This is a genomic window from Burkholderia sp. 22313, from assembly GCF_052045245.1.
Lineage (GTDB): Bacteria > Pseudomonadota > Gammaproteobacteria > Burkholderiales > Burkholderiaceae > Burkholderia.
On record NZ_JBQEON010000012.1, the window covers coordinates 112,216 to 168,093 of the forward strand.

Here is a 55,878-nt window from a genome sequence, read left to right on the forward strand (position 1 = left end):
GCCGAGCTGCGCCCACGTATAGACCTCGAACAGCTCCTCGAGCGTGCCGGCGCCGCCGGGCATCGCGACGAACGCGTCGGCGAGGTCGGCCATCATCTTCTTGCGGTGGTGCATGTCGGGCACGACGTGCAGCTCGGACAGCCCGGTATGGCCGACTTCCTTGTCGACGAGCAGCTCGGGGATCACGCCGACCGCGCGGCCGCCGGCCGCCATCACTTCATCGGCGATCACGCCCATCAGGCCGACGCGGCCGCCGCCGTAGACGAGCGTGAGGCCCGCATCGACGAGGGCGCGGCCGAACGCGCGCGCGGCGTCCGCATAGACGGGCCGCACGCCGGATGACGAGCCGCAGTAAACGCAGACAGCCTTCATTGCTTCGGGTCCTTCGCGGCGGGCTTGGCGGCGACCGGGCTGCCCGCGGGGCGCGGCGAACCGTCGCGCGGCGGCAGGTAGTCGGTGAACTGGCGCTTGGGCAGCTTGCCGGAGACGAGATCGTCGAACAGCTGGCGCGACCGGCCGCGCAGGTACGGAGCCATGACCGAGATCACGTGCATGCTGACCTGGTGCAGCTCCTCGCGGATCGCGTCCTGGTCGTTGTACTTGCGCGGGTGCATCACGTACTGATACGACAGCCAGTACGTCGAGATCACGGCCATGTTGGTGGCGATGACTTCGATCTCGGCGGGCGTCGCGACCATTTCGGCGTCGGACACGAGCAGTTCGCACATGTCGTGCGCGAAGCGCACCTTGTGGCTGATGATCTGCTTGAAGTGCGTCTCGAGCGTGCGGTTGCGCGCGAGCAGGTCGTTGAGGTCGCGATACAGGAACCGGTAGGTCCACATGAAATCGGCCATGTACTGCAGGTACGACCAGGTTTCGTCGATCGTCGGACGGTGATCTTCGGGGAAGCGCAGCCGCCGTTCGATCTGCTGCTCGAACTGCGCGAAGATGCTGTTGATGATGTCGTCCTTGTTGCGGAAATGGTAGTACAGGTTGCCTGGACTGATTTCCATTTCCTCGGCGATCGTCGTCGTCGTGACGTTCGGCTCGCCGATCTCGTTGAAGAGTTTCAACGACAACTCGAGAATCCGTTCGCGGGTGCGGCGGGGAGGTTTCGCTTCCATGTCGTCCGGCCCTGTGTGTGCCGGACTGGCGGGCGCTGCAATCGATGCTGCGAGATTCGTCCGGCGCGGGTTGCTGTTCTATGTCTGGCGGACGATTATAAACCGCTGTTTCCTTACAACGGGCGCATTTCGTGTGCGCAATGCAGGCGGCAGCGTGCTGCACCGCCGCACGCGAACGTCGCGGCCGGCGCCGCCGAAACCCTCTAGAAGCCGAGCCAGCCCGCAATGACGGGCCCGAGCACGAAGCCCCAGGTCGTCACGCACGCGAACAGCGCAACCGTGACTGCCGCGCTGCCGAGGTCCTTCGCGCGCTTCGACAATTCGTGGCGCTCGAGCGAGATGCGGTCGATCGCGGCCTCGACGCTCGAGTTCAGCAACTCGACGATCAGCACCAGCAGCACCGAGCCGATCAGCAGCGCGCGCGACGCGGCCGGGACCGGCGAGAACGCACCGATCGGCAGCATCAGCGCGGCGAGCGTGAGCTCCTGGCGAAACGCGCTCTCCTCGCGGATCGCGACGCGGAAGCCGTTCAGCGAATGCTTGAGCGCGTACCACGCGCGCGTGATGCCGCGGTGGCGCTTGTACGGGTTCGGCGGCAATGGCGCGAGCCGATCGTCGGGGCCGAGCGGCTCGTGCGGGTGCACGTCCGCATCGGCGTGCGGTTCTTCTTCGTCGAACGGACGATGCGGTTGCGCCGTCGCGGCAGGGGGCGGGTTCTGGTCGTTCAGGTCTCGTTTCAAACGGCGGCACCTTCGGCGGGCGAGTACGCGGTCTTCGGCAGCGGCTTCAAATGCGACGCGAACTGCTCGGACGCCGCGCGCCACGAGAAGCGTTCGGCCCATGCGCGGGCCGTCTCGCGCTCGATCTTCAGCGCCTCGAGGCAGGCTTCCTGCAGGTCCTCGTGCATCGCGCCGGCATCGCCCCCGCCGAGCACGTCGATGGGGCCCGTGACCGGGTACGCGGCGACCGGCGTGCCGCACGCGAGCGCCTCCAGCAGCACGAGGCCGAACGTGTCGGTGCGACTCGGGAACACGAACACGTCGGCCGCAGCATACACCTTGGCGAGCTCGGCTTGCGACAGGACGCCGAGATAGTTCGCTTCCGGATAGCGCGATTTCAGCTCGGCGAGCGCCGGGCCTTCGCCCGCGACCCACTTCGAGCCGGGCAGGTCGAGGCGCAGGAACGCCTCGACGTTCTTCTCGATCGCGACGCGGCCCACGTACAGGAAGATCGGGCGCGCGGTATTGAGCACCTTCGATTCCATCGGCCGGAAGATGTCGAGATCGACGCCGCGCGTCCACAGCACGACGTTCGTGAAACCGAACTTCTCGAGATCCTGCTTCACGACCGGGGTCGGCGCCATCACCGCGAGCGACGGGCCGTGGAACCAGTGCAGGAACTTGTAGGTCGCCGACAGCGGGATGCCGAAGCGCGCCTGCACGTATTCGGGGAAGCGCGTGTGATACGCGGTCGTGTACGGCAGCTTGCGTGCGCGCGCATAGCGGCGCGCGGCGAGGCCGAGCGGGCCTTCGGTCGCGATGTGCAGCGCATCGGGGGCGAACGCGTCGATCCGGGCGCGCAGCTTGCGGTACGGCAGGATCGACAGGCGGATCTCCGGGTAGGTCGGGCAGGGCACCGTGCGGAATTCCAGCGGCGTCAGCATTTCGACCCGGTGGCCGAGCGCGGCGAGTTCGCGGGACGTGCTCTTCAGCGTGCGCACGACGCCGTTGACCTGCGGTTCCCACGCGTCGGTGACGATCATGATCTTCATCGCGGCATGTGTCCTGTAAGTGGTGTTGTGTCAGGCGGTGGCCTTGGCCTTGCGCGACGGGGCGGCGGACGGTGCGGCGCTCATCACCGTCCAGTAGACGATCTTCAGTTCGCCTTCCATGGTTTCGACGAGCGCGGACAGGCTTTCGACCCAGTCGCCGTCGTTGCAGTACAGCACGCCGTCGATGTCGCGGATCTCCGCCTTGTGGATGTGCCCGCACACGACGCCGTCGCAGCCGCGGCGGCGCGCTTCGTCGGTCATCACGGTCTCGAACTGCGAGATGAAGTTGACCGCGTTCTTGACCTGGTGCTTCAGGTACTGCGACAGCGACCAGTACTGGAAGCCGAGGCGGCTGCGGATCCGGTTGAACCAGCGGTTCAGCACGAGGATCAGCGTGTAGAGCGTGTCGCCGAGATACGCGAGCCATTTCGCGTGCTGGATCACGCCGTCGAACAGGTCGCCGTGCACGATCCACAAACGTTTGCCCGCGAGCGTCGTGTGGAACGCCTCGCCGCGCACCTGGATGTCGCCGAACGCGAGGTCGCAGAACTGCCGCGCGCCTTCGTCGTGGTTGCCCGGGATGTAGACCACCTGCGTGCCCTTGCGCGCCTTGCGCAGGATCTTCTGCACGACGTCGTTGTGTGCCTGCGGCCAGTACCAGCCCTTTTTCAGCTGCCAGCCGTCGATGATGTCGCCGACGAGGTACAGGTATTCCGAATCGTTGTGGCGCAGGAAGTCGAGCAGGTACGGCGCCTGACAGCCGCTCGAGCCGAGATGGATGTCGGACAGCCAGATCGTGCGGTAGCGGTGGGTGGACGGTTCGGGGTCGTCATGCCGGGTGGCATGCGCGGCCGGCGGCTCGTGCGGCGAAAGGGCGTCGGTTGCGGCCGCGCCGGACAGGAAGGCGGTGACGGCGCGGGCGCCGAGCGGTTGACGGAACAGGGAGGTCGCGGACGTTTTCTGGCCCATGCATGACTCGCGCCGGTTGACAGTACCGGCATTGCGCCATGCGGGCGTGACTATGCCGTGACAGTCACGAGACGTTCTTATTACTGTCGTTGCCGCGTGTTTAGCAGTGAATGCGCGGGCGTTGCGTGACCTGCCGCACCGACGGGCTCGCCGTTGTCGCGCTAGCCGCGTGGGGTGGTCGTGCGCGCGTTTTCGAGGTCTTTCGTCTGACGGATGCGCCGCGGCCGACGCGTCAGCGCGGAATCGCGACGACGCGCGTGCGGGCGATGCGATCGTGCGGGAACTGGCGATCGGCGTGCAAGCGGGCCGCGCCGGCCCATGCGGCGATCCACGCCGCGGCGAGAGCGAGCGTGACGGGCACCGACAGGCCGAGGAGCGGATGCAGCGCGAGCGGCGGCAGGAACCACAGCCAGCCGAGCGCATAGCGAACGAGCGCGTGAGCGGCATTCAGCGGCCGGCCGCTCGACGATTCGAGCCGCAGCCGCCAGGTCTTCATCGGCAGCGTCTGGCCGCCGTGGGTCCAGAACCAGACGAAGTACGCGCCGACGACGAGCGCGATCCACGCGGCGAGCAGGTTGTGATGGACGAGGCCGTTGCGCTGCTGCGTCGCGAGGCTGAAGGCGAGCCCGGCGAAGAACACGACGCCGAACAGCAGCACGGATTCATACAGCATCGCCGCGAGGCGCCGCCGCACGGACGGCGCGGCGACCACGGCGGCCTCGGAGGCGGGGGTGTTCGCCACGGCCGCTCAGGAACCCTTGAACAGCGACGGGGCGTCGGCGGGCGACACCGGCGTGACGGCCGCCGGTGCGGTACCGGATGTGGACGATGCGGCGGGCGGTGCGCTGGCGCCGGCCGACGCGGGCACCGGCGCAGGCGCCGGATTGCTCGCCGGATGCTCGTGCGAATTGACGAGGCGGCGCACGTCGCGGTCGGCGACGGTCGGCGGCGCGCTCACGACGCTCGGCTTGCGGCGGCGCTCGGTCGCCGCGAGGCGTTGCTTCTGGTCTTCCGGCAGTTGCTGATAGGCCTTCCACGCGCGCTCGCGCGCCTGTGCGGACAGCTCCTTCGCGCTCTGGTAATTCTCGCGCGCGACGCGGCGCTGCTCGGGCGTCATCCGCGCCCACTCCGACATGCGGTCCTGCAGGTGCTTTTGCTCATCGGGCGTCAACTTCGCGAAACGCGACGCGATCTTCAGCCATTTTCGTTTGCGGGCGTCGCTGAAGCCATCCCATTGGTCGGCGAACGGCGCGAGTGCCGCATGTTGCGCGGGCGTGAGGCGCGCCCACGACATCGGGCCGTTGGCGGCCGGCAGCGGCAGGGGCAGCGGGGCGAGTTCGGTGGTCAGCCCGGTCGCGGCCGAGGTTGGCGCGGGTGCGCTGCTGGCCGCGGCGGAGACCGTCGCGGGGGGCGGGTTGAATCGGGAATAGGTGGCGACGTACGAAACGGCGATCGCGATCACGCATCCGAAAAATACGGCCAGGCCGCGTTTCTGACTCACCCGAGCGATCCCCTCGTTATTGTCTGTTAGCGTGCGTGCGAAAGATACGCGTTGAACCCGTGATCGAGATACGCGTTGAGCGGCAGGTCGTCGCTGAGCATCGCCGCGTCGATATCGGCGAGTTCGGCCGTGCGCTGCATGTCTTCCCAGTAGGCGATGCCGACGAGCCCCGCGAGCAGCAGCGCGAGCGGCCACGCGCGCAGCAAGCGGCGCGCGAACGACGTCTGCGGGCGACTCGCGGGCGGTGTGCCGTATGCGCCGGGCGCACCGGCGAAGGCCGGCACGAACACCGGTGCGGTCGCGACTTCCGGCTTCTTGCGCGCGAGCGCGGCCCGGCGCGCGACGGCCAGACGGTCGGTGGTCGCGGCGGGCAGCGCCGCGGCACGTTCGTCCAGCGCGCGGCGGACCTTCAGCGCGAATTCGTGTTCTCGGTTTACGGGAGCGGAGCTCATAGCGTGATTCCTTTGGCCTTGAGCGCGTGCGCCAGGGCGTGGGTGGCTCGCGAGCAGTGCGTCTTGACGCTGCCTTCGGAGCACCCCATCGCGGCGGCAGTCTCGGCGACATCCATATCTTCCCAATAACGCATCAGGAACGCTTCCCGTTGACGTGTCGGAAGTTTCTGGATTTCTTCGTCGATCAGGGCCAGAACCTGTTCCCGTTCGAGGCGGTGCTCGGTGCTCTCGACGCCTGCATTGTCGTCCGCGGATTCGAGTGTTTCCAGCGGATCGAAGTCGTCGTCGTCCGTGTTGTTGAGCGACGAGAAGAGCGTGACCCACGTGTTGCGGACCTTCTGCCGGCGGAACCAGTCGTGGATCGCGTTCTGCAGGATCCGCTGGAACAGCAGCGGCAGCTCGGCCGCCGGCCGGTCGCCGTATTTCTCCGCCAGCTTGATCATCGCGTCCTGCACGATGTCGAGCGACGCGTCGTCGTCACGCACGGCGTAGGCAGCCTGCTTGAACGCGCGCCTTTCGACGCCCGCCAGAAAGTCGGCGAGTTCCTTGTCTGATGCCATTCCGTAAAGGTATGCGCTGCGGACTGCGGCGTGTGAAAGGTCGAAAAATTTCGTAAAACCCGCGGATGCTAACAAATTTTCGCGCGACTTGGCACCCGGTTGCGGTCCGTGACGTTGCGCGCGCGCCGCGTCCGCGGGCCGCCGGGCGATACCCATGATGCGCTGCGGGATATTTTGCTTGACGCCCCCATCATGACCCGCTATCGTCAACGATTCGCAACATGAAGTGATGGTCTCATTTGAGGCTGGCCCAAGAAGCCCGCCCTTCAAACTGGACGCGCCGCTTGAACCCGAGCCACAAGCCCGGCAGAGAGCACCCGATCAATTTTTTGCCGAAAATTCGAAAGGTCAACATGAACATGCCCAGCGCGGAATTCTCCACGTCGGAACCCCTTTCCCCTCCCGATAGCGACTCCATCGGCGGCACCGTGCTCATGAAGGCACTGGCCGACGAAAACGTCGAATTCATCTGGGGCTACCCCGGCGGCTCGGTACTCTACATCTACGACGAGCTTTACAAGCAGGACAAGATTCAGCACGTGCTGGTGCGCCACGAACAGGCGGCCGTGCACGCAGCCGATGCGTATGCGCGTTCCACCGGCAACGTCGGCGTCTGTCTTGTGACGTCTGGCCCCGGTGTCACCAATGCGGTGACCGGCATCGCCACGGCCTATATGGATTCGATCCCGATGGTCGTGATCAGCGGCCAGGTGCCGACTGCCGCGATCGGCCAGGACGCGTTCCAGGAATGCGATACGGTCGGTATCACGCGTCCGTGCGTGAAGCACAACTTCCTCGTGAAGGACGTGCGCGACCTCGCGGAAACCGTCAAGAAGGCGTTCTACATTGCCCGCACCGGCCGTCCGGGCCCGGTGCTGATCGACATTCCGAAAGACATCTCCAAGACGCCGTGCGAGTACGAGCCGGTCAAGAGCGTGTCGCTGCGGTCGTACAATCCCGTCACGAAAGGCCACTCGGGCCAGATCCGCAAGGCCGTGTCGCTGCTGCTCGCGGCGAAGCGCCCTTACATCTACACGGGTGGCGGCATCATCCTCGCCGACGCGGCGCGCGAACTGAACCAGTTCGCCGACCTGCTCGGCTACCCGGTCACGAACACGCTGATGGGCCTGGGCGGCTATCGCGCGTCGGACAAGAAATTCCTCGGCATGCTCGGCATGCACGGCACCTACGAAGCGAACATGGCGATGCAGCACTGTGACGTGCTGATCGCGATCGGCGCGCGCTTCGACGACCGCGTGATCGGCGACCCGGCGCACTTCGCGTCGCGTCCGCGCAAGATCATCCACATCGACATCGACCCGTCGTCGATCTCGAAGCGCGTGAAGGTCGACATCCCGATCGTCGGCGACGTGAAGGAAGTGCTCAAGGAGCTGATCGAGCAGCTGCAGACGGCCGAGCATGGCCCCGACACCGAAGCGCTCGCGCAATGGTGGAAGGACATCGAGGGCTGGCGCGCGAAGGACTGCCTGAAATTCGACCGCGAAAGCGAGATCATCAAGCCGCAGTACGTGGTCGAGAAGGCGTGGGAGCTGACGGACGGCAATGCGTTCGTGTGCTCGGACGTCGGCCAGCACCAGATGTGGGCCGCGCAGTTCTACCGGTTCAACAAGCCGCGTCGCTGGATCAATTCCGGCGGCCTCGGCACGATGGGCTTCGGCCTGCCGGCAGCGATGGGCGTCAAGATGGCGCACCCGGACGACGACGTGCTGTGCATCACGGGCGAAGGCTCGATCCAGATGTGCATCCAGGAACTGTCGACCTGCCTGCAGTACGACACGCCGGTGAAGATCATTTCGCTGAACAACCGCTATCTCGGCATGGTTCGCCAGTGGCAGCAGATCGAATACAGCAAGCGCTATTCGCATTCGTACATGGATGCGCTGCCTGATTTCGTGAAGCTCGCCGAAGCGTATGGCCATGTCGGCATGCGGATCGAAAAGACCTCGGATGTGGAGCCGGCGCTGAAGGAAGCACTGCGCCTGAAGGACCGCACCGTGTTTCTCGACTTCCAGACCGATCCGACCGAAAACGTCTGGCCGATGGTACAGGCCGGCAAGGGCATCACCGAGATGCTGCTCGGATCGGAAGATCTGTAACGGCGCGACGCGCGCGTGAGCCGGATGCGGCCGCCTTCACGAAGGGCGGTGCGGCGTCGGCCGGCGCGCGGCGCGAGTGAATCGACACGGACACATTCTGGAAGAAGCGAACATGAGACACATCATTTCCGTCCTGCTGGAGAACGAACCGGGTGCGTTGTCACGCGTGGTCGGTCTGTTTTCCGCGCGCGGCTACAACATCGAAACCTTGACGGTGGCGCCGACCGAAGACCAATCGCTGTCGCGGCTGACCATCGTTTCCATTGGCTCTGACGACGTGATCGAACAGATCACGAAGCATCTGAACCGCCTGATCGAGGTGGTGAAAGTGGTGGACCTGACCGACGGTGCACACATCGAACGCGAGCTGATGCTGATCAAGGTACGTGCAGTGGGCAAGGAGCGCGAAGAAATGAAGCGGATGTCGGACATTTTCCGCGGCCGCATCATCGACGTGACCGAAAAGACCTACACGATCGAATTGACGGGCGCGAGCGACAAGCTCGACGCATTCATCCAGGGGCTGGACGCCACCGCGATCCTCGAGACCGTGCGTACCGGCAGCTCCGGCATCGGACGCGGCGAGCGCATCCTGAAGGTGTAATGCCGAAGAGGCACGCCGGGTGCGCCGTCATGTCCCGGCCCGCAGTACTCCATCTGAACGAATTGTTGAATTTTTGAATTAGCGAAGGAACCATCATGAACGTTTTCTACGACAAAGACGCTGACCTCTCCCTCATCAAGGGCAAGCAAGTCACGATCATCGGCTACGGCTCGCAAGGCCATGCACACGCACTGAACCTGAAGGACAGCGGCGTGAACGTGACGGTCGGCCTTCGCAAGGGCGGCGCGTCGTGGAGCAAGGCCGAAAACGCCGGCCTGTCGGTCAAGGAAGTCGCGGAAGCAGTGAAGGGCGCAGACGTCGTCATGATGCTGCTGCCGGACGAGCAGATCGCCGACGTGTACGCACAGGAAGTGCACGCGAACATCAAGCAGGGCGCCGCACTGGCGTTCGCACACGGCTTCAACGTCCACTACGGCGCGGTGATCCCGCGCGCCGACCTCGACGTGATCATGATCGCGCCGAAGGCACCGGGCCACACCGTGCGCGGCACGTACTCGCAAGGTGGCGGCGTGCCGCACCTGATCGCGGTTGCGCAGAACAAGTCGGGCGCGGCCCGCGACATCGCGCTGTCGTACGCGGCAGCGAACGGCGGCGGCCGTGCCGGCATCATCGAGACGAACTTCCGTGAAGAGACCGAAACCGACCTGTTCGGCGAGCAGGCCGTGCTGTGCGGCGGTACCGTCGAGCTGATCAAGGCGGGTTTCGAGACGCTGGTCGAAGCGGGCTACGCGCCGGAAATGGCGTACTTCGAGTGCCTGCACGAGCTGAAGCTGATCGTCGACCTGATCTACGAAGGCGGCATCGCGAACATGAACTACTCGATCTCGAACAACGCCGAGTACGGCGAGTACGTGACGGGCCCGCGCATCGTCACGGAAGAGACGAAGAAGGCGATGAAGCAGTGCCTGACCGACATCCAGACGGGCGAGTACGCGAAGAGCTTCATCCTCGAGAACAAGGCAGGCGCGCCGACGCTGCAGTCGCGCCGCCGCCTGACGGCCGAGCACCAGATCGAGCAGGTCGGCTCGAAGCTGCGCGCGATGATGCCGTGGATCGCGAAGAACAAGCTCGTCGACCAGACGAAGAACTAAGCACGGATCGCGCAAAACGTGCTGTTCCGGCCCTTCGAGTGGAGGGTCGGTATCAAAAAGCCGCCCGAAGGCAGCAGTGCCCCGGGCGGCTTTTGCTATCCTACGGGCTTTGGTGCGACGCGAGTCGCAACGACTGTCGGCGATGAGCCGACCTATTGGTGACCTTTGGTCACCCCTGTGAGAGGTGGGAACCGGCAGCAGTAAGCTGGAACCTACCAGTTGGCGAGGGGCGGTTGAAGTTGACCGTCTATCGCATTGCATTGACCTGATTACCGTCAGGTCCCGCCTAGTTAGCGGCTTCAACTCCGCTAACAAAGCGGGTTGGTGTTTGCAATTTCCCCGTAGCTTCTGGATGCGGGGACGCGATCTTGGTCGAGCGAATGCTCGGCGTGTCATTGTTTTACTTCGCCGGAGCACTGGTGAGGGAGGAAACCCGTTGTACGACCAACGGTAGCCTAGGAAGACATGCGTCACTGGTAACGGTGGGGTATGAAGCTCTTCCGACAACGTAGCCCCCGGAATTTTCGGGCATGCATGGGCCGTGAGGTACGTGTGTGGAGACTCCTAGCAGCGATGGGGTCAAGGAGCAAGGCTGGCCGACATGGTTAACGTAAGTGAACTGCTGATAAACCTCGTAAGTAGGCGAAGTGCCTAAGCTGCTGTCAGGCATGAACCAAAAGGTGTGCGGTCGGATAACCCGCTCAAAGCTCGGGTTACGTCGTCGTTAGACCGTCGGGGGAGAGGCAGAACCTAAATCGGTCGTGTGACATGCCGGGAACGCGGTAAGCCCGTATCGCTGCCAACGCTGTAGGGTTGGCAGGCGAACCGTGAGGGACGCTGTTAGCGGTGCGGGTATGGGAGGACGGAAAAAGCGAATGTCGGGCTGTAATGGTCCGGATAGAGGTTGAGACATTACCTCACGCGAAAGCGGGCAGACTTCCGTCTGGTCTACCGTCGCAAGACGGCTGACTGACCTTTTGACTTGGAGCAACGCGGGCACATGTGTCCGCTTGCAAGTACCAGTTCGAAGTATGGACGCACGTGCCCATACCTAGAACGAGAGTGGTTCCCCAGTGGGGCATATCTGCCCCACTGGGGCAGCTGTGTCCCTACTGGAGGGCTGATCACCCCAAGGTAGGAGAGCAGCATGAGAGTATCCGTTCGAAAGGACGGGTCTGCGCTTTCCCACGCGCCGAACCACTGGCACGCCGTAAATTGGCGTCGCGTGGAACGGAACGTGAGAGGGATGCAGATTCGAATTGCGAAGGCGACGCGGGAAGGTGACTGGCGCAGGGTGAAGGCCCTGCAACGGATGCTGACCCGCACGTTGTCCGCAAAGTTGCACGCGGTGCGACGTGTTACGCAAAACCAAGGTGCGCGAACGGCTGGAGTCGATCGCGAACTATGGGACACGCCTGAGAGCCGATGGGAAGCTGTCGGCAAGTTGAAGCGGCGCGGATACAAGCCTCTGCCACTACGGAGAGTCTTTATCCCCAAAGCCAATGGGAAGTTACGCCCTCTGGGCATACCGACCATGCGGGACAGGGCGATGCAAGCTCTGTATCTGTTGGCTTTGGAGCCAGTGTCGGAATCGACGAGCGACCCGAACTCATACGGGTTTCGGATTAATCGTTCGACGGCCGACGCCATGTCGCAGTTGTTTGTTTCCTTGTCTCAGAAGGCTTCGGCCCAATGGGTCTTGGAGGCAGACATCAAAGGCTGCTTCGACTACATCAACCATGATTGGCTGGTGAACCATGTCCCGATGGACAAGGAGATCCTCCGGAAGTGGTTGAAGGCTGGCCTGATTTACAAGGGGCAGCTACAGGCAACCGAGGCCGGTACGCCACAGGGAGGCATCATTTCCCCAACGCTGGCCAACGTGACGCTGAACGGGTTGGAGCGTGAACTTATCGAGCATTTGCGTGCGAGATTCGGAATCGCGAAGGCCAAGAAGTTGAAAGTAAATGCGGTGCGGTACGCGGACGACTTCGTAATCACCGGCGACTCGCAAGAGATGCTGGCCAGCGAAGTCCAGCCTTGGGTGGAAGCATTCCTTGCGCAGCGAGGACTGCAACTTTCCGAGGAGAAGACGCGCATCGTGCACATTGACGAAGGCTTCGATTTTCTTGGGTGGAATTTCCGGAAGTACTCGGGAACGCTACTCATCAAACCGAGCAAGAAGAACGTGCAGACGTTCTATCGCAAGGTTGCGGAGACGATCAGCGGCAACAAGGCGGCAAAGCAGTCGGACTTGATTAGACTGCTGAGCCCGATGCTACGAGGGTGGGCGCAGTATCACCGCCCCGTGGTGGCGAAGCAGGCGTACAGCCGCATGGAGTCTTTGGTCTTTCAGAGGCTCTGGCGGTGGGCGAGGAGGCGGCACCCGAAGAAGAGGGCCGATTGGGTGAGGAAGAAATATTTCCACACGGTCGGAACTCGACACTGGGTATTTGCTGTCCGAGCGGTTCGCGAAGACGGCAGTCAGGGGCTGAATGAGCTGTACCACCTCAGTGGTACGGAGATCAAACGGCACAAGAAGATCAAGGGCGGCTACAACCCCTTTGATCCGGAGTGGGAGCAGTACGGCGAGCTATTGCGGCAGGAGCGGATGGGAGACACCATGCGCTACCGAAAACAATGGGCAAGCCTGTACATGTCGCAGGGCGGGTTGTGTGCGCACTGCGGCTGTGCCCTGTCGGACGAGACGGGTTGGCACGACCATCATCTGGAATACCGGATGCATGGCGGCACCGATGCTCTGTCCAACCGGGTTTTGCTTCACCCCGACTGCCACCGGCAGGTGCACGCCGGTAAAATTGCGGTAACTAAGCCGGTCCGACCCCAGGTCGGACTTTGATTTACATGTAGGCTCGAGCCGTATGCGGGGAAACTCGCACGTACGGTTCCTAGGGGGCCCCTTCTCCGCAAGGAGAGGGGGCTACCCTACCAATTCACCGAACACCGAACGAATCCATGAACTATCCTCATCCGATCATCGCGCGCGAAGGCTGGCCGTTCATCGCGATTGCAGCCGTCATCGCGTTGTTGATCCACGCCTTCGGGGGCTTCGGCTTCGCGTGGCCGTTCTGGCTGCTGCTCGTCTTCGTCGTCCAGTTCTTCCGCGATCCGCAGCGCCCGATCCCGGCGCAGCCGAACGCGGTGCTGTGTCCGGCGGACGGCCGCATCGTCGCGGTCGAGACCACGCAGGACCCGTACGCGAACCGCGAGGCGCTGAAGATCAGCGTGTTCATGAATGTCTTCAACGTCCATTCGCAGCGTTCGCCCGTCGACGGCGCGATCTCCAAGGTCGAGTACTTCCCGGGCGCGTTCCTGAACGCGGCGATCGACAAGGCGTCCACCGAGAACGAGCGTAACGCGGTCGTGATCCAGACGGCGAGCGGCAAGACCGTCACCGCCGTCCAGATCGCCGGCCTCGTCGCCCGCCGGATCCTCTGCTACGTGCGTGCCGGCGAGCCGCTGTCGCGCGGCCAGCGTTACGGTTTCATCCGCTTCGGTTCGCGCGTCGACGTGTATCTGCCGCTCGGCAGCCGTGCGAAGGTGTCGATCGGCGAGAAGGTCTACGCGTCGTCGACGATCCTCGCCGAGCTCGAACAGTAAGCGGCGGGACGCACGATGGCCGCATTCAAGCCGCGCCGGCCGCGCAACGGCTCCAGCCAGACGCCGCGCCCGTTTCGTCGCAACAAGGTGATGGCACCTGATTCGGTGCCCAGCGAAAGCCGCCGTGCCGCGCGCCAGCGGTTCCTCAAGACGCGCGGCATCTACCTGCTGCCGAACGCGTTCACGACCGCCGCGCTGTTCTGCGGCTTCTTCGCGGTCGTGCAGGCGATGAACGTGCGCTTCGAGATCGCCGCGATCGCGATCTTCGTCGCGATGGTGCTCGACGGGATGGACGGGCGCGTCGCGCGCATGACGCATACGCAAAGCGCGTTCGGCGAACAGTTCGACAGCCTGTCGGACATGGTGTCGTTCGGCGTTGCCCCGGCGCTCGTGATGTACGAGTGGGTGCTGAAGGATCTCGGCCGCTGGGGCTGGCTCGCCGCGTTCGTCTACTGCTCGGGCGCCGCGCTGCGGCTCGCGCGTTTCAACACGAACATCGGCAGCGTCGACAAGCGTTTCTTCCAGGGGCTGCCGAGCCCGGCGGCCGCGGCGCTGATCGCCGGCTTCGTGTGGCTCGCGACCGACAACCGCGTGCCGATGAAGCTCGGCTGGCTGCCGTGGGTTGCGTTCGCGCTGACGATCTACGCGGGCGTGACGATGGTGTCGAACGCGCCGTTCTACAGCGGCAAGGCGCTCGACGTGCGGCACCGCGTGCCGTTCGCGGCGATCCTGCTGGTCGTCGTCGCGTTCGTGCTGGTGTCGTCCGATCCGCCGCTGATGCTGTTCTGCCTGTTCGTGCTGTACGGGCTGTCCGGCTACGTGTTCTGGGCCTACCAGGCCGTGCGCGGGCGGGCGAACCCCGCACGCTCGTCGCAGCGCGATCACTGACGCGCAACCTGCCCGGAAACGGCGGCCCCGGATGCAAATCCGGGCCGCCGTTTTCATTTGCCCCTTTTTCGCATTGCGCGCTCCGGTATCCGGGGTGCCGTCCGATTGCGCACCCAGCGGAATGCCGCTATAGTCTGCGGCATGACTGCATTTCCCCGCCTCTCCCTCCTTCTAGCCGGTGCGCCGCTACGCGCGCTAGCTTTGGCGCGCCTGCCGCGCTGACCGTTCTCGCCCTCCGTCAAGCCTCGTCTGTTGTTGAGCGTCGCCAGCGGTGGCGCGATCTCATTACGTTTGATTTCCGTATAAAGAGCCCCTGGAGCCCCCCATGACAGACAAGCTGATCATTTTCGATACGACGTTGCGTGACGGTGAACAATCGCCCGGTGCATCGATGACGAAGGAAGAGAAAGTCCGCATCGCGAAGCATCTCGAGCGGATGAAGGTCGACGTGATCGAGGCTGGCTTCGCGGCCAGCTCGAACGGCGACTTCGACGCGATCCACACGATCGCCGGTCTCGTGAAGGACAGCACGATCTGCTCGCTGGCGCGTGCGAACGACAAGGACATCCAGCGTGCGGCCGACGCGCTGAAGCCGGCCAACAGCTCGCGGATCCACACGTTCATCGCGACGTCGCCGCTGCACATGGAGAAGAAGCTGCGCATGACGCCGGACCAGGTGTTCGAGCAGGCGCGTCTTGCGGTGCGCTTCGCGCGCAAGTTCACCGACAACGTCGAATTCTCGCCGGAAGACGGCAGCCGTTCGGATCTCGATTTCCTGTGCCGCGTGCTGGAAGCCGTGATCGCCGAAGGCGCGACGACGATCAACATCGCCGACACGGTCGGCTACGGCGTGCCGGAACTCTACGGCAACCTCGTGAAGACGCTGCGCGAACGCATTCCGAACTCGGACAAGGCGATCTTCTCCGTGCATTGCCACAACGACCTCGGGATGGCGGTGGCGAACTCGCTCGCCGGCGTGAAGATCGGCGGTGCGCGGCAGGTCGAGTGCACGATCAACGGTCTGGGCGAGCGCGCGGGCAACACGTCGCTCGAGGAAATCGTGATGGCCGTGAAGACCCGCAAGGACTACTTCGGCCTCGACGTCGGCATCGACACCACGCAGATCGTGCCGACGTCGAAGCTCGTGTCGCAGATCACCGGTTTCGTCGTGCAGCCGAACAAGGCGGTGGTCGGCGCGAACGCATTCGCGCACGCGTCGGGCATCCACCAGGACGGCGTGCTGAAGGCGCGGGACACCTACGAGATCATGCGCGCGGAAGACGTGGGCTGGACCGCGAACAAGATCGTGCTCGGCAAGCTGTCGGGCCGCAACGCATTCAAGCAGCGCCTGCAGGAGCTCGGCGTGTCGCTCGACAGCGAAGCCGATCTGAATGCCGCGTTCATGCGCTTCAAGGACCTCGCCGACCGCAAGGCCGAGATCTTCGACGAGGACATCATCGCGATCGTCTCCGAAGAGTCCGCGTTCGCGCAGGATCAGGAGCACTTCAAGTTCGTGTCGCTGTCGCAGCGTTCGGAAACCGGCGAGCAGCCGCAGGCGAAGGTCGTGTTCGCGGTCGAAGGCCGGGAAGTCACCGGCGAGGCGCGCGGCAACGGCCCGGTCGATGCGACGTTCAATGCGATCGAAGGCGAAGTGGGCAGCGGTTCCGAACTGCTGCTGTACTCGGTGAATGCGATCACGACCGGCACGCAGGCGCAGGGCGAAGTGACCGTCCGTTTGTCGAAGAGCGGGCGGATCGTGAACGGCGTCGGGACCGATCCGGACATCGTCGCCGCTTCCGCGAAGGCGTATATCGCTGCGCTGAACAAGCTGCATTCGAAGGACGACAAGCTCAACCCGCAGCGCTCATAAGCGCCGCGCGTCGAGCGCCCGAAGTGCTCGAAACGCCCCGTGCGGCCGTGTGCCGCCCGGGGCGTTTTTTCATGTCCGGCTCATTCGGCCGCCGGTGCGCGGAACAGCCAGCGGCGCGCGGCGGGGCGGGCCGCCGGGCTGCGGCGGCGGAATTCGACCGCGATCCCGCGCCGCGGCGCATCGGCGACGAACGCGTCGAGCAGCTCGAGCACATCGTGATCGATGTAGTCGGCACGCGTTGCGTCGATGATCACGGCCGCGCGGTCCGGAATGTGCCGCAGGTGATGCTTGACCTGCACCTTGCCGAGGAACGACACGTCCTTGCGGAACGACAGCAGGAAGTGATCGTCGTGCTGCGCGAGCGTGACGGGGCTCTTCAGGTTCGCCACCGCGACCGCCAGCACGCTGCAGGTAAGGCCGAGCGCGATGCCGAACAGCAGGTCGACCGCCAGTACGCCCGCGATCGTCGCGGCGAACGGCACGAACGCGGCCGGGCCCTGCTTCAGCACCGAGCGGAACAGCGCCGGTTTCGCGAGCTTGAAGCCGGTATGGATCAGGATCGCCGCGAGGCTCGCGAGCGGGATCAGGTTGATCAGGCCGGTGAGCGCGAACACGCTGGCGAGCAGCAGCATCCCGTGCACGATCGCCGACATCCGGCTTTGCGCACCCGCATTCACGTTGACCGAACTGCGCACGATCACCGACGTGATCGGCAGCCCGCCGACCACGCCCGCAACGAGGTTGCCGACGCCTTGTGCCTTCAGTTCGCGATCCGGCTGGGTGGGCCGGCGCTTCGGATCGATCTGTTCGACCGCCTCCAGGCTCAGCAGCGTCTCGAGGCTCGCGACGACCGCGAGCGTGATCGCGACGCGCCACACGTCCGGATTGACGAGCTGCGCGAAGTTCGGCCCGAGCTCGGCATGCTTCAGCGATGCGGCGAGCGCCGCGAAGGATTCGAGCTCGGGCAGCGTGACGCGATGCGCGGCACCGGGCGCGACCGACGGCGCGATGACGCCCAGCACCAGCGTGGCGCCGATGCCGAATACGACGACCGCGAGCGGCGCAGGCACCGAGCGCAACCACGCGAAGCGCTTGAGCGCCGGCGTGTCCCACGCGACCAGCAGCGCGAGCGACACGAGCGCGATGGCCGTCGCGGCCCAGGCGGTCGGCAGGGCCGGCCATGACGCAAACGATTGCGCGGCCGGCCCGCCGATACCGAATGCGAACGGAATCTGTTTCACGATCAGCAGCAGCCCGATCGCGGCGAGCATGCCCTTGATGACCGGTGACGGCACGTAGGCGGCGAAACGGCCGGCGCGCAGCATCCCCAGGCCGAACTGCAGCACACCGGACAGCAGTACCGCGAGCAGGAACGCGGAAAAGCTGCCGAGCTGCGCGATCCCTTCGACGACGATCACGACGAGGCCGGCGGCCGGCCCGCTGACCGACAGTGACGAGCCGCTCAGCAGCGCGACGACGATCCCGCCGACGATGCCGGACACAAGCCCGGCGAACGGCTCGACGCCGGACGCATTGGCGATGCCGAGACACAGTGGCAGCGCGACGAGGAAAACGACGATGCCGGCGACGATGTCGCGGGGCAGGGTGGACAAGCGCTCGTTCAGTTTCATGATTGGGGCGGTTGGGACGATTTCGTGGGCGTAGGGAGAGGGCGCGGATCAGCCGAGCGCGGCGGCCATGACGGCATGCTCGGGCTCGGGTTCGGCCGACGGTGTCGTGTAGCCGGAGTCGAGCTCCTTCAGGCGGCCGTCGGCGAGCGAGAAGATCCAGCCGTGCACGAGCGGCGGCCGCTGCCGGCCGTGCACGATCGGCGACGCGCGCAGCAGCCGCACCTGCTCGAGCACGTTCAGCTCGGCCAGGCGGTCGGCGGCGGCCGTGTCGTCGAGTCCGTCGAGCGTGTCGCGATGGCGCCGCGCGAGCGCGCAGAGCGGGGCGATCCGGCGCGCGACGTGCGGCAGGTCGGCCGGCGGCGGCAGCAGCGACGCGCGCACGCCCCCGCATCCGTAGTGGCCGCACACGATCACGTGATCGACCTCGAGCACGCGCACGGCGTACTCGAGCACACTCGCGGAATTGTCGTCGTCGGGATGGAACAGGTTCGCGATGTTGCGATGGACGAACAGCTCGCCGGGCACGCTGTGCGTGATGGTTTCCGCGGGCACCCGGCTGTCGGCGCAGCCGAGCCACAGCACGCGCGGGTTCTGGCCGCGCGCAAGCGCGTCGAAGAAGCCGGGCGTGTGTTCGCGCGTCTCGCGGGCCCAGGCGATGTTGGCAACCAGCATGCTCTTGGGGCGATTCATGAGGATTCCTTTGTGATAAGGACAAGCGAATAGCGGGCGAAGTGGAGCAATAAGATGCTTTCTAAATTGAAAGGTTCCGTTTCGACCGATATTAGGGGTATGCCCTAATGATCTGGTGCACTGAAACAAATTGTTTCAAATGGAGCCGATTGGGTGCATCGGGTGCACCGCGACAAGGCATGACATGTATTGCCTATGCCTGTTTTACTCGCATCGTCCCGCAGGAGGCGGCTCTCCGGCGGCGATCGCCCGAATGCTCGCAATTGGAAAATATTTCCGCCGGAGTCGCGGAATTTCAATAAATGGCAGAAAAAATGAAATGGCCATTCACGCGTTGATGCGTGAATGGCCATTGTGAAAATTGCGCGGGAATGCGTACTCGACGGATCAGAACAGATTGCGGCGGTCGGGGTCGTGCAGTGGGTCCGGCGTCTTCTGCGTGGTGCGCAGGACGCCCTGCGGATCGAAGTAGAAGCTGTACATCATGTACCAGACGTTGTCTTCGAGATACCGGTAGGTCCACACCTCGCGCTTCATCAGCGGGAAGTAGGACGTCTCGACCGGCCGGCCAAAATTGACGAGCACGTCCGTCTTGGTCCACGTGCCGATCCCGGCGCGGTAGAACTCGCTCGGTTGCAGCACCTGGCGCACGTTGATGATCCGGTGGGCCGCGTCGACGTCGGCCGCGATGGTGATCTCGCCCATCGGCTGGGTCGGCCACATCAGCCGCTTGCCGCCGCCCGGCAGGTCGTAGATCTCGCGCGGCGGGCCCATGCGCGCGACGATCGCCGACTCGTCCTGGCCGGCCTGGAATTGCTGCCACGGTTGTGCGCAACCGGCGAGCAGCGCCGCCGCGCAGGCGACCAGCACCGGCAGGCGCACGGGAATGCGAATGCGCATGGGATTCTCCAGAACGTGAACTCGCTAACGATTCAGTTGTATCACGGACGGCGCGCGCCGGTGCATTGCGCCGAAAAAATCGGTGCGGATCGCTGTCCACGTATGTCGTGTGTCGTTCCGCACCGTGCTTGCGGCGGGCGGCGCCGGCGGCCTATGATCCGCGCTTCGCGGACAGATTGAAGGGCAGGTGGCCGATGCAGCTGTGGAAACGAGGCGCGCTCGCGTTGAGCGCGGGATGGATGCTGGCGTCGTCCGCGTTCGCGGCAGGCGAGCCGGTGCGGATTGCGCTGATCGAAGGGATGTCGGGCCCGTTCGCGAACGCGGGCGCGGCGGTCGAGCGCAACCTGCGCTTCGGGATCGAACAGGTCAACGCGGCGGGTGGCGTGAAGCTGCGCGACGGCGCGCATCCGCTCGAATTCGTCGTGCTCGACAGCAAGGGCAGCCCCGAAGAGGCGCTGATGCAGTTGCGCGCGGCGGCGGACCGGCACATCGGCTTCGTCGCGCAGGGCAACAGCTCGGCGGTCGCGGCCGCGCTCGTCGCGGCGCTCGACAAGCTGAACGCGCGCAATCCGGACAGCCGGATGCTGTTCCTCAACTATTCGGCCGACGATCCGGCGCTGACCGGCGCGCGCTGCAGCTTCTGGCATTTCCGCTTCGACGCGCACGCGGGGATGCGGATGGCCGCGCTCGCGGACGTGATGGCGCGCGATCGCGCGCTGCACAAGGTCTACTTGCTGAACCAGGACTACAGCTTCGGCCACGACGTCAGCACGCTGGCGCGGCAGGCGCTGGCCGAGCGGCGTCCCGACGTGGCGATCGCCGGCGACGAATTCCACCCGATCGGCCGCATCAAGGATTTCTCGCCGTACATCGCGAAGATCCGGGCCAGCGGCGCGGACGCCGTCGTGACCGGCAACTGGGGCAACGATCTGACGCTGCTCGTGAAGGCGGCGCGCGAGCAGGGACTGAACGCGAAGTTCTACACGTTCTACGGCAACAGCCTCGGCGCGCCGGCCGCGCTCGGCGACGCGGGCGTCGGCCGCGTGGTGGCCGTCGCGGACTGGCACCCGAACGCGGGCGGCGCGAAGTCCGACGCGTTCTATCGTGCGTTCCGGACCCGTTTCCCCGCACCGCAGGACGACTATCCGGTGCGGCGCATGAGCCTGATGGTCGAGATGCTCGCCGCCGCGATGAACCGGGCCGGCTCGGCGGACCCCGTCGCGGTGGCGCGCGCGCTGGAAGGGCTGTCGTTCGACGACGGCTTCCATGCGTCCACGATGCGCGCGCAGGATCACCAGCTGATCCAGCCCCTTTATGTGATGGAAATGGACAAGGTCGGCACGCCGGGCGTGCGCTTCGATAATGAGGGCTCGGGGTACGGCTTCCGGACCGTTCTTGCGGTGCCCGCGCAGCGCACGCAGATGCCGTCGACCTGCTCGATGACGCGCCCGTGACAGGGGCGATAGGAACGGCGTGCGGTTGTGTTACAATGCCCGCCGGTTGTAAGTCACGGCACGGCCATTCTTCCGTGTCCGCCTGTTAGTTAGCCAGTAGGAAACAAAGGAAATCACATGTCTGTCGCAGATATCAAGAAGTCGGAAGTCGTTGCTCAGTTCGCCCGCGGTACCAACGACACGGGTTCGCCCGAAGTCCAGGTCGCACTGCTGACCGCACGTATCGTCGAACTGACGGGTCACTTCAAGACCCACGCGAAGGATCACCACAGCCGCCGCGGCCTGCTGCGCATGGTGAGCCGCCGCCGCAAGCTGCTCGACTACCTCAAGGGTAAGGATGCCGACCGTTACCGCGCGCTGATCGAGAAGCTGGGTCTGCGTAAGTAATCGAGGCGATTGCCGCCAGCAAGATGCCTGTGTCAGTCCGCTGATGCAGGCATTTTGTTTTTGCACGGTGCGTAGCGTCACACGCACCGCAGGTTGTCCGGCGCACGGTTGCCGGGCTGCCGGAACGGCTGATGCCGGGGTCGGGATTTGTGTCATTCCAGCGCGTTGCTCGACGAGCGCCGCGCTGGAATGGCATAAAAAACACACCTTGCTCCGGGTGATTCGGTCGGGACGCCGCCGCGCGGGATGGCCCGGGTGGCGAATGAAATGAATGAATTCAAAGGAGCAACCATGTCCATGTTCAACAAGGTCGTGAAGGAATTTCAATGGGGCCAGCACAAGGTGCGCCTCGAAACCGGTGAAGTCGCCCGCCAGGCGAGCGGTGCCGTGATCGTCGACGTGGAAGACACCGTCGTGCTGGCAACCGTCGTCGGCGCGAAGTCGGCGAAGCCGGGTCAGGATTTCTTCCCGCTGACCGTCGATTACCTCGAAAAGACCTACTCGGCCGGCAAGATCCCCGGCGGCTTCTTCCGTCGCGAAGGCCGCCCGTCGGAGCACGAGACGCTGACGTCGCGCCTGATCGACCGTCCGCTGCGCCCGCTGTTCCCGGAAGGCTTCTACAACGAAGTCCAGGTCGTGATCCACGTGCTGTCCGTGAACCCGGAAATCCCGGCGGACATCCCCGCGCTGATCGGCGCATCGGCTGCGCTCGCCGTGTCGGGCCTGCCGTTCAACGGCCCGGTCGGTGCCGCGCGCGTTGCCTACATCGACAACGCTTACGTGCTGAACCCGACGCGTGACCAGCTCAAGGCATCGAGCCTCGACCTCGTCGTGGCCGGTACGGAGCGTGCGGTGCTGATGGTCGAATCGGAAGCCGACCAGCTGCCGGAAGACGTGATGCTGGGCGCGGTCGTGTTCGGCCACGAGCAGATGCAGACGGCGATCGACGCGATTCACGAACTCGTGCGCGAAGGCGGCAAGCCCGAGTGGGACTGGCAGCCGGCACCGAAGAACGAAGCGCTGATCGCGCGCGTGACGGAACTGGCGCACGGCGATCTGCTCGCCGCTTACCAGTTGCGCGACAAGCAAGCACGCTCGACGAAGCTGAAGGAAGTCTACGCGGCGACCTCGGCGAAGCTCGAGGCAGACGCGCTGGCAGCCGGCACGGTTGCAGCCGACAAGGCCACCGTCGGCAACGTCCTGTTCGACATCGAAGCGAAGATCGTCCGCTCGCAGATCCTGAACGGCGAGCCGCGCATCGACGGTCGCGACACGCGCACCGTGCGTCCGATCGAGATCCGCACCGGCGTGCTGCCGCGCACCCACGGTTCGGCGCTGTTCACGCGTGGCGAAACGCAGGCGCTGGTCGTCGCGACGCTCGGCACGAAGGGTGACGAGCAGATCATCGACGCGCTCGAAGGCGAATACCGCGAGCGCTTCATGCTCCACTACAACATGCCCCCGTTCGCGACCGGCGAAACGGGCCGCGTCGGCTCGCCGAAGCGTCGCGAAATCGGCCACGGCCGTCTCGCGAAACGCGCGCTGGTCAAGTGCCTGCCGAGCGCCGACGAGTTCGGCTACTCGATCCGCGTCGTGTCGGAAATCACCGAATCGAACGGTTCGTCGTCGATGGCATCGGTGTGCGGCGGCTGCCTCGCGCTGATGGATGCCGGCGTGCCGATGAAGGCGCACGTCGCGGGTATCGCGATGGGCCTGATCCTCGAAGGCAACAAGTTCGCGGTGCTGACCGACATCCTCGGCGATGAAGACCACCTCGGCGACATGGATTTCAAGGTGGCCGGCACGGAACAAGGCGTGACGGCACTGCAGATGGACATCAAGATCCAGGGCATCACGAAGGAAATCATGCAGGTCGCGCTCGCGCAGGCGAAGGAAGGCCGCATGCACATCCTCGGCAAGATGACGTCGGCGGTCTCGGGTGCGAACACGCAACTGTCGGAATTCGCGCCGCGCATGATCACGATCAAGATCAACCCGGAAAAGATCCGGGACGTGATCGGCAAGGGCGGTTCGGTGATCCGCGCGCTGACGGAAGAAACGGGTACGACCATCGACATCTCGGATGACGGCGTCGTGACGATCGCGAGCACGAACAGCGAAGGCATGGCGGAAGCGAAGAAGCGCATCGAGCAAATCACGGCCGAGATCGAAGTCGGCCAGGTGTACGAAGGCACGGTGCTCAAGCTGCTCGATTTCGGCGCGATCGTGAACCTGCTGCCGGGCAAGGACGGCCTGCTGCACATCTCGGAAATCGTCAACGAGCGCGTGAAGGACATCAACGACTACCTGAAGGAAGGCCAGCAGGTCAAGGTCAAGGTGATCCAGACGGACGAGAAGGGTCGTGTGCGTCTGTCGGCGAAGGCGCTGCTGAACGAAGCAGCGGCGTCGTCGCAGTCGGATACGCCGCCGCAGCAGTAAGCGGACAGGCGTGAAAACGGCCGGCAGTGCGAAAGCGCGCCGGCCGTTTTTTCTGTAGCATCGTTGTGCGGCGCAGCAGCGCCGGCGAGGCGCTCGTGCCGCGCACGGGCGGGCCACCCGATTCCGATCCTGGAGCAACCCCCATGAAAGCCATCGAAATCACCGAATTCGGCGCTCCCGACGTGCTGAAGCTCGCGGAGCGTCCGCGCCCCGAGCCGCAGCGCGGCGAAGTGCTGATCAAGGTGGCGGCTTCCGGCGTGAACCGGCCGGACGTATTCCAGCGCAAGGGCGCCTATGCGCCGCCGCCGGGCGCGTCGGATCTGCCGGGCCTCGAGGTCGCGGGCGAGATCGTCGGCGGCGACCTGTCGGATGCCGCGTTGAACCCGTTCGGCCTGAAGCTCGGCGATCGCGTGTGTGCGCTGCTCGCAGGCGGCGGCTACGCAGAATATGCGGTCGCGCCGCTGCCGCAATGCCTGCCGGTGCCCGCCGGGCTGACCGATATCGAAGCCGCGTCGTTGCCCGAAACGTTCTTCACGGTGTGGAGCAACGTGTTCGACCGTGCGCTGCTCGGCGCGGGCGAGGGCGGCGAGCAGGAAACGCTGCTCGTGCAGGGTGGCTCGAGCGGAATCGGCGTGACGGCGATCCAGATCGCGCACGCGCTCGGCTTCCGCGTGTTCGCCACGGCCGGGAATGCCGACAAATGCCGCGCATGCGAGGCGCTCGGCGCCGAGCGTGCGATCAACTACAAGACCGAGGACTTCGTCGAGGTCGTCAAGTCGCTGACGCACGATCGCGGCGTCGACGTGATTCTCGACATGGTCGCGGGTTCGTACGTGCCGCGCGAACTGTCCGCGCTCGCGGATGGTGGCCGCCTCGTGCTGATCGCGCTGCTCGGCGGCGCGAAGGCCGAGGTCAACCTGAACGAGATCCTGCGCCGCCGGCTCACGGTGACGGGCTCGACGCTGCGCCCGCGCCCGATCGAGTTCAAGGCGCGCATCGCCGCGCAGTTGAAGGCGCGGGTGTGGCCGCTGCTGGCCGACGGTCGCATCAAGCCTGTCATCTACCGTGTGCTGCCGGCCGGCGAGGCCGCGCAGGCGCATGCGCTGATGGAGGGCGGCGAGCATATCGGCAAGATCGTGCTCGATTGGGGCGCGAACGCGTAACGCCCGCGCGACGGCGCTTGACATGCGCGGTTTGACCGGTTCAAGCCGCGCGCAGTAAAATCGCGGGTTTGCTTCGCCAGATCAAACTAGGCGGCCGGTTCCCGGTACGTTAATGACACGATAGTGACGAGACAGACACGATGTCGAAACAACGAACAAAGCGAGTGATCGGTAACTGGAAGATGCACGGCCGGCTGGCCGGCAACCAGACGTTGCTGAACGAAGTGGTGCAGGGCGCCGGTGCGGTGGCGGCCGAGACGTCGATCGGCGTGTGCGTGCCGTTCCCGTATCTCGCGCAGGTTCAGGCGCAACTCGGCGGCGGCCGTGTCGGGTTCGGCGCGCAGGACGTGTCCGCGCACGAGCAAGGCGCGTTCACCGGTGAGGTGGCGGCTGCGATGGTGGCGGAGTTCGGCGCGCGGTATGCGATCGTCGGTCACTCGGAGCGTCGCGCCTATCACGGCGAGCGTAACGAGACGGTCGCGGCGAAAGCGCAGCGTGCGCTTGCGGCAGGCCTCACGCCCGTCGTGTGCGTCGGCGAAACGCTCGACGAGCGTGAAGCGGGGTCGACCGAGCAGGTGGTCGGTGCCCAGCTCGACGCCGTGCTGGCCGTGCTGACGGCTGACGAAGCGGCACGCATCGTCGTCGCGTACGAGCCGGTCTGGGCGATCGGCACGGGCAAGAGCGCGACGTCGGCGCAGGCGCAGGACGTTCACGCATTCCTGCGTGCGCGTCTCGCGGCGAAGGGGGCGGCGGACGTATCGGTACTGTACGGCGGCAGCGTGAAGCCGGACAACGCGGAAGAGCTGTTCTCGCAGCCGGACATCGACGGCGGCCTGATCGGCGGCGCGTCGCTGAAGGCGGAAGATTTTCTGGCGATCTGCCGGGCTGCGCGTTGAGCGGTCCGGGGTCGAATTGAACCATGATGGCGGCCGGTCGGTCCGGTTGCCTGATCCAATCGGGTGGGTGTGATGCTGTTATTCAAGACGCTGATTATTGTCGTGCAGGTGCTGTCTGCATTCGGTGTGATCGGGCTCGTGCTGCTGCAGCACGGCAAGGGTGCCGACATGGGCGCTGCATTCGGTAGCGGCGCGTCGGGCAGCCTGTTCGGTGCGACGGGGTCCGCGAACTTCCTGTCGCGCACGACGGGCATTCTCGCGACGATCTTCTTCGTCGCGACGCTCGCGCTGACGTACCTCGGCTCGTACAAGTCGACGCCGTCGGCAGGCGTGCTCGGCGCGGCAGCGACCGCACCGGCATCGGCGCCTGCAGCGTCGGCTCCGGCCGTTGCTGCATCCGCTGCAGCGGGTTCGGCTGCGAGTGCGCCGGGCCAGGACGTCCCGAAATAAAAAGTTAATTTTTTTGCGTTTGTGCGTTGAACAAATCTGGAACTCGGGTTAGAATTTAATTCTTGAAGCGATTCGCGGGAAACAAGCAACACGACCCGAGTTGCATGCAGTGCCGACGTGGTGAAATTGGTAGACACGCTATCTTGAGGGGGTAGTGGCGAAAGCTGTGCGAGTTCGAGTCTCGCCGTCGGCACCAAAGTTACTCAATGCCAGCCGCTTCTAGTGGCTGGCATTTTTCATTTCTGGGGTGTGCTTGCAATTGTCTTGCGATCGAATGCACTCCGAAATGATTCCTTCCGCCGGAAGTGGTATTCTCCGGACGCTCAGAACCAACCGATAGAGGATTGCCTTGAACCTCGCAGCCTATTACCCCGTCTTGTTGTTCCTCCTCGTGGGCACTGGTTTAGGTATAGCGCTGGTCAGTATCGGCAAGCTCCTTGGTCCCAACAAGCCGGACGTCGAGAAGAACGCACCGTACGAGTGCGGCTTCGAAGCCTTTGAAGACGCCCGGATGAAATTCGACGTCCGGTACTACCTCGTCGCCATCCTGTTCATCATCTTCGATCTCGAAACCGCATTCCTGTTTCCGTGGGGCGTCGCGCTCCGGGATATCGGCTGGCCGGGTTTCATCGCAATGATGATTTTTCTGCTCGAATTCCTGCTGGGCTTTGCCTATATCTGGAAGAAAGGCGGCCTCGACTGGGAGTGATGGGTTAATCGCCGGTTTGCATGGGCGGCCACGCTGGGCCGCTCGTCTGGAGTGGAAAGCAAATGAGTATCGAAGGGGTCTTGAAGGAAGGGTTTGTCACCACGACGGCTGACAAGCTGATCAACTGGACGCGTACCGGCTCGCTGTGGCCGATGACGTTCGGGCTCGCGTGTTGCGCCGTCGAGATGATGCATGCGGGCGCGGCCCGTTACGACCTGGACCGGTTCGGGGTCGTGTTCCGCCCGAGCCCGCGTCAGTCGGACGTGATGATCGTCGCCGGCACGCTGTGCAACAAGATGGCGCCAGCCCTGCGCCGCGTGTATGACCAGATGGCCGAGCCGCGCTGGGTGATCTCGATGGGGTCGTGCGCGAACGGCGGTGGCTACTACCACTACTCGTACTCGGTGGTCCGCGGCTGTGACCGGATCGTGCCGGTCGACGTCTACGTGCCGGGCTGCCCGCCCACGGCCGAGGCGCTGGTCTACGGCGTGATCCAGCTGCAGGCGAAGATCCGCCGCACCAACACCATCGCCCGTCAATAAAGCCCCGAGCGTCCCCTCAATATGGCAAGCAAAATCGAGACCCTCAAGGCAAACCTCGAAGCCGCGCTCGGCGCGCGCGTGGTGAGCCTCACCGAAGCGATCGGTGAACTGACGCTCGTCGTGAAGGCGAGCGATTACCTCGAAGTCGCAAAGATGCTGCGCGACGATCCGAAGCTCCGTTTCGAGCAACTGATCGACCTGTGCGGCGTCGACTACCAGACCTTCGGCGACGGCGCCTACGACGGCCCGCGTTTCGCGGCCGTGTCGCACCTGCTGTCGGTCACGAACAACTGGCGCCTGCGCCTGCGCGCATTCGCGCCGGACGACGATCTGCCGATCGTGGCATCGCTGGTCGACATCTGGACTTCCGCGAACTGGTACGAGCGCGAAGCGTTCGACCTGTACGGCATCGTGTTCGAAGGTCACCCCGACCTGCGCCGCATCCTCACCGACTACGGCTTCATCGGTCACCCGTTCCGCAAGGACTTCCCGGTGTCGGGCTATGTCGAAATGCGTTACGACCCGGAAGAGAAGCGAGTGGTCTACCAGCCGGTGACGATCGAGCCGCGCGAAATCACGCCGCGCGTGATCCGCGAGGATCGCTATGGCGGTCTGAAACATTAAGGGGGCGTCATGGCAGAAATCAAGAACTACACGCTCAACTTCGGCCCGCAGCACCCGGCAGCGCACGGCGTGCTGCGCCTCGTGCTCGAGCTCGACGGCGAAGTCATCCAGCGTGCCGATCCGCACATCGGCCTGCTGCACCGCGCGACGGAAAAGCTCGCGGAATCCAAGACCTTCATCCAGTCCGTGCCGTACATGGATCGTCTCGACTACGTGTCGATGATGGTCAACGAGCACGGCTATGTGCTCGCGATCGAAAAGCTGCTCGGCATCGACGTGCCGGAGCGCGCGCAATACATCCGCGTGCTGTTCGACGAGATCACGCGCGTGCTGAACCACCTGATGTGGATCGGCGCACACGCGCTCGACGTCGGCGCGATGGCCGTGTTCCTGTACGCATTCCGCGAGCGCGAAGACCTGATGGACGTGTACGAAGCGGTGTCCGGTGCCCGGATGCACGCGGCGTACTATCGTCCGGGCGGCGTCTACCGCGACCTGCCTGACGCAATGCCGCAATACAAGGCGTCGAAGATTCGCAACGAGAAGGCGCTCGCGAAGATGAACGAAGCGCGCAGCGGCTCGGTGCTCGACTTCATCGACGACTTCTTCACGCGCTTCCCAAAGTGCGTCGACGAATACGAAACGCTGCTGACCGACAACCGGATCTGGAAACAGCGCCTGGTCGGGATCGGCGTGGTCAGCCCCGAACGTGCGCTGCAGATGGGCCTGACGGGCCCGATGCTGCGCGGCTCGGGCATCGCATGGGACTTGCGCAAGAAGCAGCCGTACGAAGTGTACGATCGCATGGATTTCGACGTGCCGGTCGGCGTGAACGGCGATTGCTACGACCGCTATCTGGTGCGCGTCGAAGAAATGCGCCAGTCGATCCGCATCGCGAAACAGTGTATTGAGTGGCTCCGCAAGAATCCGGGCCCGGTGATGACCGACAATCACAAGGTTGCACCGCCGTCGCGCGTCGGCATGAAGACCAACATGGAAGACTTGATTCACCACTTCAAGCTCTTCACCGAAGGTTTTCACGTGCCGGAAGGCGAGGCGTACGCAGCAGTCGAGCATCCGAAGGGCGAATTCGGCATCTATCTGGTGTCGGATGGTGCCAACAAGCCGTATCGCCTCAAGATTCGCGCTCCGGGCTTCGCGCACCTCGCGTCGCTCGACGAAATGGCGCGCGGTCACATGATTGCCGACGCCGTCACGATCATCGGTACGCAGGACATCGTGTTCGGCGAAATCGATCGCTAATGGTTGCGCCGTCCGCGCGAGCGGGCGGCGAGCAGTCAGTCACACGCGAAGTCACATGCGGTATGCGCCGAACCGGCGCGGCTTCGCAAGCTGTCAACAGTGAGCGCCAGGTCTGCCGTCCTTGCACAGCAGTGCGGCAGGTTGTTCGTTCGGTAGGAATTGAAAGAGTCGTGTCTGAAAATGATCTCAGCTGAAGGCCTGAAGGAAATCGATCGAGCGTTGACGAAGTATCCCGCCGATCAGAAACAGTCCGCCGTGATGTCGGCGTTGGCCGTGGCTCAAGAAGAGCACGGCTGGCTGTCGCCCGAACTGATGCAGTTCGTCGCGGACTATCTCGGCATGCCGGCCGTCGCCGTGCAGGAAGTCGCGACGTTCTACACGATGTACGAGCTCAAACCGGTCGGCAAGCACAAGATCACGCTCTGCACGAACCTCCCGTGCCAGCTCGGTCCGCATGGCGGCGCCGAAGCGACGGCCGACTACCTGAAACAGAAGCTGGGCATCGGCTTCGGCGAGACCACGCCCGACGGCAAGTTCACGCTGAAGGAAGGCGAATGCATGGGCTCGTGCGGCGATGCGCCGGTGCTGCTGGTGAACAATCACAGAATGTGCAGCTTCATGAGCCGCGAGAAGATCGACCAGCTGCTTGAGGAGCTTTCGAAATGACGTCCCTCCACGACCGTCACATCAAACCGCTGATCCTTGCTGGTCTGAACGGCGAGAACTGGCATCTCGAAGACTACGTTGCGCGCGGCGGCTACAAGCAGCTGCGCCGCATTCTCGAAGAAAAGATTACCCCCGAGCAGGTGATTGCCGACGTGAAGGCGTCGGGCCTGCGTGGCCGTGGCGGTGCGGGCTTCCCGACCGGCCTGAAGTGGAGCTTCATGCCGCGTCAGTTCCCGGGGCAGAAGTACCTCGTCTGCAACTCGGACGAAGGCGAGCCGGGCACGTTCAAGGATCGCGACATCCTGCGCTGGAATCCGCACGCGCTGATCGAAGGCATGGCCATCGGCGCATACGCGATGGGCATCACCGTCGGCTACAACTACATCCACGGCGAAATCTTCGAAGTGTATCGACGCTTCGAGGCCGCGCTCGATGAAGCGCGTGCCGCGGGTTTCCTCGGCGACAACATCATGGGCTCGGAATTCTCGTTCCAGCTGCACGCGCACCACGGTTACGGCGCGTACATCTGCGGCGAGGAAACGGCACTGCTCGAGTCGCTCGAGGGCAAGAAGGGCCAGCCGCGCTTCAAGCCGCCGTTCCCGGCGAGCTTCGGCGTGTACGGCAAGCCGACCACGATCAACAACACCGAGACGTTCGCCGCGGTGCCGTTCCTGTTGTCGATCGGGCCGCAGAATTACCTCGAGATCGGCAAGCCGAACAACGGCGGCACGAAGATTTTCTCGGTGTCGGGCGACGTCGAACGTCCGGGCAACTATGAAGTGCCGCTCGGCACGCCGTTCGCGACGCTGATGGAGCTGGCAGGCGGGATGCGCGGCGGTCGCAAGATCAAGGCCGTGATTCCGGGCGGTTCGTCGGCGCCGGTGATCCCGGGCGACATCATGATGCAGACCGATCTCGATTACGACGCGATCGCGAAGGCGGGCTCGATGCTCGGTTCCGGCGCGGTGATCGTGATGGACGAGACGCGCTGCATGGTGCGTTCGCTGCTGCGCCTGTCGTACTTCTACTACGAGGAATCGTGCGGCCAGTGCACGCCGTGCCGCGAGGGCACCGGCTGGCTGTATCGCGTCGTGAATCGTATCGAGCACGGCGAAGGGCGCCAGGAAGATCTGGACCTGCTGAACTCGGTTGCCGAGAACATCATGGGCCGCACGATCTGCGCGCTCGGCGATGCGGCGGCGATGCCGGTTCGCGGGATGCTCAAGCATTACTGGGACGAATTCGCGTACCACGTCGAGCACAAGCACTGCATGGTCGGCGGCCATGCGCACGCGGCGGCAGCCTGAAGCGAATCACCCGGTTGCGGAATTTGAGCGCACGGTCGGGCGAAGGCGCGAACGGGCGGAAATAGGTTAAGGACCATTCACCATCATGGTTGAACTTGAAATAGACGGCAAGAAGGTCGAGGTGCCCGAAGGCAGCATGGTGATCCAGGCTGCGCACAAGGCGGATACGTACATTCCTCACTTCTGCTATCACAAGAAACTGTCGGTCGCGGCCAACTGCCGGATGTGTCTCGTCGAAGTCGAGAAGATGCCGAAGGCCGTGCCTGCCTGCGCGACGCCCGTGTCGGCCGGCATGATCGTGCACACGCAGTCCGACAAGGCCGTGAAGGCCCAGCAGTCGGTGATGGAATTCCTCCTCATCAACCACCCGCTCGACTGCCCGATCTGCGATCAGGGCGGCGAATGCCAGCTGCAGGATCTGGCGGTCGGCTACGGCAAGTCGTCGTCGCGCTACTCGGAAGAGAAGCGCGTGGTGTTCCACAAGAACGTGGGCCCGCTGATCTCGATGGAAGAAATGTCGCGCTGCATCCACTGCACGCGCTGCGTCCGCTTCGGCCAGGAAGTCGCCGGCGTGATGGAGCTCGGCATGCTGGGTCGTGGCGAGCACTCGGAAATCACGACGTTCGTCGGCAAGACGGTCGACTCCGAACTGTCGGGCAACATGATCGACCTGTGCCCGGTCGGCGCGCTGACCAGCAAGCCGTTCCGCTACAGCGCACGTACCTGGGAACTGTCGCGCCGCAAGTCGGTGAGCCCGCACGATTCCGTCGGCGCGAACCTCGTCGTGCAGGTGAAGAACAACCGCGTGATGCGCGTGCTGCCGTTCGAGAACGAAGCGATCAACGAATGCTGGATCTCGGACAAGGATCGTTTCTCGTACGAAGGCCTGAACAGCGAAGAGCGCCTGACGAAGCCGATGCTGAAGCAGGGCGGCCAGTGGATCGAAACCGACTGGCAGACCGCACTCGAATATGTCGCGAAGGGCCTGAAGGGCATCGCCGCGGATCACGGCGCGAACGCGCTGGCGATGCTCGCGAGCGCGCACAGCACCGCTGAAGAGCTGTTCCTCGTGAAGCAGCTTGCCAACGAACTGAAGACGCCGAACGTCGACTTCCGTCTGCGCCAGCAGGATTTCTCGGCGCCGGTCCAGGGTGCACCGTGGCTCGGCATGCCGATCGCCGACCTGTCGAACGTGAATGCCGCGTTCGTCGTCGGTTCGTTCCTGCGCCGCGACCACCCGCTGTTCGCCGCGCGCCTGCGTCAGGCCGCGAAGAACGGCGCGAAGCTGCACTTCCTGCACGCGACCGCCGACGATTCGCTGATCCCGACCGCGCAGCGCATCGTCGCCGCGCCGTCGGCATGGCTCGACGAACTGGCCGGTGTGGCCGCAGCCGTCGCGCAAATGCGCGGCGTCGCGCTGCCGGACACGCTCGCGGGCGTCACGGCTTCGCCGGCTGCCCAGGCAGTCGCCCAGTCGCTCGCGAACGGCGAACGTCGCGCAGTGCTGCTCGGCAACGTGGCCGTCCGTCACCCGCAATTCGCGAAGCTGCACGCCATCGCACAGTGGATCGCCGAGAACACCGGCGCCACGTTCGGCTTCCTGACGGAAGCGGCGAACACGGTCGGCGCGCACGTCGTCAACGCACTGCCGGGCGAAGGCGGCCTGAACGCACGCGAAGCGTTCGCGCAGCCGCGCAAGGGCTACGTGCTGCTGAACGTCGAACCGGAATTCGACACGGCCGATCCGGCGCAGGCGCTTGCCGCGCTGAACCAGGCTGAAATGGTCGTCGTGATGTCGCCGTTCAAGCACGGCCTCGATTACGCCGACGTGCTGCTGCCGATCGCTCCGTTCACGGAAACGGCCGGTACGTACGTGAACGCGGAAGGCTCGGTGCAGAGCTTCAACGGCGTCGTGCGCCCGCTGGGCGACACGCGTCCGGCATGGAAGGTGCTGCGCGTGCTCGGCAGCCTGCTCGGCCTGCCGAACTTCGAATACGAGACGGCCGAGGATGTGCGTGTCGCGGCGCTCGGCGACGCAGGCGTCGCGAGCCGCCTGTCGAACCAGGCGTCGGTCGCACCGGCGCGCGTCGCGGCGGCTGCCGCGAACGGCAGCTTCGAGCGCCTCGCCGACGTGCCGATCTATCATGCCGACGCACTCGTGCGCCGCGCAGGTGCGCTGCACCTGACGGCCGCCGCGAAGGTGGCGAATGCCGCAGCCCTGCCGGCCGCGCTGTTCGACAAGCTGGGCTTGAAGGAAGGCGACGCGGTGCGCGTGCGCCAGGGCGAGCGTGCGGTGCAGTTGCCGGCCGTGCGCGACGCGAATCTTGCGGAGACGGTCGTTCGCGTGTCGGCGGCAACGCCTGCCGGCGCAGCGCTCGGCAGCCTGTCCGGTGAACTGGTGGTGGAGAAGGCGTAAATGAGCTTGTTCGATACGATCAACGCGGGCGGCGCCCAGCTTCTCGGCGTCGCGTGGCCGACGGTGTGGGCCATCGTGCGCATCCTCGTCGTCTCCGTCGTCATCCTGCTGTGCGTTGCATACCTGATTCTGTGGGAACGCAAGCTGATTGGCTGGATGCACGTACGTCTCGGCCCGAACCGCGTCGGCCCCGGCGGCTTGCTGCAGCCGATCGCCGACGTGCTGAAGCTGCTGCTGAAGGAAGTGATTCAGCCGAGCGCCGCCAGCCGCTGGCTGTACCTGATCGCGCCGGTCATGACCGTCGTGCCGGCGTTCGCCGTGTGGGCCGTGATCCCGTTCCAGGCCAAGGCCGTGCTCGCGAACATCAACGCGGGCCTGCTGTACGCGATGGCGATCTCGTCGATCGGCGTGTATGCGGTGATCCTCGCAGGCTGGGCGTCGAACTCGAAGTACGCATTCCTCGGTGCGATGCGTGCCGCGGCGCAGATGGTCTCGTACGAAATCTCGATGGGCTTCGCGCTCGTGCTCGTGCTGATGACGGCCGGCAGCCTGAACATGTCGGAAATCGTCAATTCGCAGCAGCATGGCTTTTTCGCCGGCCACGGGGTGAACTTCCTGTCGTGGAACTGGCTGCCGCTGCTGCCGGCGTTCGTCGTCTACTTCATCTCGGGCATCGCCGAAACGAACCGCCACCCGTTCGACGTGGTGGAAGGGGAGTCGGAGATCGTCGCGGGTCACATGATCGATTACTCGGGTATGGCGTTCGCGCTGTTCTTTCTCGCCGAGTACATCAACATGATCGTGATCTCGGCGCTGGCTGCGACGCTGTTCCTCGGTGGCTGGGATGCACCGTTCGAATTCCTGTCGTTCATTCCGGGCATCTTCTGGCTGGTGCTGAAGGTATTCGCGCTGCTGTCGGTGTTCATCTGGGTGCGCGCGACGTTCCCGCGCTACCGTTACGACCAGATCATGCGTCTGGGCTGGAAGGTGTTCCTGCCCGTCACGGTGATCTGGGTGGTCGTGGTCGGCTTCTGGATGATGTCGCCGCTCAACATCTGGGTGAAGTAAAGATCGGACGAAATCATGACGGCAATCCAACACTTCTTTAAGACCTTCTTCCTGACGGAGCTGCTGAAGGGGCTCGCGCTGACCGGTCGTTACACGTTCCGGCGCAAGTTCACCGTGCAGTTCCCGGAAGAGAAGACCCCGATCTCGCCGCGTTTTCGCGGGCTGCACGCGCTGCGCCGCTATGAAAACGGCGAAGAGCGCTGCATCGCGTGCAAGCTCTGCGAGGCCGTGTGCCCCGCAATGGCGATCACGATCGAATCGGAAACGCGCGCGGACAACACGCGCCGCACGACGCGCTACGACATCGACCTGACGAAGTGCATCTTCTGCGGTTTCTGCGAAGAAAGCTGCCCGGTCGATTCGATCGTCGAGACGCAGATTCTCGAGTACCACGGCGAAAAGCGCGGCGACCTGTATTTCACGAAGGATATGCTGCTCGCGGTGGGCGATCGCTACGAGAAGGACATCGCTGCGGCGAAGGCTGCCGACGCGCCGTATCGTTGATTGTGTTTGCAGTGCCGGCCCGGCATGAACGGGCCAGCCGCCGCGACGGGTGCGGCACGCGAGAGCGTCCCGCAAGCCGCGCCTGACTATGGCCTAACGATGAACCGGTAATCATGGAATTCACGACCGTACTGTTCTACATCTTCGCGCTGCTCCTGGTGGTATCAGGGCTGAAGGTGATCACTTCGCGCAACCCGGTGGCGTCTGCGCTTTTCCTTGTGCTGGCGTTCTTCAACGCCGCCGCGATCTGGATGCTGCTGGAAGCGGAGTTCCTCGCGATCCTGCTGGTGCTGGTGTACGTGGGCGCCGTGATGGTGCTGTTCCTGTTCGTCGTGATGATGCTGGACATCAACATCGATTACCTGCGTCGCGACTTCAAGCGCTTCGTGCCGATGGCAACGGTCGTCGGCGCGATCATCGTGGTCGAGACCGCGCTGATCCTGTGGCGCGGCTACGGCGACACGCACACGGTGCACGCAATGGCGACGGGCGCGATGGCCGACTGGTCGAACACGCGACTGATCGGCAAGGTGATCTACACCGACTACATCTTCGCGTTTGAAATCGCCGGCCTGGTGCTGCTGGTCGCGATCATCGCCGCAATCGGGCTGACCGAGCGCAAGGGCAAGGACAGCAAGCGCCAGCGCGTGTCGGATCAGGTCAAGGTGCGCCGCGACGACCGCGTGCGCCTTGTGAAGATGGAAGCGGAAAAGCCGCAGCCGGAAACGGCGCAGAGCGAAGCCGGTTCGAGCACCAACGGCTAAGCGGAGGAAAGGAAAACCATGCTGACTCTTGCTCATTACCTCGTGCTCGGCGCGATCCTCTTTGCGATCGCGATCGTCGGGATCTTCCTGAACCGCCGCAACATCATCATCATCCTGATGGCGATCGAACTGATGCTGCTGGCGGTGAACACCAACTTCGTCGCGTTTTCGCATTACCTCGGCGACGTGCACGGCCAGATCTTCGTGTTCTTCGTGCTGACCGTCGCCGCAGCGGAAGCCGCGATCGGTCTTGCGATTCTGGTGACCCTGTTCCGTAAGCTCGACACGATCAATGTCGAGGATCTCGATCAGCTCAAAGGTTAATTTCAGGCAACGCTGTTATGTCAACGACACTCAATGAAAACCTGCTGCTGGCGATTCCGCTCGCTCCGCTGGCCGGCTCGCTGATTGCGGGGCTGTTCGGGAACGCAGTCGGGCGCAAGGGCGCACACCGGATCACGATCCTCGGCGTAATGATCGCGTTCCTCCTGTCGGCGAAAGTCTTCTTCGACGTGATGGGCGGCGCAAGCTTCAACGCGACCGTCTATGAATGGATGAACGTCGGCTCGCTGAAACTCGAAGTCGGCTTCCTCGTCGATTCGCTGACCGCGATGATGATGGTCGTCGTGACCTTCGTCTCGCTGATGGTGCACGTGTACACGATCGGCTACATGGCGGAAGAAGACGGCTACCAGCGCTTCTTCTCGTACATCTCGCTGTTCACGTTCTCGATGCTGATGCTCGTGATGAGCAACAACTTCCTGCAGCTGTTCTTCGGCTGGGAAGCGGTGGGTCTGGTGTCGTACCTGCTGATCGGCTTCTACTTCACGCGTGAGAGCGCGATCTACGCGAACATGAAGGCGTTCCTCGTGAACCGCGTGGGCGACTTCGGCTTCCTGCTGGGTATCGGCCTGCTGCTCGCGTTCGCGGGTTCGATGAACTACGGCGAAGTGTTCGCGAAGCGCGCCGAACTGGCGAGCCTGCACTTCCCGGGCACCGACTGGGGCCTGCTGACCGTTGCCTGTATCTGCCTGTTCATCGGCGCGATGGGCAAGTCGGCGCAGTTCCCGCTGCACGTGTGGCTGCCTGACTCGATGGAAGGCCCGACCCCGATCTCGGCGCTGATTCACGCGGCGACGATGGTGACGGCCGGCATCTTCATGGTGTCGCGCATGTCGCCGCTGTTCGAGCTGTCGGATACCGCGCTGTCGTTCATCACGGTGATCGGCGCGATCACGGCACTGTTCATGGGCTTCCTCGGGATCGTCCAGAACGACATCAAGCGGGTCGTCGCGTACTCGACGCTGTCGCAGCTCGGCTACATGACCGTCGCGCTCGGCGTGTCCGCCTACCCGGTCGCCGTGTTCCACCTGATGACGCACGCGTTCTTCAAGGCACTGCTGTTCCTCGGCGCCGGTTCGGTGATCATGGGCATGCACCACGACCAGGACATGCGCAACATGGGCGGCCTGCGCAAGTACATGCCGATCACGTGGATCACGTCGCTCGTCGGTTCGCTGGCGCTGATCGGTACGCCGTTCTTCTCGGGCTTCTACTCGAAGGACTCGATCATCGACGCGGTGAAGCTGTCGCACCTGCCGGGTTCGGGCTTCGCGTACTTCGCGGTCGTCGCGAGCGTGTTCGTCACGGCGCTGTACTCGTTCCGCATGTACTTCCTGGTGTTCCACGGCGAAGAGCGCTTCCGCAAGCCGAAGCATCCGGAATCGCCGATGGGCATGGCAACTGCGCACGGTCATGACGATCACGGCCACGATCACGGCCACGGTCATGACGACCACGCGCACGAGCCGCACGAGACCCCGTGGGTCGTGTGGGTGCCGCTGGTCCTGCTGGCGATTCCGTCGATCATCATCGGTGCGATCGCGGTCGGCCCGATGCTGTTTGGCGACTTCTTCCAGCACGGCGTCGCGTTCGACAAGGTGATCTTCATCGGCGCGAACCATCCGGCCCTGTCGGAGATGGCCGAAGAGTTCCACGGTTGGGTCGGCATGGGCCTGCACTCGGTGTCGGGCCTGCCGGTGTGGCTGGCGCTCGCGGGTATCGTCGTCGCGTGGTTCCTGTACCTGAAGCGTCCGGATCTGCCGGCGTCGATCCGCCGCGCGTTCGGTCCGATCTACACGCTGCTGGACAACAAGTACTACATGGACAAGATCAACGAAGTGGTGTTCGCCCGTGGTTCGGTGGCGATCGGCCGCGGCCTGTGGAAGGAAGGCGACGTCGTCGTGATCGACGGCCTCGTCAACGGCAGCGCCCGGTTCATCGGCTGGTTTGCCGGCGTGATCCGCTTCCTCCAATCCGGTTACATCTATCACTACGCGTTCGCCATGATCATCGGCATGCTGGGGCTCCTGACCCTGTTTGTAACGCTCGGCGGCAAATAAGGCGGGGGGACAACACTAATGCACGCTTTTCCGATTCTCAGTACCGCGATCTGGCTGCCGATCGTTTTCGGCCTCCTCGTGCTCGCGGTGGGTAACGACAAAAATCCGGGGACGGCCCGCTGGATCGCGCTGATCGGTTCGCTGCTCGGCCTTGCGGTCACGATCCCGCTGATCACGGGCTTCGACTCGAGCACGGCTGCGCTGCAGTTCGTCGAGCAGTCGACGTGGATCGAACGCTTCGATATTTCGTACCACCTCGGCGTCGACGGCATCTCGATGTGGTTCGTCGTGCTGACCGCGCTGATCACGGTGATCGTCGTGATCGCCGCGTGGGAAGTGATTACCGAGAACGTCGCGCAGTACCTCGCGGCTTTCCTGATCCTGTCCGGGATCATGATCGGCGTGTTCTCGGCGGCCGACGGCCTGCTGTTCTACGTGTTCTTCGAAGCGACCCTGATCCCGATGTACATCATCATCGGCGTGTGGGGCGGCCCGAACCGCGTGTATGCGGCGTTCAAGTTCTTCCTGTACACGCTGGCCGGCTCGCTGCTGATGCTGGTCGCGCTGATCTACCTGTACACGCAGACGCATTCGTTCGACCTCGCGACGTGGCAGAACGCCAAGATCGCGATGACGCCGCAGATCCTGCTGTTCATAGCGTTCTTCCTCGCATTTGCGGTGAAGGTGCCGATGTGGCCGGTGCACACCTGGCTGCCGGACGCGCACGTGGAAGCGCCGACGGGCGGCTCGGTCGTGCTGGCAGCGATCATGCTGAAGCTCGGCGCGTACGGTTTCCTGCGCTTCTCGCTGCCGATCACGCCTGACGCAAGCCACTTCCTGGCACCGGTCGTGATCACGCTGTCGCTGATCGCGGTGATCTACATCGGCCTCGTCGCGATGGTGCAGTCCGACATGAAGAAGCTGGTCGCGTATTCATCGATCGCGCACATGGGCTTCGTCACGCTCGGCTTCTTCATCTTCAACCAGCTCGGCGTCGAAGGCGCGATCATCCAGATGATCTCGCACGGCTTCGTGTCGGGCGCGATGTTCCTGTGCATCGGCGTGCTGTACGACCGCTTGCACTCGCGCCAGATCGCCGATTACGGTGGCGTCGTGAACGTGATGCCGAAGTTCGCGGCATTCGCGATGCTGTTCTCGATGGCCAACTGCGGCCTGCCGGGTACCTCGGGTTTCGTCGGCGAGTTCATGGTGATTCTCGCCGCCGTCCAGTACAACTTCTGGATCGCATTCGGCGCGGCATTCACGCTGATCCTCGGCGCGGCCTACACGCTGTGGATGTACAAGCGCGTGTACTTCGGCGCGGTCGCGAACGATCACGTTGCCAAGCTGAAGGACATCGGCCGTCGCGAATTCGTGATGCTGGCCGTGCTCGCCGCGTTCACGATGCTGATGGGCCTGTATCCGAAGCCTTTCACCGACGTGATGCACGTTTCCGTGGAAAACCTCCTCTCCCACGTCGCGCAGTCGAAGCTGCCGCTGGCCCAGTAATCGCGAGCGGAGGAACTCAAGATCATGAACGCTCCTATGAATGTCCTGTTGCCTGACGCGCTGGTGATGGCCGCCGTCGTCGTCGCATGGCTGAACGACACCTTCACCGGTGCCGGCGGCCGCCGCCTGACCTATCTGATCGCGGTGGTTTCGTCGGTCGTCGCCGGCGTGTGGTTCGCCGTGCAGGCGCTGGACCCGCAGCAGTACTACTTCTTCTCGCGGATGATCGTCGTCGACTCGTTCGCGAGCATGATGAAGGCCGTCGTGTCGATCGGCTTCGCGGTCACGCTCGTCTATTCGCGCAAGTACCTCGAAGACCGCGACATGTTCCGCGGCGACGTGTTCCTGCTGGGCATGTTCTCGCTGCTCGGTCAGCTGGTGATGGTGTCGGGCAACAACTTCCTGACGCTGTATCTCGGCCTCGAACTGATGTCGCTGTCGCTGTACGCGATCATCGCGCTGCGCCGCGATGCCGCGCAGTCGAGCGAAGCCGCGATGAAGTACTACGTGCTGGGCGCGCTCGCGTCGGGCTTCGTGCTGTACGGCATCTCGATGCTCTATGGTGCGACCGGCTCGCTCGAGCTGGGCGAGGTGTACAAGGCGGTCGGCGGCAACACCGACGCAGCCGTGCTGATGTTCGGCGTGATCTTCATCGTCGCCGGTATCGCGTTCAAGCTCGGCGCCGTGCCGTTCCACATGTGGGTGCCGGACGTCTACCAGGGCGCACCGACCGCGATGACGCTGTTCGTCGGCGGCGGTCCGAAGGTTGCCGCGTTCGCGTGGGGCCTGCGCTTCCTGGTGATGGGCCTGCTGCCGCTCGCACAGAACTGGCAGACCGCGCTCGTGATCCTCGCTGCACTGTCGCTGATCGTCGGTAACATCACCGGTATCGTCCAGCGCAACATCAAGCGGATGCTCGCGTACTCGGCGATCTCGAACATGGGCTTCGTGCTGCTGGGCCTGCTCGCCGGCATCGTGAAGGGCGACGCGGCCGCACCGGCGAACGCGTACAGCTCGGCGATGTTCTACGCGATCGTCTACCTGATCACGACGCTCGGCTCGTTCGGCGTGGTGATGCTGCTCGCACGCCGCGATTTCGAAGCCGAAACGATCGACGACTTCAAGGGTCTCAACAAGCGCAGCCCGGTGTTCGCGTTCGTGATGATGGTCATGATGTTCTCGCTGGCCGGCATTCCGCCGACCGTCGGCTTCTACGCGAAGCTCGCGGTGCTCGAGGCGACCGTCAACGCGGGTCTCACGTGGCTGGCCGTGCTGGCCGTGATCACGTCGCTGTTCGGCGCGTTCTACTACCTGCGCATCGTCAAGCTGATGTACTTCGATGCACCTCAGGATTCGGCCCCGATCACCGGCGATTTCTGCAAGCGCACGATCCTCGTGCTGAACGGCCTTGCGGTCGTCGTGCTCGGCCTGATCCCGAGCCCGCTGCTGACGGCCTGCCTGCAGGCGATCCGTCACACGCTGCCGCTGTAATGTCGGCAGCCGGCTGGTTCATCGTGCTGTTGGCGTTCGTCTGCGCCAACCTGCCGTTCCTGAACCAACGCCTCTTCGCCGTCGTGCCGTTCGGCACGACGAAAAAGAACGCGTGGGTTCGGATCGGCGAGCTGATCGTGCTGTATTTCGTCGTCGGTGCGCTCGGCTTCTGGCTCGAGTCGCGCGCCGGCAACCGCTTCGAACAGGGCTGGCAGTTCTACGCGATCACGTTCAGTCTCTTTGTCGTGTTCGCGTTCCCCGGCTTCACCTTCCAGTATCTCGTCAAACGACGCTGACGGCTTCGGCCGTCGCGCTCATTCTTGGAGCCGCCGATGGCCGAACTACCCAATCACGACGCCGCACTGACCGAAACCTGCCTCGAGAGCGAGGCGATTTTCGAAGGCTCGTTCCTCAAGTTGAAGCGCGATACCGTCCGTCTGCCGGACGGCAAGCAGGCCACGCGCGAATACGTCCAGCACCCGGGCGCGGTGATGGTGATCCCGCTGTTCGACGACGGCCGCGTGCTGATGGAAAGCCAGTATCGCTATCCGATCGGCAAGGTCATGGCCGAATTCCCGGCCGGCAAACTCGATCCGAACGAAGGCGCGCTTGCCTGCGCGGTGCGCGAGCTGCGCGAGGAAACCGGCTACACGGCACGCGAATACGTGTTCCTGGCCCGGATTCACCCGATCATTTCCTATTCGACCGAGTTCATCGACCTGTATCTCGCGCGCGGGCTGACGGCCGGCGAGCGCAAGCTCGACGAAGGCGAATTCCTCGAAACCTTCACCGCGACGCTGCCGGACCTGCAGGAATGGGTGCGCACGGGCCAGATCACCGACGTGAAGACGATCATCGGCACGATGTGGCTCGACAAGGTGCTGTCCGGCGCCTGGCCGCTCGGCCCGGTCGAGAAGCCCTGACCGCGTGTCAGCGGCGGCTGGGGCGCCGCGTTACAATCCGGTGACGCGGCCGGCGTCCGGCCGCGCGATCCTGATTTAGCACGATCGTTCACAAAAGCGCATTTTGCGCTACACTCGTCACACGCCCTGATTCAGCATGAAGGTCCTCGATTTACAGTGCCCGCACGGTCATCGGTTCGAAGGCTGGTTCGCTTCTGCCGATGAGTTCGAAGCGCAGTTGTCCCGCAAGCTGGTCGAATGTCCGGTGTGCGGAACGACCGAGATCAACCGGATGCCGTCGGCGCCGCGCCTGAACCTGTCGGGCGCGACGCAGGCCCAGCCGGCCGATCCGCGTGCGCTGCAGGCGCAGGTGATGCGCGCACTGCGCGAGGTGCTGGAGAAGACCGAGAACGTGGGCGAGCGCTTCGCCGAGGAAGCGCGGCGCATCCATTACAACGAGGCGCCCGCGCGCAGCATTCGTGGCGTCACGACGCCGGAGGATGCGCAATCCTTGGCCGAAGAAGGCATCGACGTGATGCCGCTGCCGATTCCTGACGCGCTGAAAGAACCGCTGCAATGACGTACGCAGTGTGTCCTTGGCCGGGGACGGCCGCGGTCAGGAGACACTGCGCATGGATCTGGATTATTCCCCCGCCGACGACGCATTCCGCGTTGACGTCCGCGCCTGGCTCGAGGCCAATCTGCCTCATGCACTGCGCGCCAAGGTACTCGATCACAAACGACTCGACCGCGAGGATTTCGCGAGCTGGCACCGGATACTCGGCCAGCGTGGCTGGTCCGCACCCGCATGGCCGACCGAATACGGCGGCCCCGGCTGGAACGCGACGCAGCGGCACATCTGGGACGAAGAGTGCGCACGCATCGGCGCGCCGACCGTGCTGCCGTTCGGTGTGTCGATGGTCGCGCCGGTGCTGATGAAATACGGCAGCGAAGCGCAGAAGCGCCACTATCTGCCGCGCATCCTCGACGGCACCGACTGGTGGTGCCAGGGTTATTCGGAGCCGGGCTCCGGCTCGGACCTCGCATCGCTGCGCACGCGCGCCGAACGCCATGGCGACCACTACGTCGTCAACGGCCAGAAAACCTGGACCACGCTGGGCCAGTACGCGGACATGATGTTCTGCCTCGTGCGTACCGATCCCGCGGCGAAGAAGCAGGAGGGCATCTCGTTCCTGCTGATCGACATGCGGACGCCCGGCATCACCGTGCGGCCAATCATCACGCTCGACGAGGATCACGAAGTCAACGAGGTGTTCTTCGAGGACGTGAAGGTGCCCGTCGAGAATCTCGTCGGCGACGAGAACCGCGGCTGGACTTACGCGAAATACCTGTTGGGTCACGAGCGCACCGGCATCGCGCGCGTCGGCGGATCGAAGCGCGAGCTCGCGTTCCTGAAGCGCGTGGCGTCGAACCAGCGCAAGAACGGCAAGCCGCTGCTCGCCGATCCCGTGTTTGCCGCGAAGGTCGCGGCGCTCGAAGTCGAGCTGATGGCGCTTGAAGTGACGGTGCTGCGGGTCGTGAGCCGCGAGACCAGCGGCAAGGGGCCGGGCCCCGAGGCGTCGATGCTGAAGATCAAGGGCACCGAGGTGCAGCAGGCGCTCACCGAGCTGATGTTCGAGGCGATCGGGCCGCTCGCCGCGCCATTCGACGTGCCGTTCCTCGAGGGCGAGCGCGAACACAGCAGCGCCGGCGACGACGATGCGGCCCCGCTCGCCGCGTATTACTTCAATTACCGGAAGACGTCGATCTACGGCGGCTCGAACGAGATTCAGAAGAACATCATCGCGCAGATGATCCTGGGGCTGTGATCAGGGAACGGAGACAACCATGGATTTCAGCTTTACCGATGAACAGCAGCAGTTCGCCGACGCGCTGCGTCGCTATCTCGGCGAGCAATACGGTTTCGACGCGCGCCAGGCCATCGTGCGCAGCGATGCGGGCGTATCGGACGCGCAATGGAGCGCCTTCGCCGAGCTGGGCCTGACTGCGCTACCCGTGCCGGATGCACAGGGTGGCTTCGGCGGCGGCCCGGTCGACATGCTGGTCGCGATGCAGGAGCTCGGCCGCGTGCTCGTGGTCGAGCCGTACTGGGCGACGGCGGTCGGCATCGAGGCGCTGCGTGTTGCCGGCTCGGGCACGGGCGACGACGCCGCGCTGCTGGAAGCGATCGCACAGGGGCAGAAACGCGTGGCCGTCGCCTTCCACGAACCGCGGGCGCGCTACGACCTGTATGAACTCGCGACGCACGCGCACGAGCAGGGCGGCGCATACCGGCTGACCGGCACCAAGTCGGTCGTGCAGCACGGTGCGCAGGTACACGCGTGGATCGTGCCCGCGCGCGTCGACGGCGGCGGCATCGGCCTGTTCGTCGTCGAGCGCGATGCCGCGGGCGTGAAGCTCGTCGACTACCGGACGATCGACGGTCAGCGCGCCGCGACGATCGAGCTGCATGACACGCCCGCACGGCAACTGACGGGTGGCGCACGCGATGCGGCCGCGCTCGAGCAGATTGCCGATTACGCGACCTTCCTGCTGTGCGCGGAAGCGGTCGGCGCACTCGACGAACTGAATCGCGCGACGGTCGAATACACGAAGACGCGCGAGCAGTTCGGCGTGCCGATCGCGCGTTTCCAGGCGCTGCAGCACCGGATGGTCGACATGCTGATCCACGCGGAGCAGGCGCGTTCGCTGACGTACCTGGCCGCGGTGCGTTACGCGGGCGGCGATGCCGATGCGCGGCGCAAGGCGGTGTCGGCCGCGAAGGCGCGGGTCGGCGCGGCCGCACGCTTCGTCGGCCAGCAGGCCGTGCAACTGCACGGCGGCATGGGCGTGACCAACGAGGTCGCCGCCGCACACCTGTTCAAGCGGCTGTCGATCATCGAGACGACCCTCGGCGACACCGATCATCACCTTGCGCGCATCGCGGCCCTGCCGGATTTCGCGCAGGCCGACGCGGCATGACGGCGACGCGCGAGCGCGCCACAGGAGGCACACAGTGGGTATCAGTTACGAAGATATGGAAGTCGGCAGTACGACCGAAATCGGCCGCTACACGTTCGACGCGGACGACATCAAGGCGTTCGCGCAACGCTACGACCCCCAGCCGTTCCATCTCGACGAGGAGGCCGGCAAGGCATCGCCGTTCGGTGGACTGGTGGCGAGCGGCTGGCATACGTGCTCGGTGTTCATGAGCCTGCTCATCAAGAAGCTGGGGCCGGATTCGACGAGCATGGGCTCGCCCGGCATCGACTCGATCCGCTGGCTCAAGCCGGTGCGCGCCGGCGACACGATCACGATGCACCAGAAGGTCCACGACAAGCGCGTGTCGGCGAGCAAGCCCGATCGCGGCATCGTGTCGACCGAATGGATCGGCACCAACGGCGCCGGCGACACGGTGATCACCGTGCACACCAAGGTGATTTTCGGGCTGCGCCATCCGCAAGGAGCGAGCGCATGACCGACGTGACGTTGCCGCTGATCGCGTCGGCGCAAGCGCTGCATGCGCGGGTCGGCGCGGAGCCGCTCGCGAGCGGCTGGGTCGAGATCGACCAGCGTCGGGTCGACGGTTTCGCCGACGCGACCGGCGATCACCAGTGGATTCACGTCGATCCCGAGCGCGCGCGGCGCGAGTCGCCGTTTGGCGGCCCGATCGCGCACGGGTTCCTGACGCTATCGCTGATTCCCGCGCTGATGACCGATGCGATGCGCCTCGAGCAGAAGATGGGCGTGAACTACGGACTGAACCGCGTGCGGTTCCTGAAGCCGGTGCCGGTCGGCGTACGCGTGCGCGCGCTGTTCGCGGTGAAGGAAACCGCGGATGCCGCGCGAGGCGGTGTGCAGGTGACGTGGTCGGTGTCGATGCAGGTCGAGCGTCCCGACGCGCCGTTGCCGGTGTGTGCGGCCGAATTCATCACGCTGCACTACTTCTGAACGGGCGCGGCGGCATCGACGGAGGCCGCCGCGTTGCACGCCGCGTGCTCGTTCAGTGCTTCGCGTATTGCGTGGCGCCGAACAGCACCTCGCGCGCCTTGTCGTCCTGTAGTGCCTTGCGCAACGATGCGAGGACTTCGACGCCGCGCTGCACGGCCGGGCGCGCGGCAATCGCTTCGTGCCAGCGCTTCACGTTCGGCAGTTCGTCGAGCACGATGCCCTGGTTCTGCCACGAGCGCGTCCACGGGAACGTCGCAATGTCCGCGATCGTATACGTGTCGCCAGCAAGATATTCGGATTCGCCGAGGCGTTTTTCCATCACGTTGTACAGGCGCTTCGCTTCGTTCGTATAGCGATTGACCGCGTATTCGATCTTCTCAGGCGCGTACAGGCGGAAGTGGTGCGCCTGCCCGAGCATCGGGCCGATGCCACCCATCTGGAACATCAACCATTCGAGCGTCGCGTAGCGCGCGGCCGGGTCGGTCGGCAGGAACTGGCCGGTCTTTTCCGCCAGGTACACGAGGATCGCACCCGATTCGAACAGCGAGATCGGCTTGCCACCGGGGCCGTCCGCGTCGACGATCGCGGGGATCTTGTTGTTCGGGCTGATCTTCAGGAATTCGGGCTTGAACTGGTCGCCCGTACCGATATCGATCGGATGCGCACGATACGCGAGGCCGGTTTCCTCGAGCATGATGTGTACCTTGTGGCCGTTCGGGGTCGCCCAGCTGTAGACGTCGATCATCGTCAACTCCTTCGTTGCATGCACGAAAACGGCGCCGGCGGGGCGCCGCGACAGGCGGTCATTAGAGCATGGATCGATGCGCGCTGCAGACGGCGGGAACGTGCGGCCGCACGCCCGCGCGTGCGCGCCGCTGCGGCGACGGCCGCGCCGTTTCAACGGCGGGATCGCGCCGGATCAGCGCTTGTAGCGGGGCTGGCGCTTCTCGAGAAACGCGGTAATGCCTTCGAGCGCGTCGGCGTGATGCAGCGATGCGACGAAGTGATCGCGCTCGGTGCCGAGATGCGCGTCGAGCGACTGTGCGCTCGCATCGTCGAGCAGCGACTTGATGCGCGTGAGCGCGTTCGGCGAGATGCCGGCAAGCGAGTCGGCCCACGCGAGCGCATCGGACAGCGCGGCACCCGGCACGGCGAGCCGGTTGACGACGCCGAGCGCATGCAGGCGTTCGGCCGCGACGGGCTTGCCCTCGAACAGGATTTCTGCGGCCAGCGCGCGCGGCAGCGCACGCGCGAGGAACCACGAGCCGCCGCCGTCGGGCGTGAGGCCGACGCGTGCGTACGACATCACGAACTTCGCGTCGTGCGCGGCGACGATCAGGTCGCATGCGAGCGCGAGCGAGAAGCCCGCGCCGGCCGCCGCACCTTCGACCGCCGCGATCACGGGTTTCGTCGATGCGCGGATCGCCGTGATCCACGCGGCGAGCTGGTCGATGCTGTCGGCCTGACAAGACGGATCCTTCGCGCGGTTGTCGAGCAGCCGGTTCAGGTTGCCGCCCGCGCAAAAGAAACGATCGGCGCCCGTGAGCACGACGGCGCGAATCGCGGGATCGCGCTCGGCAGTGGCGAGCGCTTCGACGCCGGCCGCGTACATGTCGGGATGCAGCGCATTGCGCGCGCCGGGATTGGACAGCGTCAGGACGAGCGTCGATTCGCTCTCGGGTGGACGCGAGGCCAGCAGTTCTGCACTCATGCGAGTGTGTCTCCATCGAATGGCGAGGCTGCGGCGCCGCGTGTTGCGCGGGCACGTGCGCATGCGGATGAGCGTGCTGCCACAGCGGATGTAATGTTGTCGTAGCGACGCGAAACTGCTTTAGACTAGCACGAACGTGCTTTTCAGCGCGACGAATCCCGATGCGGCCGATATCGCCATGCTGCGGCCGCGCTTCAGCAAGGAAGGAGACTCCGATGCTACAGCTGTGCGGTATTCCGTTGTCCAACTACTACAACAAGGTGAAGTTCGTCCTGCTCGAACATGACATCCCGTTTGAGGAAGTGTCATGCGGCTTGCCGATCAGCGATCCGGCACTGCTCGCCGATTCGCCGCTCGGCAAGATTCCGTTCTTGAAGACGGAAGAGGGCGCGCTCTTCGAGTCGCAGGTGATCGTCGAGTACCTGGCCGCGCGTTATCCCGACAAGGCCATTTTTCCGTCCGGTCCGTTCGCGGCCGCGAAGGTGCGCGAACTCGTCGAGACGCTCGAGCTGTATCTCGAATGGACCGCGCGCGAGGTCTACACGGAAGCGTTTTTCGGCGGCAAGGTCAGCGATGGGATGAAGGCACACGTCGAAAAGCGCCTGCCGCGCGCGATCGATGCGTTCAAGCGGATGGCGCAGTTCTCGCCTTACGTGCTCGGCGATACGTTCGGCCTGGCCGACATTGCCGCATCGATCCATCTGCCGGTGATCGGCATGGCGACGAAGGCCATCTTCGGTCGCGATTTCCTGCTCGACGCGGGCATCGACTGGAAGGCGCACGCCAAGCTGGTGGGCGAGCGGCCGGCCGCGCAGCGCGTGGCCGCCGATCGCAAGGCCTATATCGAGGCGACGAGCGGCGCGCGTTCGTAACTGCGACCGGGCGCGGCACCGGGCCGCGCCTGGCTACTCGTACCGGCTTACAGGCGCGCGAGCCGTTCGAGTGCGGACGCGAGCGTGCTTTCCTGTTTTGCGAAGCAGAAGCGCACGACGCCCGATTCGTGCGGCTCGTGATAGAACGCCGACACCGGAATTGCCGCCACGCCGATCTCCGACGTGAGCCACTTCGCGAATTCGGCTTCGGACAGATCGCTGATCGCCGAATAGTCGACGCACTGGAAGTAGGTGCCCGGACACGGCAGCAGCTTGAAGCGCGTGCGCTCGAGGCCGGCGCGGAAGAAGTCGCGCTTCTTCTGGTAGAAGTCGGGCAGCGTGAGGTACGGTGCCGGATCGCGCAGGTAGTCGGCGAGCCCGATCTGCATCGGCGTGTTCACCGTGAACACGTTGAACTGGTGGACCTTGCGGAACTCCGCGGTCAGCGCCGCCGGCGCCGCCACATAGCCCATCTTCCAGCCCGTCACATGGTAGGTCTTCCCGAAGCTCGACACGATGAAGCTGCGCGCGGCCAGTTCCGGGTAGCGCGCGACGCTCTCGTGCCGCGCGCCGTCGTAGACCATGTGTTCGTACACTTCATCCGACAGGATCAGCACGTTGGTGCCGCGCACGATCTCCTCGAGCTTGTGCATGTCGGCCTCGCGCCACACGGTGCCGGTCGGGTTGTGCGGCGTGTTGATCATGATCATCCGCGTCTTCGGCGTGATCGCGGCCGCGAGGCGATCGAACGGAATCGCGTAGTCGGGCGCTTCCAGCGTGACGAACACGGGCTTGCCGCCAGCGAGCTCGATCGACGGCAGGTAACTGTCGTAGGTCGGTTCGACGACGATCACCTCGTCGCCCGGATGCACCGCGCACAGGATCGCCGTCAGCAGCGCCTGCGTTGCGCCCGCCGTCACCGTGATCTCGGTGGCCGGATCGTAGCGCCGGCCATAGACGTGCGCGATCTTGTCGGCGATCGCGTCGCGCAGCGGCGCGACGCCTGCCATCGGCGGATACTGGTTGTGACCGTTGCGCATCGCGGCCGCGACCGCGTCGACGATACGCGGATCGCAGTCGAAATCGGGGAAGCCCTGGCCGAGGTTCACTGCGCGTTTCTCGGCGGCGAGCGCGCTCATGACCGTGAAGATCGTCGTGCCGACGTTCGGCAGGCGCGAGGGGAAAACGGGATTCGTGGGCATGTCGGAAGGAGCGTTCATCGATACGGTCGCAAGCGGGTGGCGCCGGGGTCGTCAGGCCGGCGAGGTGGTGGTGGCCGACGCGGCGTCGAGCGCGCAGGCTTCGGTAAATGGCGCGGGCTGCGCGATCCGGAAGCCGAAGTCGCGCGCGGTGCGCTTGGCGAGCTTGAGCAGCGCGCGGTCCTTCGACACGAGCCAGTCGGCCTGCGCGGCGCGCGCGAGCTCGAGAAACTTCTGATCGTCGCGGTCCTTGCACTTCGGCAGCGGCGGCGCGGCGGCGTCGACGGGCGGCGGGTCGACGAGACGCGTCAGGCGGGCCACGATCGCGAGCGCGGCGGCCTTGTCGATGGCGCGCGCCTGGAACTGCGGGTAGTCGAGCACGAGCTCGAGTTCGTTCAGGCAGCGGCCGTCGATCACGGCGGCCAGCGTGCCGCGTTCGAGCGCAGCCCGGATCGGGCGTGTGGCAGGGTCGTCGAATACGAGTATGTCGATCCAGACGTTCGAGTCGAGCACGACGCGATGTGCGGCATGCAGGGCGAGGGAGTGGGTCATTCGTTACAATCGGTGGTTTTCGTCCGACCGCAAGGCACGGCGTGCCAGCGAGCCTCTATGATAATCGTTCTCTCCCCCGCCAAATCCCTCGACTACGATACGCCCGCCCACGTGCCGTCTTACACGAAGCCTGCATTCGTCGACGATGCGTCGGAATTGATCGATGGCCTGCGCAAGCTGTCGCCGCAGGACATCGCGACGCTGATGGACATTTCCGACCCGCTCGCGCGCCTGAATTTCCAGCGCTATGCGGACTGGTCGCCGGCCTTCACGCCGGCCAACGCGAAGCAGGCGGTGCTCGCGTTCAACGGCGACGTGTACGAAGGGTTCGATGCCAAATCGCTGTCGGCCGCCGATCTCGACTACGCGCAGCAGCACGTGCGCGTGCTGTCCGGGCTGTACGGACTGCTGCGCCCGCTCGACCTGCTGCAGCCGTACCGGCTCGAGATGGGTACCCGTTTCGCGAACGCGCGCGGCAAGGATCTGTATGCGTTCTGGGGCGACCGGATCACGCGGGCGCTGAACGAGCAGCTCGAGACGCGCAGCGGCGCGTCGCGCGTGCTGGTCAACTGCGCGTCCACCGAGTACTTCAAGTCGGTCAAGCCGAAGCTGCTGGCCGCGCCCGTCATCACGCCGGTGTTCGAGGACTGGAAGGGCGGCCGCTACAAGATCATCAGCTTCCATGCGAAGCGTGCGCGCGGCCTGATGGCGCGCTATATCGTCGAGAACCGCATCGCCGAACCGGGGGCGCTGAAGGATTTCGCGATCGAGGACTACGCGTTCGACGCAGCCGCATCGAACGATTCGACTTACGTATATCGCCGGCGAATCGGCGAATGACCATGCCGGCCGTTCACGAGACGGCAGGCACATGCCTATGGCCGGACACGCGGCAAACCGTCCGTTCCGGTCGATTCTGGAGAGATAGATGACCCTTTCGATCACCAGCAATTTCGACGCGGGCGCGATCGACGTCGTGTCGTGCGACAGCCCGGACGCGATCCGGTTGCGCGTGCGCGGCGACAGCCGCTCGGAATTCGCGCAATGGTTCTACTACCGCCTGACGGGCGCGCGCGGCGAGCGATGCGTGATGTCGTTCGAGAATGCGGCCGAATGTGCGTATCCGTCGGGATGGCGCAACTACAGCGCGGTCGCGAGCTACGACCGGGTCGACTGGTTCCGCGTGCCGACGACCTTCGACGGCAAGACGATGACCATCGACCATACGCCCGAGTTCGACAGTATCTACTACGCGTATTTCGAGCCCTACTCGGAAGAGCGTCATGCGGCGTTCCTCGGCGCGGTGCAGCAGTTGCCGCAGGCGAGCGTCGTCGAGCTCGGCCGCACGGTCGAAGGCCGTCCGATGTCGCTGCTGACGCTCGGTACGCCGGAGCGCGATGGTGCGCCGAAGAAGAAGGTGTGGATCATCGCGCGCCAGCATCCCGGCGAGACGATGGCCGAGTGGTTCGTCGAAGGGCTCGTCAAGCGGCTGGCCGGATGGGGCGACTGGGCCGGCGATCCGGTGGCGCGCAAGCTGTACGATCGCGCGACGTTCTACATCGTCCCGAACATGAACCCGGACGGCAGCGTGCACGGCAACCTGCGCACCAACGCGGCGGGCGCGAACCTGAACCGCGAGTGGATGGAGCCCGATGCCGGGCGCAGCCCCGAAGTGCTGGCGGTGCGCGACGCGATCCATGCGACCGGCTGCGACATGTTCTTCGACATTCACGGTGACGAAGATCTGCCGTACGTGTTCGTCGCGGGTTCGGAGATGCTGCCGAGCTTCACCGAGCAGCAGGGCAAGGAGCAGACCGCGTTCATCGACGCGTTCAAGGTCGCGAGCCCGGATTTCCAGACCGAACATGGCTATGCGGCGAGCAAGTACAAGGAAGACGCACTCAAGCTCGCGTCGAAGTACATCGGCCATCGGTTCGGTTGCCTGTCGCTGACGCTCGAGATGCCGTTCAAGGACAACGCGAACCTGCCCGACGAGCGGGGCGGCTGGAACGGCGAACGCAGCGCGGCGCTCGGCGCGGCGATGCTTGCGGCAATCCTGGTGCATGTCGAGACGTTCGCGTAAGCGTACCGTCGTCGATATGAAAAAAAGCCGGCGCATCGCACGATGCGTCGGCTTTTTTGCTGCTGTCGTTGCCGCTTCGCCGTATCAGGACTTCTTCGCGGTTTTCTTCTTCACGGCCTTCTTCTGGCCGCTCGATTTCTTCGTTGCGACGGCTTTCTTGCCGGAGCGGCCTGACGCCTTGGCCTTCACCTTGCCGTGGTGCGACTTGCCCTTGAACTTCTTGGTCGATGACGACGGGCGCTCGACGTGCGGCTTCAGCGGCGGAACCGGATCATTCCAGCTGAACGCGAGCATTTGCTGGCCGACGTAGCCGCAGCGGAATTTCAGCGGTGTCGGCTCGCTGCCGTCGCTGTGGATCCCGAGGCCATCCACGGTGACGATATTGTCGACCTTGACGCGCTGCTTGCCCTGATCGAACGAGTCGTTCCACGGTGTGATCGTGGCGTTGCCGCTTTCGAACGCGTTCGGCGCGAAGTCGACGCGGTCGAAGGCCGACGACGTGCTGGCGATGAAGCTGCCGTGCGCCGCACAATCGGCAACGATCGGATCGGCATGCATCTCGTTGACGAATTTGTTGATCAGCTCGGAGCGCTGGTCGAGGAGGTCGGCGAATGCCGGTGCCGGAAGTGCAAGTGACAGGCCCGCGACACAGGCCGCCAGCTTGCCGAACGCCCGGACAATCCGGAGCGAGGCAGGAGAGCTGTCCATCTGGTTATTGGTGAGGAGCAAATGAGGCATCGGGCACGTATAGATGCCCGATGAAGATCAGGAGTTCAATCTTAGCGTAAAAAAGTTGTGCCGCAGTAGATGCCGTACTCTCCCGCGCTGCGGAAGCAGCGCACCAATTGCCCCCGGACAGGAAGCGCAGTCAGGCGCGCGGGCCGCCGAGACGATAGCGCCGGACGTCGAACGTCGTGACCCACGCCGGGCGATAGACGGCGATGAGCGCGGTCGCCATGCCGGTGAACCACGCTTCGCCCAGCGCGAGCAGCGCCGTGTTCAGCAAATAGCCGGCGGGAATCACGACGGGCACGCCGTCCGCGAGCGCGAGCTGCACGCCGGCTGCTGCGGCGGCGACCGCGATGATCGCGATGGCCGGCGACAGGAAACCCTGGCCGGTAATGAACGATGCGAGGTTATGCGGCAGCCACGCGATCGCCGCGCGCTGCAGCAACGCGGACACGGCGACCGGCAGCGCACCGTACACCAGATAGGTGAGGCCGATACCCTGCCACGACGCATCGAAGACGATGGCGGCGACGGCCGTGACCGCGCCCATCGCGATCAGCGCAAGCGTCCAGTCGAACAGCGTGACGAGTAGCGTCGCGCCGAGCAGGTGCATCACGATGCCGTCTTCGAGCCAGGCATTCGAGGCCCAGAGAACCGTGATCGCAGTGACGAGCGCGAGCCACACGTGCTGGAGCGTTGCGTCCTGCAGGCGGACGAACGGACGATTCCAGATCGCGAGCGCGAGCAGTGCCACGGTAGCGATCCAGCCACCGACGCCTACCCAGAGCGGAAGCGGTGTGAATAGAAAACCCATGCGTTCATATTACTCGTTGAGCATCAAAGGTGGGAATCCGCACATGCCGACCGTCGCAATATCGATACTGTCCGACTAGCGTCCGCGACGAAACCGCGCCGGCGGCTCGGCCGCGAGCGGCAAATCCTCGGTTCCGGGGTTCGTGGCAGGCAACGGGTACGGACGGTCCTTCCGTTGCGCTCGCAGCGGAACGGGGCCGCGTTCGCCGATGACCGGCTTGCGAGCACGATCGCGGTTCGCCAGCAGCACCTCGAGGTGCGGCGACAGCCAGCCGTTGTAGATCGCGACGGCGGCGGCGCGATTTGCCGCACCAAGCTGCTGGAAGATGCTGGCGAGGTGGATCTTCACCGTCCCTTCGCTGATGCCGAGCGTACGGGCGATCATCTTGTTGGTGCTGCCCATATGGACGAAGCGCATGATCTGCGCCTGTCTCGGTGACAGGAGGCCGCTCGCCGGACGGCGTGGCAGCGATCCGGCCAGCGTCTGGAAATGCGTGTCGTTGCGCGCCGCGGCGGCGGAGGGCAGCAGGCTGAGCGCGATGGGCGGGATGTAGTGCCCGCCGAGCAGAACGATTTCGAGTGCCCGTACGATCAGATGCGGCCGCATGGAATGCGGGATCACGCCCGCGACGCCGTAGTTGTAGAAGCGCTGGATGGCCTCCGGCGTGGATTCGTCGAGCAGCACGGCGGCGGGCGTCGGCGAGCACGCGCTGCAGAGCGCCTGAAGTTCGCTGAGCCGGCCGACGTCCAGCCAATCGATCGTCACGAGGTCGAAACGCTGGGTGCGCAGCAGCCGGCGCGCCTGAAATGCATCGGGCGCATCGTTGATGCTGGCGTGACGGTCGATCTGCCGCAGCAGGGCCTTCAGTCCATCACGCCGTTCGGCGTCTGAGTTCAACACCAGGAACCGCATATTCAACCTCCTGTTGGATAAGTCATTGAGCTGCCGTCGGCATGCCGTCGGTCCGATAATGACAAAGACCTTACATGATGTCTGCTTGGCTGAAAGGCTTAGGAAATGTCTGAAATTTTGGCCGGACGGCTGTACGGACGAAAAAAAGCCGCTCCGGCTGGAACCGGGAGCGGCTTCGGGTGGACCTGCCATGCAGGCCGCGCGATGCGGATCAGTGAAAATGCGGTTGGGCGGGCGACGCGTCTTCCGGCATTTCGGCATGGACGATTTCGCCGAGCGGATCCGCATA

The 55,878-nt window shown here is 64.6% G+C and carries 57 protein-coding genes and 1 tRNA gene (2 of these 58 cut by a window edge); 38 read left to right on the forward strand and 20 right to left on the reverse strand.

The window, feature by feature from the left end; translation table 11 throughout:
• The 9 genes from ACTJKF_RS12600 to ACTJKF_RS12640 form a co-directional block, all read right to left on the reverse strand.
• On the reverse strand, nt 1-372 hold the 5' portion of the coding sequence (locus tag ACTJKF_RS12600) for a TIGR00730 family Rossman fold protein (protein ID WP_440623863.1). Its footprint begins 210 nt before the window's first position; 372 of the gene's 582 nt are visible here — the first part of the coding sequence; the start codon lies at nt 370-372; its stop codon lies off the left edge, out of view.
• Nucleotides 369-1,124 (reverse strand): TetR/AcrR family transcriptional regulator, encoded by a 756-nt coding sequence (locus tag ACTJKF_RS12605; RefSeq protein ID WP_440623864.1) that lies wholly within the window; start codon nt 1,122-1,124, stop codon nt 369-371. Before ACTJKF_RS12605 ends, ACTJKF_RS12600 begins: the two co-directional genes overlap by 4 nt.
• A 203-nt stretch (nt 1,125-1,327) precedes the next feature.
• Nucleotides 1,328-1,864 carry a diacylglycerol kinase gene (locus tag ACTJKF_RS12610; protein WP_440623865.1) on the reverse strand — a complete coding sequence of 179 codons (537 nt, stop codon included), beginning with the start codon at nt 1,862-1,864 and terminating at the stop codon, nt 1,328-1,330.
• Nucleotides 1,861-2,895: a glycosyltransferase family 4 protein gene (locus ACTJKF_RS12615; protein ID WP_440623866.1), complete on the reverse strand. Its 1,035-nt coding sequence runs from the start codon at nt 2,893-2,895 to the stop codon at nt 1,861-1,863. Before ACTJKF_RS12615 ends, ACTJKF_RS12610 begins: the two co-directional genes overlap by 4 nt.
• A 30-nt stretch (nt 2,896-2,925) precedes the next feature.
• Nucleotides 2,926-3,864: a UDP-2,3-diacylglucosamine diphosphatase gene (locus ACTJKF_RS12620; protein ID WP_440623867.1), complete on the reverse strand. Its 939-nt coding sequence runs from the start codon at nt 3,862-3,864 to the stop codon at nt 2,926-2,928.
• Between the two features lie 232 nt (nt 3,865-4,096).
• Nucleotides 4,097-4,606, reverse strand: a complete 510-nt coding sequence (locus ACTJKF_RS12625) for an RDD family protein (RefSeq protein WP_440623868.1) — start codon at nt 4,604-4,606, stop codon at nt 4,097-4,099.
• Between the two features lie 6 nt (nt 4,607-4,612).
• Nucleotides 4,613-5,365, reverse strand: coding sequence for a DUF3106 domain-containing protein (locus tag ACTJKF_RS12630; protein WP_440623869.1), 753 nt, complete (start codon nt 5,363-5,365; stop codon nt 4,613-4,615).
• Nucleotides 5,366-5,391: 26 nt separating this feature from the next.
• Nucleotides 5,392-5,817 (reverse strand): DUF3619 family protein, encoded by a 426-nt coding sequence (locus tag ACTJKF_RS12635; RefSeq protein WP_440623870.1) that lies wholly within the window; start codon nt 5,815-5,817, stop codon nt 5,392-5,394.
• Nucleotides 5,814-6,377 (reverse strand): RNA polymerase sigma factor, encoded by a 564-nt coding sequence (locus ACTJKF_RS12640; protein WP_440623912.1) that lies wholly within the window; start codon nt 6,375-6,377, stop codon nt 5,814-5,816. The genes ACTJKF_RS12635 and ACTJKF_RS12640 overlap by 4 nt, the downstream gene beginning before the upstream one ends.
• 353 nt (nt 6,378-6,730) lie before the next feature.
• On the opposite strand from ACTJKF_RS12640, the gene ACTJKF_RS12645 reads away from it, so the two are divergent.
• The 7 genes from ACTJKF_RS12645 (at nt 6,731) to ACTJKF_RS12675 (ending at nt 16,589) form a co-directional block, all read left to right on the forward strand.
• On the forward strand, nt 6,731-8,494 hold the full coding sequence (locus ACTJKF_RS12645) for an acetolactate synthase 3 catalytic subunit (RefSeq protein WP_440623871.1): 1,764 nt from the start codon (nt 6,731-6,733) through the stop codon (nt 8,492-8,494).
• A gap of 112 nt (nt 8,495-8,606) precedes the next feature.
• Nucleotides 8,607-9,098: an acetolactate synthase small subunit gene (gene ilvN, locus ACTJKF_RS12650; protein ID WP_034207977.1), complete on the forward strand. Its 492-nt coding sequence runs from the start codon at nt 8,607-8,609 to the stop codon at nt 9,096-9,098.
• 95 nt (nt 9,099-9,193) lie between these two features.
• A complete protein-coding gene (gene ilvC, locus ACTJKF_RS12655) occupies nt 9,194-10,210 on the forward strand; it encodes a ketol-acid reductoisomerase (RefSeq protein WP_440623872.1) in 1,017 nt (338 codons plus the stop codon).
• Between the two features lie 1,147 nt (nt 10,211-11,357).
• Nucleotides 11,358-13,070, forward strand: coding sequence for a group II intron reverse transcriptase/maturase (ltrA, locus tag ACTJKF_RS12660; RefSeq protein WP_440623873.1), 1,713 nt, complete (start codon nt 11,358-11,360; stop codon nt 13,068-13,070).
• 116 nt (nt 13,071-13,186) lie between these two features.
• Nucleotides 13,187-13,831, forward strand: a complete 645-nt coding sequence (locus ACTJKF_RS12665; RefSeq protein WP_440623874.1) for a phosphatidylserine decarboxylase — start codon at nt 13,187-13,189, stop codon at nt 13,829-13,831.
• Nucleotides 13,832-13,846: 15 nt separating this feature from the next.
• On the forward strand, nt 13,847-14,719 hold the full coding sequence (pssA, locus tag ACTJKF_RS12670) for a CDP-diacylglycerol--serine O-phosphatidyltransferase (RefSeq protein ID WP_440623875.1): 873 nt from the start codon (nt 13,847-13,849) through the stop codon (nt 14,717-14,719).
• 325 nt (nt 14,720-15,044) lie between these two features.
• The gene (locus ACTJKF_RS12675; RefSeq protein ID WP_440623876.1) at nt 15,045-16,589 is read left to right on the forward strand and encodes a 2-isopropylmalate synthase; all 1,545 of its coding nucleotides are present in this window, start codon (nt 15,045-15,047) and stop codon (nt 16,587-16,589) included.
• A gap of 80 nt (nt 16,590-16,669) precedes the next feature.
• On the opposite strand, the gene ACTJKF_RS12680 is transcribed toward ACTJKF_RS12675, so the two are convergent.
• The 3 genes from ACTJKF_RS12680 to ACTJKF_RS12690 all read right to left on the reverse strand — a co-directional run bounded on the left by ACTJKF_RS12680 (nt 16,670) and on the right by ACTJKF_RS12690 (nt 19,810).
• Nucleotides 16,670-18,220 (reverse strand): SulP family inorganic anion transporter, encoded by a 1,551-nt coding sequence (locus ACTJKF_RS12680; RefSeq protein WP_440623877.1) that lies wholly within the window; start codon nt 18,218-18,220, stop codon nt 16,670-16,672.
• Between the two features lie 48 nt (nt 18,221-18,268).
• Complete coding sequence (locus tag ACTJKF_RS12685; protein ID WP_440623878.1) at nt 18,269-18,910, reverse strand: carbonic anhydrase; 642 nt, start codon at nt 18,908-18,910, stop codon at nt 18,269-18,271.
• A gap of 387 nt (nt 18,911-19,297) precedes the next feature.
• Nucleotides 19,298-19,810 (reverse strand): hypothetical protein, encoded by a 513-nt coding sequence (locus ACTJKF_RS12690; protein WP_440623879.1) that lies wholly within the window; start codon nt 19,808-19,810, stop codon nt 19,298-19,300.
• Nucleotides 19,811-20,004: 194 nt separating this feature from the next.
• Between ACTJKF_RS12690 and ACTJKF_RS12695 the strand changes: the two genes are divergently transcribed.
• The 28 genes from ACTJKF_RS12695 (at nt 20,005) to ACTJKF_RS12830 (ending at nt 46,717) form a co-directional block, all read left to right on the forward strand.
• Complete coding sequence (locus ACTJKF_RS12695) at nt 20,005-21,264, forward strand: branched-chain amino acid ABC transporter substrate-binding protein (RefSeq protein WP_440623880.1); 1,260 nt, start codon at nt 20,005-20,007, stop codon at nt 21,262-21,264.
• Between the two features lie 117 nt (nt 21,265-21,381).
• Nucleotides 21,382-21,651: a 30S ribosomal protein S15 gene (rpsO, locus tag ACTJKF_RS12700; protein ID WP_006398792.1), complete on the forward strand. Its 270-nt coding sequence runs from the start codon at nt 21,382-21,384 to the stop codon at nt 21,649-21,651.
• Nucleotides 21,652-21,942: 291 nt separating this feature from the next.
• On the forward strand, nt 21,943-24,090 hold the full coding sequence (gene pnp / locus ACTJKF_RS12705) for a polyribonucleotide nucleotidyltransferase (RefSeq protein ID WP_440623881.1): 2,148 nt from the start codon (nt 21,943-21,945) through the stop codon (nt 24,088-24,090).
• Between the two features lie 143 nt (nt 24,091-24,233).
• On the forward strand, nt 24,234-25,253 hold the full coding sequence (locus ACTJKF_RS12710; RefSeq protein ID WP_440623882.1) for an NAD(P)H-quinone oxidoreductase: 1,020 nt from the start codon (nt 24,234-24,236) through the stop codon (nt 25,251-25,253).
• A gap of 140 nt (nt 25,254-25,393) precedes the next feature.
• Nucleotides 25,394-26,149 carry a triose-phosphate isomerase gene (gene tpiA / locus ACTJKF_RS12715; RefSeq protein ID WP_440623883.1) on the forward strand — a complete coding sequence of 252 codons (756 nt, stop codon included), beginning with the start codon at nt 25,394-25,396 and terminating at the stop codon, nt 26,147-26,149.
• 72 nt (nt 26,150-26,221) lie between these two features.
• Nucleotides 26,222-26,599: a preprotein translocase subunit SecG gene (gene secG, locus ACTJKF_RS12720; protein WP_440623885.1), complete on the forward strand. Its 378-nt coding sequence runs from the start codon at nt 26,222-26,224 to the stop codon at nt 26,597-26,599.
• A 111-nt stretch (nt 26,600-26,710) separates the two neighbouring features.
• Nucleotides 26,711-26,795 (forward strand) — tRNA-Leu (locus tag ACTJKF_RS12725).
• Between the two features lie 153 nt (nt 26,796-26,948).
• Complete coding sequence (locus ACTJKF_RS12730; protein ID WP_006398798.1) at nt 26,949-27,308, forward strand: NADH-quinone oxidoreductase subunit A; 360 nt, start codon at nt 26,949-26,951, stop codon at nt 27,306-27,308.
• Between the two features lie 62 nt (nt 27,309-27,370).
• Entirely contained in the window at nt 27,371-27,850 is a 480-nt protein-coding gene (locus ACTJKF_RS12735) for a NuoB/complex I 20 kDa subunit family protein (protein ID WP_006398799.1), read from the forward strand.
• Between the two features lie 21 nt (nt 27,851-27,871).
• A complete protein-coding gene (locus ACTJKF_RS12740; RefSeq protein WP_043188849.1) occupies nt 27,872-28,474 on the forward strand; it encodes an NADH-quinone oxidoreductase subunit C in 603 nt (200 codons plus the stop codon).
• A gap of 9 nt (nt 28,475-28,483) precedes the next feature.
• Nucleotides 28,484-29,737: an NADH-quinone oxidoreductase subunit D gene (locus ACTJKF_RS12745; protein WP_034184888.1), complete on the forward strand. Its 1,254-nt coding sequence runs from the start codon at nt 28,484-28,486 to the stop codon at nt 29,735-29,737.
• A gap of 180 nt (nt 29,738-29,917) precedes the next feature.
• A complete protein-coding gene (nuoE, locus tag ACTJKF_RS12750; RefSeq protein WP_006478266.1) occupies nt 29,918-30,403 on the forward strand; it encodes an NADH-quinone oxidoreductase subunit NuoE in 486 nt (161 codons plus the stop codon).
• Nucleotides 30,400-31,710, forward strand: a complete 1,311-nt coding sequence (gene nuoF / locus ACTJKF_RS12755) for an NADH-quinone oxidoreductase subunit NuoF (protein ID WP_440623886.1) — start codon at nt 30,400-30,402, stop codon at nt 31,708-31,710. Before nuoE ends, nuoF begins: the two co-directional genes overlap by 4 nt.
• Nucleotides 31,711-31,795: 85 nt before the next feature.
• Nucleotides 31,796-34,126 (forward strand): NADH-quinone oxidoreductase subunit NuoG, encoded by a 2,331-nt coding sequence (nuoG, locus tag ACTJKF_RS12760; RefSeq protein ID WP_440623887.1) that lies wholly within the window; start codon nt 31,796-31,798, stop codon nt 34,124-34,126.
• Nucleotides 34,127-35,194 (forward strand): NADH-quinone oxidoreductase subunit NuoH, encoded by a 1,068-nt coding sequence (gene nuoH / locus ACTJKF_RS12765; RefSeq protein ID WP_014896507.1) that lies wholly within the window; start codon nt 34,127-34,129, stop codon nt 35,192-35,194.
• A gap of 15 nt (nt 35,195-35,209) precedes the next feature.
• Nucleotides 35,210-35,698 carry an NADH-quinone oxidoreductase subunit NuoI gene (gene nuoI / locus ACTJKF_RS12770; RefSeq protein ID WP_440623888.1) on the forward strand — a complete coding sequence of 163 codons (489 nt, stop codon included), beginning with the start codon at nt 35,210-35,212 and terminating at the stop codon, nt 35,696-35,698.
• A gap of 113 nt (nt 35,699-35,811) precedes the next feature.
• Nucleotides 35,812-36,462 (forward strand): NADH-quinone oxidoreductase subunit J, encoded by a 651-nt coding sequence (locus tag ACTJKF_RS12775; protein ID WP_014896509.1) that lies wholly within the window; start codon nt 35,812-35,814, stop codon nt 36,460-36,462.
• A gap of 18 nt (nt 36,463-36,480) precedes the next feature.
• Entirely contained in the window at nt 36,481-36,786 is a 306-nt protein-coding gene (nuoK, locus tag ACTJKF_RS12780; protein WP_004185739.1) for an NADH-quinone oxidoreductase subunit NuoK, read from the forward strand.
• Between the two features lie 17 nt (nt 36,787-36,803).
• Nucleotides 36,804-38,864: an NADH-quinone oxidoreductase subunit L gene (nuoL, locus tag ACTJKF_RS12785; protein ID WP_440623889.1), complete on the forward strand. Its 2,061-nt coding sequence runs from the start codon at nt 36,804-36,806 to the stop codon at nt 38,862-38,864.
• Between the two features lie 18 nt (nt 38,865-38,882).
• Nucleotides 38,883-40,373 (forward strand): NADH-quinone oxidoreductase subunit M, encoded by a 1,491-nt coding sequence (locus ACTJKF_RS12790; protein WP_440623890.1) that lies wholly within the window; start codon nt 38,883-38,885, stop codon nt 40,371-40,373.
• Between the two features lie 36 nt (nt 40,374-40,409).
• Complete coding sequence (nuoN, locus tag ACTJKF_RS12795) at nt 40,410-41,864, forward strand: NADH-quinone oxidoreductase subunit NuoN (RefSeq protein WP_440623913.1); 1,455 nt, start codon at nt 40,410-40,412, stop codon at nt 41,862-41,864.
• Entirely contained in the window at nt 41,864-42,160 is a 297-nt protein-coding gene (locus tag ACTJKF_RS12800) for a DUF2818 family protein (RefSeq protein ID WP_440623891.1), read from the forward strand. The genes nuoN and ACTJKF_RS12800 overlap by 1 nt, the downstream gene beginning before the upstream one ends.
• Before the next feature lie 36 nt (nt 42,161-42,196).
• Nucleotides 42,197-42,787: an NUDIX domain-containing protein gene (locus ACTJKF_RS12805; RefSeq protein ID WP_440623892.1), complete on the forward strand. Its 591-nt coding sequence runs from the start codon at nt 42,197-42,199 to the stop codon at nt 42,785-42,787.
• 136 nt (nt 42,788-42,923) lie between these two features.
• On the forward strand, nt 42,924-43,346 hold the full coding sequence (locus ACTJKF_RS12810) for a DUF1178 family protein (RefSeq protein ID WP_440623893.1): 423 nt from the start codon (nt 42,924-42,926) through the stop codon (nt 43,344-43,346).
• A gap of 52 nt (nt 43,347-43,398) precedes the next feature.
• Nucleotides 43,399-44,595 (forward strand): acyl-CoA dehydrogenase family protein, encoded by a 1,197-nt coding sequence (locus ACTJKF_RS12815; RefSeq protein ID WP_440623894.1) that lies wholly within the window; start codon nt 43,399-43,401, stop codon nt 44,593-44,595.
• A 19-nt stretch (nt 44,596-44,614) separates the two neighbouring features.
• On the forward strand, nt 44,615-45,748 hold the full coding sequence (locus ACTJKF_RS12820) for an acyl-CoA dehydrogenase family protein (protein ID WP_440623895.1): 1,134 nt from the start codon (nt 44,615-44,617) through the stop codon (nt 45,746-45,748).
• A gap of 34 nt (nt 45,749-45,782) precedes the next feature.
• Nucleotides 45,783-46,244, forward strand: a complete 462-nt coding sequence (locus tag ACTJKF_RS12825; protein ID WP_440623896.1) for a MaoC family dehydratase — start codon at nt 45,783-45,785, stop codon at nt 46,242-46,244.
• Nucleotides 46,241-46,717 (forward strand): MaoC family dehydratase, encoded by a 477-nt coding sequence (locus tag ACTJKF_RS12830; protein WP_440623897.1) that lies wholly within the window; start codon nt 46,241-46,243, stop codon nt 46,715-46,717. Before ACTJKF_RS12825 ends, ACTJKF_RS12830 begins: the two co-directional genes overlap by 4 nt.
• Before the next feature lie 52 nt (nt 46,718-46,769).
• Here the strand turns inward: ACTJKF_RS12830 and ACTJKF_RS12835 are convergent, their stop codons facing one another.
• Nucleotides 46,770-47,462 (reverse strand): glutathione binding-like protein, encoded by a 693-nt coding sequence (locus ACTJKF_RS12835; protein ID WP_440623898.1) that lies wholly within the window; start codon nt 47,460-47,462, stop codon nt 46,770-46,772.
• Nucleotides 47,463-47,636: 174 nt separating this feature from the next.
• Nucleotides 47,637-48,428: an oxepin-CoA hydrolase, alternative type gene (locus ACTJKF_RS12840; RefSeq protein ID WP_440623899.1), complete on the reverse strand. Its 792-nt coding sequence runs from the start codon at nt 48,426-48,428 to the stop codon at nt 47,637-47,639.
• Nucleotides 48,429-48,643: 215 nt separating this feature from the next.
• Between ACTJKF_RS12840 and ACTJKF_RS12845 the strand changes: the two genes are divergently transcribed.
• A complete protein-coding gene (locus ACTJKF_RS12845) occupies nt 48,644-49,300 on the forward strand; it encodes a glutathione S-transferase (protein ID WP_440623900.1) in 657 nt (218 codons plus the stop codon).
• A 47-nt stretch (nt 49,301-49,347) separates the two neighbouring features.
• Here the strand turns inward: ACTJKF_RS12845 and ACTJKF_RS12850 are convergent, their stop codons facing one another.
• Nucleotides 49,348-50,520: a pyridoxal phosphate-dependent aminotransferase gene (locus tag ACTJKF_RS12850; protein ID WP_440623901.1), complete on the reverse strand. Its 1,173-nt coding sequence runs from the start codon at nt 50,518-50,520 to the stop codon at nt 49,348-49,350.
• 33 nt (nt 50,521-50,553) lie between these two features.
• Nucleotides 50,554-51,051 (reverse strand): putative toxin-antitoxin system toxin component, PIN family, encoded by a 498-nt coding sequence (locus tag ACTJKF_RS12855; protein ID WP_440623902.1) that lies wholly within the window; start codon nt 51,049-51,051, stop codon nt 50,554-50,556.
• Nucleotides 51,052-51,108: 57 nt separating this feature from the next.
• On the opposite strand from ACTJKF_RS12855, the gene yaaA reads away from it, so the two are divergent.
• Both yaaA and ACTJKF_RS12865 read left to right on the forward strand, forming a co-directional pair.
• Nucleotides 51,109-51,891: a peroxide stress protein YaaA gene (yaaA, locus tag ACTJKF_RS12860; RefSeq protein ID WP_440623903.1), complete on the forward strand. Its 783-nt coding sequence runs from the start codon at nt 51,109-51,111 to the stop codon at nt 51,889-51,891.
• A gap of 88 nt (nt 51,892-51,979) precedes the next feature.
• Entirely contained in the window at nt 51,980-53,134 is a 1,155-nt protein-coding gene (locus ACTJKF_RS12865) for a M14 family metallopeptidase (protein ID WP_440623904.1), read from the forward strand.
• An 84-nt stretch (nt 53,135-53,218) separates the two neighbouring features.
• Here the strand turns inward: ACTJKF_RS12865 and ACTJKF_RS12870 are convergent, their stop codons facing one another.
• The 4 genes from ACTJKF_RS12870 to ACTJKF_RS12885 all read right to left on the reverse strand — a co-directional run.
• A complete protein-coding gene (locus tag ACTJKF_RS12870; protein ID WP_440623905.1) occupies nt 53,219-53,872 on the reverse strand; it encodes a BspC domain-containing protein in 654 nt (217 codons plus the stop codon).
• A 130-nt stretch (nt 53,873-54,002) separates the two neighbouring features.
• Nucleotides 54,003-54,677: an energy-coupling factor ABC transporter permease gene (locus tag ACTJKF_RS12875; protein WP_440623906.1), complete on the reverse strand. Its 675-nt coding sequence runs from the start codon at nt 54,675-54,677 to the stop codon at nt 54,003-54,005.
• A gap of 75 nt (nt 54,678-54,752) precedes the next feature.
• The gene (locus ACTJKF_RS12880) at nt 54,753-55,589 is read right to left on the reverse strand and encodes a LuxR C-terminal-related transcriptional regulator (protein ID WP_440623907.1); all 837 of its coding nucleotides are present in this window, start codon (nt 55,587-55,589) and stop codon (nt 54,753-54,755) included.
• 211 nt (nt 55,590-55,800) lie between these two features.
• A protein-coding gene (locus tag ACTJKF_RS12885) for a DUF2863 family protein (protein WP_440623908.1) crosses the window boundary here: on the reverse strand, nt 55,801-55,878 show its 3' portion. 1,140 nt of this gene lie beyond the right edge of the window; 78 of the gene's 1,218 nt are visible here — the last part of the coding sequence; its start codon lies off the right edge, out of view; it ends in the stop codon at nt 55,801-55,803.

Bases quoted from the DNA above. Each gene is read 5' to 3' on its own strand.
- nuoG (WP_440623887.1), top strand. From the start codon at position 31,796: ATGGTTGAACTTGAAATAGACGGCAAGAAGGTCGAGGTGCCCGAAGGC.
- pnp (WP_440623881.1), top strand. From the start codon at position 21,943: ATGTCCATGTTCAACAAGGTCGTGAAGGAATTTCAATGGGGCCAGCAC.
- ACTJKF_RS12685 (WP_440623878.1), bottom strand. From the start codon at position 18,910: ATGAATCGCCCCAAGAGCATGCTGGTTGCCAACATCGCCTGGGCCCGC.
- ACTJKF_RS12620 (WP_440623867.1), bottom strand. From the start codon at position 3,864: ATGGGCCAGAAAACGTCCGCGACCTCCCTGTTCCGTCAACCGCTCGGC.
- ACTJKF_RS12745 (WP_034184888.1), top strand. From the start codon at position 28,484: ATGGCAGAAATCAAGAACTACACGCTCAACTTCGGCCCGCAGCACCCG.
- nuoN (WP_440623913.1), top strand. From the start codon at position 40,410: ATGAATGTCCTGTTGCCTGACGCGCTGGTGATGGCCGCCGTCGTCGTC.
- ACTJKF_RS12635 (WP_440623870.1), bottom strand. From the start codon at position 5,817: ATGAGCTCCGCTCCCGTAAACCGAGAACACGAATTCGCGCTGAAGGTC.
- ACTJKF_RS12815 (WP_440623894.1), top strand. From the start codon at position 43,399: ATGGATCTGGATTATTCCCCCGCCGACGACGCATTCCGCGTTGACGTC.
- nuoF (WP_440623886.1), top strand. From the start codon at position 30,400: ATGACGTCCCTCCACGACCGTCACATCAAACCGCTGATCCTTGCTGGT.
- ACTJKF_RS12830 (WP_440623897.1), top strand. From the start codon at position 46,241: ATGACCGACGTGACGTTGCCGCTGATCGCGTCGGCGCAAGCGCTGCAT.
- secG (WP_440623885.1), top strand. From the start codon at position 26,222: ATGCTGTTATTCAAGACGCTGATTATTGTCGTGCAGGTGCTGTCTGCA.
- ACTJKF_RS12850 (WP_440623901.1), bottom strand. From the start codon at position 50,520: ATGAACGCTCCTTCCGACATGCCCACGAATCCCGTTTTCCCCTCGCGC.
- ACTJKF_RS12775 (WP_014896509.1), top strand. From the start codon at position 35,812: ATGGAATTCACGACCGTACTGTTCTACATCTTCGCGCTGCTCCTGGTG.
- ACTJKF_RS12640 (WP_440623912.1), bottom strand. From the start codon at position 6,377: ATGGCATCAGACAAGGAACTCGCCGACTTTCTGGCGGGCGTCGAAAGG.
- ilvC (WP_440623872.1), top strand. From the start codon at position 9,194: ATGAACGTTTTCTACGACAAAGACGCTGACCTCTCCCTCATCAAGGGC.
- ACTJKF_RS12690 (WP_440623879.1), bottom strand. From the start codon at position 19,810: ATGCGCATTCGCATTCCCGTGCGCCTGCCGGTGCTGGTCGCCTGCGCG.
- ACTJKF_RS12605 (WP_440623864.1), bottom strand. From the start codon at position 1,124: ATGGAAGCGAAACCTCCCCGCCGCACCCGCGAACGGATTCTCGAGTTG.
- ACTJKF_RS12855 (WP_440623902.1), bottom strand. From the start codon at position 51,051: ATGACCCACTCCCTCGCCCTGCATGCCGCACATCGCGTCGTGCTCGAC.
- yaaA (WP_440623903.1), top strand. From the start codon at position 51,109: ATGATAATCGTTCTCTCCCCCGCCAAATCCCTCGACTACGATACGCCC.
- ACTJKF_RS12665 (WP_440623874.1), top strand. From the start codon at position 13,187: ATGAACTATCCTCATCCGATCATCGCGCGCGAAGGCTGGCCGTTCATC.
- ACTJKF_RS12805 (WP_440623892.1), top strand. From the start codon at position 42,197: ATGGCCGAACTACCCAATCACGACGCCGCACTGACCGAAACCTGCCTC.
- ACTJKF_RS12710 (WP_440623882.1), top strand. From the start codon at position 24,234: ATGAAAGCCATCGAAATCACCGAATTCGGCGCTCCCGACGTGCTGAAG.
- ltrA (WP_440623873.1), top strand. From the start codon at position 11,358: ATGAGAGTATCCGTTCGAAAGGACGGGTCTGCGCTTTCCCACGCGCCG.
- rpsO (WP_006398792.1), top strand. From the start codon at position 21,382: ATGTCTGTCGCAGATATCAAGAAGTCGGAAGTCGTTGCTCAGTTCGCC.
- ACTJKF_RS12835 (WP_440623898.1), bottom strand. From the start codon at position 47,462: ATGATCGACGTCTACAGCTGGGCGACCCCGAACGGCCACAAGGTACAC.
- ACTJKF_RS12675 (WP_440623876.1), top strand. From the start codon at position 15,045: ATGACAGACAAGCTGATCATTTTCGATACGACGTTGCGTGACGGTGAA.
- nuoE (WP_006478266.1), top strand. From the start codon at position 29,918: ATGATCTCAGCTGAAGGCCTGAAGGAAATCGATCGAGCGTTGACGAAG.
- ACTJKF_RS12800 (WP_440623891.1), top strand. From the start codon at position 41,864: ATGTCGGCAGCCGGCTGGTTCATCGTGCTGTTGGCGTTCGTCTGCGCC.
- ACTJKF_RS12695 (WP_440623880.1), top strand. From the start codon at position 20,005: ATGCAGCTGTGGAAACGAGGCGCGCTCGCGTTGAGCGCGGGATGGATG.
- ACTJKF_RS12880 (WP_440623907.1), bottom strand. From the start codon at position 55,589: ATGCGGTTCCTGGTGTTGAACTCAGACGCCGAACGGCGTGATGGACTG.
- ACTJKF_RS12735 (WP_006398799.1), top strand. From the start codon at position 27,371: ATGAGTATCGAAGGGGTCTTGAAGGAAGGGTTTGTCACCACGACGGCT.
- nuoH (WP_014896507.1), top strand. From the start codon at position 34,127: ATGAGCTTGTTCGATACGATCAACGCGGGCGGCGCCCAGCTTCTCGGC.
- tpiA (WP_440623883.1), top strand. From the start codon at position 25,394: ATGTCGAAACAACGAACAAAGCGAGTGATCGGTAACTGGAAGATGCAC.
- ACTJKF_RS12615 (WP_440623866.1), bottom strand. From the start codon at position 2,895: ATGAAGATCATGATCGTCACCGACGCGTGGGAACCGCAGGTCAACGGC.
- nuoL (WP_440623889.1), top strand. From the start codon at position 36,804: ATGTCAACGACACTCAATGAAAACCTGCTGCTGGCGATTCCGCTCGCT.
- ACTJKF_RS12870 (WP_440623905.1), bottom strand. From the start codon at position 53,872: ATGCCTCATTTGCTCCTCACCAATAACCAGATGGACAGCTCTCCTGCC.
- ACTJKF_RS12740 (WP_043188849.1), top strand. From the start codon at position 27,872: ATGGCAAGCAAAATCGAGACCCTCAAGGCAAACCTCGAAGCCGCGCTC.
- ilvN (WP_034207977.1), top strand. From the start codon at position 8,607: ATGAGACACATCATTTCCGTCCTGCTGGAGAACGAACCGGGTGCGTTG.
- ACTJKF_RS12875 (WP_440623906.1), bottom strand. From the start codon at position 54,677: ATGGGTTTTCTATTCACACCGCTTCCGCTCTGGGTAGGCGTCGGTGGC.
- nuoK (WP_004185739.1), top strand. From the start codon at position 36,481: ATGCTGACTCTTGCTCATTACCTCGTGCTCGGCGCGATCCTCTTTGCG.
- ACTJKF_RS12680 (WP_440623877.1), bottom strand. From the start codon at position 18,220: ATGAAACTGAACGAGCGCTTGTCCACCCTGCCCCGCGACATCGTCGCC.
- ACTJKF_RS12645 (WP_440623871.1), top strand. From the start codon at position 6,731: ATGAACATGCCCAGCGCGGAATTCTCCACGTCGGAACCCCTTTCCCCT.
- pssA (WP_440623875.1), top strand. From the start codon at position 13,847: ATGGCCGCATTCAAGCCGCGCCGGCCGCGCAACGGCTCCAGCCAGACG.
- ACTJKF_RS12820 (WP_440623895.1), top strand. From the start codon at position 44,615: ATGGATTTCAGCTTTACCGATGAACAGCAGCAGTTCGCCGACGCGCTG.
- ACTJKF_RS12845 (WP_440623900.1), top strand. From the start codon at position 48,644: ATGCTACAGCTGTGCGGTATTCCGTTGTCCAACTACTACAACAAGGTG.
- ACTJKF_RS12865 (WP_440623904.1), top strand. From the start codon at position 51,980: ATGACCCTTTCGATCACCAGCAATTTCGACGCGGGCGCGATCGACGTC.
- ACTJKF_RS12840 (WP_440623899.1), bottom strand. From the start codon at position 48,428: ATGAGTGCAGAACTGCTGGCCTCGCGTCCACCCGAGAGCGAATCGACG.
- ACTJKF_RS12810 (WP_440623893.1), top strand. From the start codon at position 42,924: ATGAAGGTCCTCGATTTACAGTGCCCGCACGGTCATCGGTTCGAAGGC.
- ACTJKF_RS12790 (WP_440623890.1), top strand. From the start codon at position 38,883: ATGCACGCTTTTCCGATTCTCAGTACCGCGATCTGGCTGCCGATCGTT.
- nuoI (WP_440623888.1), top strand. From the start codon at position 35,210: ATGACGGCAATCCAACACTTCTTTAAGACCTTCTTCCTGACGGAGCTG.